Origin of the sequence: Citrobacter sp. Cm046 (assembly GCF_030333065.1) — a bacterium.
GTDB classification, from domain to species: Bacteria; Pseudomonadota; Gammaproteobacteria; order Enterobacterales; family Enterobacteriaceae; genus Citrobacter; species Citrobacter murliniae.
On record NZ_JAOWGP010000040.1, the window covers coordinates 230,685 to 283,624 of the forward strand.

The 52,940-nt window shown below is 51.8% G+C and carries 60 protein-coding genes, 1 tRNA gene, 3 pseudogenes and 1 riboswitch (1 of these 65 only partly in view); of the genes and pseudogenes, 31 read left to right on the forward strand and 33 right to left on the reverse strand.

Annotated features, from left to right (window positions below):
* Together OGX98_RS13135 and OGX98_RS13140 are read right to left on the reverse strand one after the other, a co-directional pair.
* Window positions 1–480 carry the start of an ABC transporter substrate-binding protein gene (locus OGX98_RS13135; protein ID WP_225761453.1) on the reverse strand. The gene continues 1,128 nt to the left of window position 1, outside the view, so only the first 480 of its 1,608 coding nucleotides appear in the window; it begins with the start codon at window positions 478–480; the stop codon falls past the left edge of the window.
* A gap of 115 nt (window positions 481–595) precedes the next feature.
* Window positions 596–988, reverse strand: a complete 393-nt coding sequence (locus tag OGX98_RS13140; protein WP_045447592.1) for a YgiW/YdeI family stress tolerance OB fold protein — start codon at window positions 986–988, stop codon at window positions 596–598.
* Between the two features lie 151 nt (window positions 989–1,139).
* On the opposite strand from OGX98_RS13140, the gene qseB reads away from it, so the two are divergent.
* The 4 genes from qseB to OGX98_RS13160 all read left to right on the forward strand — a co-directional run bounded on the left by qseB (window position 1,140) and on the right by OGX98_RS13160 (window position 4,296).
* Window positions 1,140–1,799: a quorum sensing response regulator transcription factor QseB gene (gene qseB / locus OGX98_RS13145; RefSeq protein ID WP_045447595.1), complete on the forward strand. Its 660-nt coding sequence runs from the start codon at window positions 1,140–1,142 to the stop codon at window positions 1,797–1,799.
* Entirely contained in the window at window positions 1,796–3,145 is a 1,350-nt protein-coding gene (gene qseC, locus OGX98_RS13150; RefSeq protein ID WP_286595373.1) for a quorum sensing histidine kinase QseC, read from the forward strand. Before qseB ends, qseC begins: the two co-directional genes overlap by 4 nt.
* A 109-nt stretch (window positions 3,146–3,254) precedes the next feature.
* Window positions 3,255–3,836, forward strand: coding sequence for an NAD(P)H-dependent oxidoreductase (locus OGX98_RS13155; protein WP_045447601.1), 582 nt, complete (start codon window positions 3,255–3,257; stop codon window positions 3,834–3,836).
* A 145-nt stretch (window positions 3,837–3,981) separates the two neighbouring features.
* The gene (locus OGX98_RS13160; protein ID WP_286595374.1) at window positions 3,982–4,296 is read left to right on the forward strand and encodes a putative quinol monooxygenase; all 315 of its coding nucleotides are present in this window, start codon (window positions 3,982–3,984) and stop codon (window positions 4,294–4,296) included.
* Between the two features lie 104 nt (window positions 4,297–4,400).
* Here the strand turns inward: OGX98_RS13160 and parE are convergent, their stop codons facing one another.
* The 5 genes from parE to nudF are packed head-to-tail and all read right to left on the reverse strand — an operon-like array spanning window position 4,401 to window position 8,806.
* On the reverse strand, window positions 4,401–6,293 hold the full coding sequence (gene parE, locus OGX98_RS13165; protein ID WP_045447608.1) for a DNA topoisomerase IV subunit B: 1,893 nt from the start codon (window positions 6,291–6,293) through the stop codon (window positions 4,401–4,403).
* Window positions 6,294–6,321: 28 nt separating this feature from the next.
* Window positions 6,322–6,903, reverse strand: coding sequence for an esterase YqiA (yqiA, locus tag OGX98_RS13170; RefSeq protein WP_045447611.1), 582 nt, complete (start codon window positions 6,901–6,903; stop codon window positions 6,322–6,324).
* Complete coding sequence (gene cpdA / locus OGX98_RS13175; RefSeq protein ID WP_045447614.1) at window positions 6,903–7,730, reverse strand: 3',5'-cyclic-AMP phosphodiesterase; 828 nt, start codon at window positions 7,728–7,730, stop codon at window positions 6,903–6,905. Before cpdA ends, yqiA begins: the two co-directional genes overlap by 1 nt.
* Window positions 7,731–7,754: 24 nt before the next feature.
* On the reverse strand, window positions 7,755–8,177 hold the full coding sequence (locus OGX98_RS13180) for a DUF1249 family protein (protein ID WP_005123087.1): 423 nt from the start codon (window positions 8,175–8,177) through the stop codon (window positions 7,755–7,757).
* Window positions 8,174–8,806 carry an ADP-ribose diphosphatase gene (gene nudF / locus OGX98_RS13185; protein ID WP_045447621.1) on the reverse strand — a complete coding sequence of 211 codons (633 nt, stop codon included), beginning with the start codon at window positions 8,804–8,806 and terminating at the stop codon, window positions 8,174–8,176. The genes OGX98_RS13180 and nudF overlap by 4 nt, the downstream gene beginning before the upstream one ends.
* 205 nt (window positions 8,807–9,011) lie before the next feature.
* Here nudF and tolC point away from each other — a divergent pair, with 205 nt between their 5' ends.
* The 3 genes from tolC (at window position 9,012) to OGX98_RS13200 (ending at window position 12,488) form a co-directional block, all read left to right on the forward strand.
* Window positions 9,012–10,496, forward strand: a complete 1,485-nt coding sequence (gene tolC / locus OGX98_RS13190) for an outer membrane channel protein TolC (RefSeq protein ID WP_045447624.1) — start codon at window positions 9,012–9,014, stop codon at window positions 10,494–10,496.
* Window positions 10,497–10,644: 148 nt separating this feature from the next.
* On the forward strand, window positions 10,645–11,322 hold the full coding sequence (locus OGX98_RS13195) for a DUF1190 family protein (RefSeq protein ID WP_045447627.1): 678 nt from the start codon (window positions 10,645–10,647) through the stop codon (window positions 11,320–11,322).
* Between the two features lie 5 nt (window positions 11,323–11,327).
* Window positions 11,328–12,488, forward strand: coding sequence for a glutathionylspermidine synthase family protein (locus OGX98_RS13200; RefSeq protein WP_200010008.1), 1,161 nt, complete (start codon window positions 11,328–11,330; stop codon window positions 12,486–12,488).
* Window positions 12,489–12,551: 63 nt separating this feature from the next.
* On the opposite strand, the gene ygiD is transcribed toward OGX98_RS13200, so the two are convergent.
* Window positions 12,552–13,340, reverse strand: coding sequence for a 4,5-DOPA-extradiol-dioxygenase (gene ygiD, locus OGX98_RS13205; protein ID WP_200041810.1), 789 nt, complete (start codon window positions 13,338–13,340; stop codon window positions 12,552–12,554).
* Between the two features lie 146 nt (window positions 13,341–13,486).
* Between ygiD and zupT the strand changes: the two genes are divergently transcribed.
* Window positions 13,487–14,260 (forward strand): zinc transporter ZupT, encoded by a 774-nt coding sequence (gene zupT, locus OGX98_RS13210; RefSeq protein WP_045447636.1) that lies wholly within the window; start codon window positions 13,487–13,489, stop codon window positions 14,258–14,260.
* A gap of 57 nt (window positions 14,261–14,317) precedes the next feature.
* Here zupT and OGX98_RS13215 read toward each other — a convergent pair whose 3' ends face one another.
* The gene (locus tag OGX98_RS13215) at window positions 14,318–14,494 is read right to left on the reverse strand and encodes a hypothetical protein (protein WP_071829036.1); all 177 of its coding nucleotides are present in this window, start codon (window positions 14,492–14,494) and stop codon (window positions 14,318–14,320) included.
* Between the two features lie 393 nt (window positions 14,495–14,887).
* Here OGX98_RS13215 and assT point away from each other — a divergent pair, with 393 nt between their 5' ends.
* Genes assT through dsbI form a run of 3 tightly spaced genes read left to right on the forward strand, consistent with a single transcriptional unit; the run spans window position 14,888 to window position 18,068 of the window.
* Window positions 14,888–16,684, forward strand: a complete 1,797-nt coding sequence (assT, locus tag OGX98_RS13220; RefSeq protein WP_286595375.1) for an arylsulfate sulfotransferase AssT — start codon at window positions 14,888–14,890, stop codon at window positions 16,682–16,684.
* Between the two features lie 23 nt (window positions 16,685–16,707).
* Entirely contained in the window at window positions 16,708–17,376 is a 669-nt protein-coding gene (locus tag OGX98_RS13225) for a thiol:disulfide interchange protein DsbA/DsbL (RefSeq protein WP_200010011.1), read from the forward strand.
* 14 nt (window positions 17,377–17,390) lie between these two features.
* Window positions 17,391–18,068: a protein-disulfide oxidoreductase DsbI gene (gene dsbI / locus OGX98_RS13230; protein ID WP_045447644.1), complete on the forward strand. Its 678-nt coding sequence runs from the start codon at window positions 17,391–17,393 to the stop codon at window positions 18,066–18,068.
* An 83-nt stretch (window positions 18,069–18,151) separates the two neighbouring features.
* On the opposite strand, the gene ribB is transcribed toward dsbI, so the two are convergent.
* Window positions 18,152–18,805, reverse strand: coding sequence for a 3,4-dihydroxy-2-butanone-4-phosphate synthase (gene ribB, locus OGX98_RS13235; protein ID WP_003828424.1), 654 nt, complete (start codon window positions 18,803–18,805; stop codon window positions 18,152–18,154).
* 106 nt (window positions 18,806–18,911) lie between these two features.
* Window positions 18,912–19,061, reverse strand: a riboswitch (FMN riboswitch).
* 132 nt (window positions 19,062–19,193) lie between these two features.
* On the opposite strand from ribB, the gene ubiK reads away from it, so the two are divergent.
* The gene (gene ubiK, locus OGX98_RS13240) at window positions 19,194–19,490 is read left to right on the forward strand and encodes a ubiquinone biosynthesis accessory factor UbiK (protein WP_045447655.1); all 297 of its coding nucleotides are present in this window, start codon (window positions 19,194–19,196) and stop codon (window positions 19,488–19,490) included.
* Between the two features lie 33 nt (window positions 19,491–19,523).
* Here ubiK and glgS read toward each other — a convergent pair whose 3' ends face one another.
* Window positions 19,524–19,730 carry a cell surface composition regulator GlgS gene (glgS, locus tag OGX98_RS13245; protein WP_136345237.1) on the reverse strand — a complete coding sequence of 69 codons (207 nt, stop codon included), beginning with the start codon at window positions 19,728–19,730 and terminating at the stop codon, window positions 19,524–19,526.
* Window positions 19,731–20,081: 351 nt separating this feature from the next.
* Here glgS and OGX98_RS13250 point away from each other — a divergent pair, with 351 nt between their 5' ends.
* Window positions 20,082–20,294: a hypothetical protein gene (locus tag OGX98_RS13250; RefSeq protein ID WP_136345236.1), complete on the forward strand. Its 213-nt coding sequence runs from the start codon at window positions 20,082–20,084 to the stop codon at window positions 20,292–20,294.
* On the opposite strand, the gene hldE is transcribed toward OGX98_RS13250, so the two are convergent.
* The 3 genes from hldE to OGX98_RS13265 all read right to left on the reverse strand — a co-directional run bounded on the left by hldE (window position 20,263) and on the right by OGX98_RS13265 (window position 26,024).
* A complete protein-coding gene (gene hldE / locus OGX98_RS13255; RefSeq protein WP_045447661.1) occupies window positions 20,263–21,696 on the reverse strand; it encodes a bifunctional D-glycero-beta-D-manno-heptose-7-phosphate kinase/D-glycero-beta-D-manno-heptose 1-phosphate adenylyltransferase HldE in 1,434 nt (477 codons plus the stop codon). The two genes, OGX98_RS13250 and hldE, sit on opposite strands and share 32 nt — an antisense overlap.
* Before the next feature lie 59 nt (window positions 21,697–21,755).
* Window positions 21,756–24,596 carry a bifunctional [glutamate--ammonia ligase]-adenylyl-L-tyrosine phosphorylase/[glutamate--ammonia-ligase] adenylyltransferase gene (glnE, locus tag OGX98_RS13260; RefSeq protein ID WP_286595377.1) on the reverse strand — a complete coding sequence of 947 codons (2,841 nt, stop codon included), beginning with the start codon at window positions 24,594–24,596 and terminating at the stop codon, window positions 21,756–21,758.
* Between the two features lie 126 nt (window positions 24,597–24,722).
* Window positions 24,723–26,024 carry a CYTH domain-containing protein gene (locus OGX98_RS13265; RefSeq protein WP_286595378.1) on the reverse strand — a complete coding sequence of 434 codons (1,302 nt, stop codon included), beginning with the start codon at window positions 26,022–26,024 and terminating at the stop codon, window positions 24,723–24,725.
* Between the two features lie 241 nt (window positions 26,025–26,265).
* On the opposite strand from OGX98_RS13265, the gene OGX98_RS13270 reads away from it, so the two are divergent.
* Window positions 26,266–26,886, forward strand: a complete 621-nt coding sequence (locus OGX98_RS13270; protein ID WP_286595379.1) for a TIGR04211 family SH3 domain-containing protein — start codon at window positions 26,266–26,268, stop codon at window positions 26,884–26,886.
* A gap of 62 nt (window positions 26,887–26,948) precedes the next feature.
* On the forward strand, window positions 26,949–28,184 hold the full coding sequence (locus OGX98_RS13275) for a multifunctional CCA addition/repair protein (protein WP_045447671.1): 1,236 nt from the start codon (window positions 26,949–26,951) through the stop codon (window positions 28,182–28,184).
* A gap of 83 nt (window positions 28,185–28,267) precedes the next feature.
* Here the strand turns inward: OGX98_RS13275 and bacA are convergent, their stop codons facing one another.
* Window positions 28,268–29,086 carry an undecaprenyl-diphosphate phosphatase gene (gene bacA / locus OGX98_RS13280; RefSeq protein ID WP_045447674.1) on the reverse strand — a complete coding sequence of 273 codons (819 nt, stop codon included), beginning with the start codon at window positions 29,084–29,086 and terminating at the stop codon, window positions 28,268–28,270.
* A gap of 89 nt (window positions 29,087–29,175) precedes the next feature.
* On the reverse strand, window positions 29,176–29,544 hold the full coding sequence (folB, locus tag OGX98_RS13285; RefSeq protein ID WP_045447677.1) for a bifunctional dihydroneopterin aldolase/7,8-dihydroneopterin epimerase: 369 nt from the start codon (window positions 29,542–29,544) through the stop codon (window positions 29,176–29,178).
* 106 nt (window positions 29,545–29,650) lie between these two features.
* Here folB and plsY point away from each other — a divergent pair, with 106 nt between their 5' ends.
* Entirely contained in the window at window positions 29,651–30,268 is a 618-nt protein-coding gene (gene plsY / locus OGX98_RS13290) for a glycerol-3-phosphate 1-O-acyltransferase PlsY (RefSeq protein ID WP_045449781.1), read from the forward strand.
* A 38-nt stretch (window positions 30,269–30,306) separates the two neighbouring features.
* Here the strand turns inward: plsY and ttdR are convergent, their stop codons facing one another.
* Window positions 30,307–31,239, reverse strand: coding sequence for an L-tartrate utilization transcriptional activator TtdR (gene ttdR, locus OGX98_RS13295; protein ID WP_286595380.1), 933 nt, complete (start codon window positions 31,237–31,239; stop codon window positions 30,307–30,309).
* A 211-nt stretch (window positions 31,240–31,450) separates the two neighbouring features.
* On the opposite strand from ttdR, the gene ttdA reads away from it, so the two are divergent.
* From ttdA to ureG, 10 genes are all read left to right on the forward strand, one after another.
* Complete coding sequence (gene ttdA / locus OGX98_RS13300; protein WP_370637214.1) at window positions 31,451–32,362, forward strand: L(+)-tartrate dehydratase subunit alpha; 912 nt, start codon at window positions 31,451–31,453, stop codon at window positions 32,360–32,362.
* Window positions 32,359–32,964 (forward strand): L(+)-tartrate dehydratase subunit beta, encoded by a 606-nt coding sequence (gene ttdB / locus OGX98_RS13305; RefSeq protein WP_045447683.1) that lies wholly within the window; start codon window positions 32,359–32,361, stop codon window positions 32,962–32,964. The genes ttdA and ttdB overlap by 4 nt, the downstream gene beginning before the upstream one ends.
* Before the next feature lie 49 nt (window positions 32,965–33,013).
* Window positions 33,014–34,477, forward strand: a complete 1,464-nt coding sequence (locus OGX98_RS13310) for an anion permease (RefSeq protein WP_286595381.1) — start codon at window positions 33,014–33,016, stop codon at window positions 34,475–34,477.
* 83 nt (window positions 34,478–34,560) lie between these two features.
* Window positions 34,561–35,424 carry an urease accessory protein UreD gene (locus tag OGX98_RS13315; RefSeq protein WP_286595382.1) on the forward strand — a complete coding sequence of 288 codons (864 nt, stop codon included), beginning with the start codon at window positions 34,561–34,563 and terminating at the stop codon, window positions 35,422–35,424.
* A 10-nt stretch (window positions 35,425–35,434) separates the two neighbouring features.
* Entirely contained in the window at window positions 35,435–35,737 is a 303-nt protein-coding gene (locus OGX98_RS13320) for an urease subunit gamma (protein ID WP_045447688.1), read from the forward strand.
* 9 nt (window positions 35,738–35,746) lie between these two features.
* Entirely contained in the window at window positions 35,747–36,067 is a 321-nt protein-coding gene (locus OGX98_RS13325; RefSeq protein ID WP_286595383.1) for an urease subunit beta, read from the forward strand.
* Entirely contained in the window at window positions 36,060–37,763 is a 1,704-nt protein-coding gene (gene ureC, locus OGX98_RS13330; protein ID WP_286595384.1) for an urease subunit alpha, read from the forward strand. The genes OGX98_RS13325 and ureC overlap by 8 nt, the downstream gene beginning before the upstream one ends.
* 9 nt (window positions 37,764–37,772) lie before the next feature.
* Entirely contained in the window at window positions 37,773–38,231 is a 459-nt protein-coding gene (gene ureE / locus OGX98_RS13335) for an urease accessory protein UreE (RefSeq protein ID WP_225761446.1), read from the forward strand.
* On the forward strand, window positions 38,231–38,902 hold the full coding sequence (locus tag OGX98_RS13340) for an urease accessory protein UreF (RefSeq protein WP_286595385.1): 672 nt from the start codon (window positions 38,231–38,233) through the stop codon (window positions 38,900–38,902). The genes ureE and OGX98_RS13340 overlap by 1 nt, the downstream gene beginning before the upstream one ends.
* Window positions 38,903–38,911: 9 nt before the next feature.
* Complete coding sequence (gene ureG, locus OGX98_RS13345) at window positions 38,912–39,529, forward strand: urease accessory protein UreG (RefSeq protein ID WP_045447714.1); 618 nt, start codon at window positions 38,912–38,914, stop codon at window positions 39,527–39,529.
* A gap of 78 nt (window positions 39,530–39,607) precedes the next feature.
* Here ureG and tsaD read toward each other — a convergent pair whose 3' ends face one another.
* A complete protein-coding gene (tsaD, locus tag OGX98_RS13350) occupies window positions 39,608–40,621 on the reverse strand; it encodes a tRNA (adenosine(37)-N6)-threonylcarbamoyltransferase complex transferase subunit TsaD (protein WP_045447717.1) in 1,014 nt (337 codons plus the stop codon).
* Window positions 40,622–40,857: 236 nt separating this feature from the next.
* Between tsaD and rpsU the strand changes: the two genes are divergently transcribed.
* From rpsU to rpoD, 3 genes are all read left to right on the forward strand, one after another.
* On the forward strand, window positions 40,858–41,073 hold the full coding sequence (gene rpsU / locus OGX98_RS13355; protein ID WP_001144069.1) for a 30S ribosomal protein S21: 216 nt from the start codon (window positions 40,858–40,860) through the stop codon (window positions 41,071–41,073).
* 113 nt (window positions 41,074–41,186) lie between these two features.
* Window positions 41,187–42,932, forward strand: coding sequence for a DNA primase (gene dnaG, locus OGX98_RS13360; RefSeq protein ID WP_286595386.1), 1,746 nt, complete (start codon window positions 41,187–41,189; stop codon window positions 42,930–42,932).
* A gap of 272 nt (window positions 42,933–43,204) precedes the next feature.
* Window positions 43,205–45,049 (forward strand): RNA polymerase sigma factor RpoD, encoded by a 1,845-nt coding sequence (gene rpoD / locus OGX98_RS13365; RefSeq protein ID WP_045447727.1) that lies wholly within the window; start codon window positions 43,205–43,207, stop codon window positions 45,047–45,049.
* A gap of 45 nt (window positions 45,050–45,094) precedes the next feature.
* On the opposite strand, the gene mug is transcribed toward rpoD, so the two are convergent.
* A complete protein-coding gene (mug, locus tag OGX98_RS13370) occupies window positions 45,095–45,601 on the reverse strand; it encodes a G/U mismatch-specific DNA glycosylase (RefSeq protein ID WP_045447729.1) in 507 nt (168 codons plus the stop codon).
* A gap of 124 nt (window positions 45,602–45,725) precedes the next feature.
* On the opposite strand from mug, the gene OGX98_RS13375 reads away from it, so the two are divergent.
* Window positions 45,726–45,801 (forward strand) — tRNA-Ile (locus tag OGX98_RS13375).
* 102 nt (window positions 45,802–45,903) lie between these two features.
* Here OGX98_RS13375 and OGX98_RS13380 read toward each other — a convergent pair.
* Window positions 45,904–46,137, reverse strand: a pseudogene (locus OGX98_RS13380) (DUF4942 domain-containing protein); the annotation flags it as partial.
* A gap of 127 nt (window positions 46,138–46,264) precedes the next feature.
* Here OGX98_RS13380 and OGX98_RS13385 point away from each other — a divergent pair.
* Window positions 46,265–46,533, forward strand: a pseudogene (locus OGX98_RS13385) (helix-turn-helix domain-containing protein); the annotation flags it as partial.
* A 237-nt stretch (window positions 46,534–46,770) separates the two neighbouring features.
* Here OGX98_RS13385 and OGX98_RS13390 read toward each other — a convergent pair.
* The 13 genes and pseudogenes from OGX98_RS13390 to OGX98_RS13450 form a co-directional block, all read right to left on the reverse strand.
* Complete coding sequence (locus tag OGX98_RS13390; RefSeq protein ID WP_286595387.1) at window positions 46,771–47,343, reverse strand: hypothetical protein; 573 nt, start codon at window positions 47,341–47,343, stop codon at window positions 46,771–46,773.
* A gap of 174 nt (window positions 47,344–47,517) precedes the next feature.
* Window positions 47,518–47,682 (reverse strand): annotated as a pseudogene (locus OGX98_RS13395) (DUF4942 domain-containing protein); the annotation flags it as partial.
* A gap of 116 nt (window positions 47,683–47,798) precedes the next feature.
* The gene (locus OGX98_RS13400) at window positions 47,799–48,140 is read right to left on the reverse strand and encodes a TA system toxin CbtA family protein (protein WP_286595388.1); all 342 of its coding nucleotides are present in this window, start codon (window positions 48,138–48,140) and stop codon (window positions 47,799–47,801) included.
* Window positions 48,141–48,160: 20 nt separating this feature from the next.
* Window positions 48,161–48,478 carry a type IV toxin-antitoxin system YeeU family antitoxin gene (locus OGX98_RS13405; RefSeq protein WP_286595389.1) on the reverse strand — a complete coding sequence of 106 codons (318 nt, stop codon included), beginning with the start codon at window positions 48,476–48,478 and terminating at the stop codon, window positions 48,161–48,163.
* A 66-nt stretch (window positions 48,479–48,544) separates the two neighbouring features.
* A complete protein-coding gene (locus OGX98_RS13410) occupies window positions 48,545–48,691 on the reverse strand; it encodes a DUF987 family protein (RefSeq protein WP_286595390.1) in 147 nt (48 codons plus the stop codon).
* Window positions 48,692–48,725: 34 nt separating this feature from the next.
* A complete protein-coding gene (locus OGX98_RS13415) occupies window positions 48,726–49,202 on the reverse strand; it encodes a JAB domain-containing protein (RefSeq protein WP_286595391.1) in 477 nt (158 codons plus the stop codon).
* Between the two features lie 15 nt (window positions 49,203–49,217).
* Window positions 49,218–49,676, reverse strand: coding sequence for an antirestriction protein (locus OGX98_RS13420; protein ID WP_286595392.1), 459 nt, complete (start codon window positions 49,674–49,676; stop codon window positions 49,218–49,220).
* Window positions 49,677–49,778: 102 nt separating this feature from the next.
* Entirely contained in the window at window positions 49,779–50,018 is a 240-nt protein-coding gene (locus tag OGX98_RS13425; RefSeq protein WP_286595393.1) for a DUF905 domain-containing protein, read from the reverse strand.
* Window positions 50,019–50,095: 77 nt separating this feature from the next.
* The gene (locus OGX98_RS13430; protein ID WP_286595395.1) at window positions 50,096–50,506 is read right to left on the reverse strand and encodes a hypothetical protein; all 411 of its coding nucleotides are present in this window, start codon (window positions 50,504–50,506) and stop codon (window positions 50,096–50,098) included.
* A 66-nt stretch (window positions 50,507–50,572) separates the two neighbouring features.
* A complete protein-coding gene (locus OGX98_RS13435) occupies window positions 50,573–51,010 on the reverse strand; it encodes a hypothetical protein (protein WP_024198335.1) in 438 nt (145 codons plus the stop codon).
* Between the two features lie 41 nt (window positions 51,011–51,051).
* Window positions 51,052–51,588 carry a DUF4339 domain-containing protein gene (locus OGX98_RS13440; RefSeq protein WP_000219797.1) on the reverse strand — a complete coding sequence of 179 codons (537 nt, stop codon included), beginning with the start codon at window positions 51,586–51,588 and terminating at the stop codon, window positions 51,052–51,054.
* Window positions 51,589–51,613: 25 nt separating this feature from the next.
* Entirely contained in the window at window positions 51,614–52,324 is a 711-nt protein-coding gene (locus tag OGX98_RS13445; protein WP_024198336.1) for a hypothetical protein, read from the reverse strand.
* Between the two features lie 208 nt (window positions 52,325–52,532).
* Window positions 52,533–52,940, reverse strand: a 408-nt coding sequence (locus OGX98_RS13450) for a DUF932 domain-containing protein (protein WP_286595396.1), incomplete at its 5' end; no start/stop codon positions are given.

Below are 52,940 nucleotides of genomic sequence, written 5' to 3' on the forward strand. Positions count from 1 at the left end.
CACAGCCTTCACCCCCAACGAACTAACGGGGGATTTACCGTCAACAATCGCCTGCGCATTTTTAATATGCGCCGCCGCCAGATATCCGGCAAACGGGCTGAGGGTATGCGGGTCAACCGCTCGCTGCCATCCCGCCACGAAATCCTGTGCAGTCAGCGCCACACCATCTGACCATTGCAGCCCTTTACGCAGGTGAAAAATATAGCGTTTACCGCCATCCAGAACGTCCCAGCGCTGAGCCTGAGCAGGCTGCACTTTCCCTTCACCATCCATCCAGACCAGCCCTTCAAAGAGATCGAGTACAATTTGCGCGGCGGTATTTTCTTCCACTTTTTGCGGATCCAGGGTGCCCGGATCGCTGTGGTTGTTGTAACGAAAAATTTGTTGTGGGGCGAGAGGTGTTCCGTCTGGGATCGTTGCGGCAAAAAGCGAGGGACTGCACATCAGGCTGACCAGCCATAATAATGGATGCGTTTTCATGATTTCTCTGTCGATAAAAATGATACCGCTACTTTACATGTTGTGGCCCTCTACAGGCTGATTTGTATCACATTTAGGACAAAGAAAAGGGCCGCGAATGCGGCCCTGATGCTGATTACTTGGCGACTTTAGTAATCTGTTTCACATCGATTTCGACGGAGTTCCAGTCTTTATCAACTTCCCCCTGGATTTCCACAACATCCTGCGGTGTTACGGTTACGCCATTCCAGCGTTTATGGTCAATATCTACATTCACCGTACCGGTGGCGTCTTTAAACAGGTACAAATCGTCGGAAATACGCTCGACGATATTACCGCGCAGGGTTACCCAGGTATCATCACGCAGGGATTTGGCACTTTCTACCGTCGTGCTGCTGCCGTTCGGACCAACGAACCCACCGCTTTGGCTTTGCGTCGCGGTCGGGCCAGAGAAGCCGCCCTGCTGCGCTGCCAAAACAGGTGCGGAACACAATGCCATCACGGCAACCATTGCAGCTAATTTTTTCATGTTCATGTCTCCCTTTCATGTTGTTTCACGACTATTTAATAAGTTAATCCTTAACAACTTCTTAAGCCAAAAAAAGATTCTTTTTTGCTGTACAGCATCCGCTGCCACAAGGTTTACTGACAGGCAACAGAGTTATCACAGGGAAGAACATATGCGTATTTTACTGATAGAAGATGACACGTTGATTGGCGATGGTCTTAAGACAGGTCTGAGTAAAATGGGTTTCAGTATCGACTGGTTTACTGAAGGTCGTCAGGGTAAAGAAGCGCTCTACAGCGCCCCTTATGATGCTGTGATCCTCGATCTGACGCTGCCGGGTATAGACGGGCGCGATATCCTGCGTGAATGGCGCGCAAAAGGGAAACAGGAGCCGGTACTTATTTTGACGGCCCGCGATGCGCTGGCAGAACGCGTCGAAGGCTTACGCCTGGGCGCGGATGATTATCTGTGCAAACCCTTTGCGCTAATCGAAGTTGCTGCCCGTCTGGAAGCTCTGGTGCGTCGCGCCAGCGGCCAGGCCAGTAGCGAACTGAGTCACGGACAGGTAACGCTTAATCCCGGCGCACTGACCGTCACGCTGACGGGGGAGCCGTTGTCGCTAAAACCAAAAGAGTTCGCGTTGCTGGAACTGCTCATGCGCAACAAAGGTCGGGTACTGCCGCGCAAACTTATTGAAGAGAAACTGTACAACTGGGACGAAAACGTCTCCAGTAATGCGGTTGAAGTACACGTCCATCATTTACGCCGTAAACTCGGCAGCGATTTTATCCGAACGGTGCATGGCATTGGCTACACCCTGGGTGACGCATGAAACTCACACAACGTCTCAGTCTGCGCGTCAGGCTCACACTTATTTTCCTTATCCTGGCCTCGATAACCTGGGCAATCTCCAGCTTTGTCGCCTGGAAACAGACAACGGATAACGTAGACGAACTGTTTGATACACAGCTGATGCTGTTCGCCAAACGGCTAAGTACGCTGGATATCAGCGACGTCACCGCCTCGCGTGATATGGCCCGCACGCCGAAGAAGCTGAAGCACGGTCATATTGATGACGACGCGTTGGCGTTTGCTATCTACTCCACCGACGGAAAAATGGTGCTGCACGATGGCGACAATGGCCAGGATATTCCCTACAGCTACCGCCGGGAAGGGTTTAGTGATGGCCAGCTCAATGGGGACAACGACCGATGGCGCTTTCTGTGGCTGAACTCTGCGGATGGTAAATATCGCATCGTGGTCGGTCAGGAGTGGGAATACCGGGAGGATATGGCACTGGCGATTGTTACCGCACAATTAACCCCGTGGCTTATTGCGCTCCCGCTGATGTTGCTTATTCTGGTGGTCATGCTCAGCCGTGAACTCAGGCCGTTAAAAAAACTGGCGCAGGCCCTGCGCTGGCGTTCCCCTGAATCGCAAGAACCGCTCGATCCTAAAGGCGTGCCAAGCGAAGTGCGACCACTGGTCGAGTCCCTCAACCAGCTATTTACCCGCACACACTCTATGATGGTCCGCGAACGGCGTTTCACCTCCGACGCAGCCCATGAGCTACGCAGCCCATTAACCGCGTTGAAGGTGCAAACTGAAGTGGTGCAACTGTCAGATGATGACCCGCAAACGCGAGAAAAAGCGCTCCTGCAGCTTCACGCAGGCATTGAGCGCGCCACGCGTCTGGTTGATCAGCTGCTGACGCTTTCACGACTCGACTCCCTCGACAATCTGCAGGATGTAGCAGACATCCCACTGGAGGAGTTGTTGCAGTCCGCCGTTATGGACATTTACCACCCGGCTCGGCTGGCTCATATCGACGTGCGTTTGCAGATTAACGCACACAACGTTAAGCGTACCGGTCAGCCACTCTTACTCAGCCTGATGGTACGCAATCTGCTGGATAATGCGATTCGTTATAGTCCCCAGGGTAGCATTGTGGAAGTGACGCTCAATGCCCGATTTTTTAGCGTCAAAGATAACGGTCCAGGCGTGGCAGCGGAAGTCCTGACGCACATTGGTGAGCGTTTCTATCGCCCGCCAGGACAAAGCGTTACTGGTAGCGGTCTGGGTCTGTCGATCGTCCGTCGTATTGCGACTTTACACGGGATGTCAGCCTCGTTTGGCAACGCTCCGGAAGGCGGGTTTGAAGCAAAAATCAGCTGGTAGCAACAATATTATTGCTAATAATGCAAAAGACTTTGCACATTTTGCTAATTTCACCGCGCCACTGGTGGAGGTAAAATCGCCTTCAAACGTATATTCTTGAGGACGAAAAATGAGCAACATTCTGATTATCAACGGTGCGAAAAAATTCGGCCATTCCAATGGTCAACTGAATGACACCCTGACCGAGGTCGCGGACGGCATCCTGCGCGACCTCGGGCATGATGTTAAAGTTGTACGCGCTGACAGCGATTATGACGTACAAACAGAAGTGCAGAACTTCGTCTGGGCAGATGCGGTTATCTGGCAAATGCCGGGCTGGTGGATGGGTGCTCCATGGACGGTGAAAAAATACATCGATGATGTTTTCACTGCAGGACACGGTACGCTGTATGCAAGCGATGGTCGCACACGTTCAGATGCTTCTAAAAAGTACGGTTCTGGTGGATTGATTCAGGGAAAAAAATACATGCTGTCCCTGACCTGGAACGCGCCAATGGAAGCTTTCACTGAAAAAGACCAGTTCTTCCATGGCGTTGGCGTTGATGGCGTGTATTTGCCGTTCCATAAAGCAAACCAGTTCCTGGGAATGGAATCGCTGCCGACGTTTATCACCAATGATGTGATTAAAATGCCGGATGTCCCGCGTTATATCGCAGAATATCGCAAGCATCTGACCGAGATTTTTGGTTAACTAGTTATTCAAAATTAGACCCAAATAATTCGAGTTGCAGCAAGGCGGTAAACGAGCGAGTCCCGATAAGCTTACTCAAGTATGTGATTTGGACGAGTAAACGCAGCTACAGCCTGAAGAATGCCGGTTATAGAAGGAGTTAACCATGCTTACAGTCATTGCAGAAATCCGCACACGTCCAGGTCAACATCACCGTCAGGCGGTACTGGACCAGTTTGCCAAAATCGTTCCGACCGTACTGAAGGAAGAGGGTTGCCACGGCTATGCACCGATGGTGGATCATGCCGCAGGTGTGAGTTTTCAGACTATGGCACCTGATTCCGTCGTGATGATTGAACAGTGGGAAAGCATCGCGCATCTTGAAGCACATTTGCAAACCCCACATATGAAAGCCTACAGCGAAGCCGTAAAAGGCGATGTGCTGGACATGAATATTCGTATTCTGGAATCTGGTATTTAATTTTTCGTCATGGCCGCAAGGCCGGATGAGCACAGCGCCATCAGGCATTAGCATATTGCCGGATGGCGGCTTAAACCGCCTAATCCGGCCTACACAATGCCGCTCTACCCTTCGAGATCCGCCAGGTCGCCTTTTTCCTGCAACCAGTTGCGGCGGTCTTCAGAACGCTTCTTAGCCAGCAACATATCCATCATCGCGTTAGTACGCTGATCGTCCTCGTCATCAATGATAAGTTGCACCAGGCGACGGGTATTCGGATCAAGCGTAGTTTCACGAAGCTGCATCGGGTTCATTTCACCCAGACCTTTAAAGCGCTGAACGTTCGGCTTGCCTTTCTTACGCTTCAACTGCTCCAGTACGCCTGCTTTCTCTTCTTCCGTCAGAGCGTAATAGACCTCTTTACCGAGATCGATACGGTATAATGGTGGCAACGCCACATAGACGTGTCCATGTTTGACCAGCGTGCGGAAATGCTTCACAAACAACGCGCAAAGCAGCGTCGCAATGTGCAGGCCATCGGAGTCCGCATCCGCCAGGATACAGATCTTGCCGTAGCGCAGCTGGCTCAGATCGTCGCTGTCCGGATCGATACCGATCGCCACCGAAATGTCATGTACTTCCTGGGATGCCAGCACTTCATCAGAAGAGACTTCCCAGGTGTTGAGGATCTTACCTTTCAGCGGCATGATCGCCTGGTATTCACGATCGCGCGCCTGCTTGGCCGATCCGCCTGCCGAGTCCCCTTCCACCAGAAACAGCTCTGTACGATTAAGATCCTGCGCGGTGCAGTCCGCCAGCTTACCCGGCAACGCCGGACCGCTGGTGAGCTTTTTACGCACCACTTTTTTCGCTGCGCGCAGGCGACGCTGGGCGCTGGAAATGGCCATTTCGGCCAGGAGTTCTGCTGACTGCACGTTCTGATTCAGCCACAGGCTGAAGGCATCTTTCACCACGCCAGAGACAAATGCCGCGCACTGACGCGAAGAAAGGCGTTCTTTAGTTTGGCCGGCGAACTGCGGGTCCTGCATTTTTACCGACAGCACGTAAGCACAACGGTCCCAGATATCTTCCGCCGACAGTTTCACGCCGCGCGGCAAAATATTGCGGTATTCACAGAATTCACGCATTGCATCCAGTAACCCCTGACGCAGGCCATTGACGTGCGTACCACCCTGCATGGTAGGGATCAGGTTGACGTAGCTTTCAGTCAGCAGCTCACCGCCTTCCGGTAGCCAGAGCAGCGCCCAGTCAACGGTCTCTGTTTCACCGCTAAAATTACCGATAAACGGTTTTTCTGGCAGCGTTGGTAAACCATTAACGGCTTCGCACAGGTAATCATTCAGACCGTCCTGGTAGCACCAGCGCTGCTCGCTGTTGTTGACCTCATCCTTAAACGTGATTTCAACGCCAGGGCACAGAACCGCTTTAGCTTTCAGCACATGCGTTAAGCGAGAAACAGAAAAACGAGGGCTGTCAAAGAAGCTTTCATCCGGCCAAAAGTGCACGCTGGTACCGGTATTGCGTTTACCGCAGGTACCGACCACCTGTAAATCCTGTACTTTGTCGCCGTTTTCAAACGCGATGTTGTAGACCTGCCCATCGCGGCGCACATTCACTTCCACACGCTTTGAAAGCGCGTTGACTACGGAAATACCGACCCCATGCAAACCGCCGGAAAACTGGTAGTTCTTATTGGAGAACTTACCGCCCGCATGCAGGCGGCACAGGATCAGTTCGACCGCCGGAACGCCTTCTTCAGGGTGAATATCCACCGGCATGCCGCGTCCGTCATCAATGACTTCCAGTGATTGATCGGCATGTAAAATCACGTCCACGCGTTTTGCGTGGCCCGCCAGTGCTTCATCCACACTGTTATCAATAACTTCCTGCCCAAGATGGTTAGGACGGGTCGTATCGGTGTACATCCCTGGGCGACGGCGTACCGGCTCAAGCCCAGTGAGTACCTCAATGGCATCAGCGTTATAAGTTTGCGTCATGGTTTAAATTAGCAATTCGAATTGATCGTCAGAAACTGTGCAGTCCAAGGAAATCGACAATCTGGTTGAAATAATCTTCGAAGCCCGTGAATGCGTGATTCCCGCCCTCAATAACTGTCTGACGGCAGGAGGCGTAATACGCCACCGCCTGGCGGTAGTCCAACACTTCATCGCCCGTTTGTTGTAGCAACCAGAGCAAATCCGGCGCTTCCAGCGGGTCAATCTGCATGACTTTAAGATCGTAAATATGGCGAGACTCTAGCACATATTGCTGCCCGGTGTAGGGGTTCTCGTTTTGGCCGAGGTAGTCAACCAGCAGTTCATAAGGCCGCACAGCGGGGTTCACCACCACTGCAGGCAGCATAAAACATTGCGACAGCCAGGTGGCGTAATAGCCCCCCAAAGAAGAACCGACAATCCCCAGCGACTCTCCGCCATGCTCAAGGATAATAGATTCCAGCATTTCTGCCGCCTGGGCAGGATACGGCGGCAGTTGCGGTACGATCATCTCAACGTGCGGATGATGCTCCGCCAGCCAGCTTTTCAGCAGGCATGCTTTCGCAGAGCGAGGCGAGCTATTAAATCCGTGTAGATAGAGGAGCGTAGACATCAATAACCTTCTGAAGCTGTATCAGGGTGGAACCGATTACCCTGCAGACGACAGACCTGGGTTTGCAGTGTACCGTCAGCAAAAAGTTCCAGCGTACGCCAGCCTGGGCTTATCGTATCTAACGTGAAATTGGAACAATGAGGCTTAAACTGCACGCAAGTCGACGGCGTAGCCAGCAGGCGGCGTCCGTTCCAGTCAAGGTCCAGTTCCTGATGAATATGCCCACAGAGCAGGTACTTTGCGCGCGGATAGTTCACCAGCACGTTGTCCAGTTCGGCAGCGTTACGCAGGCTGTGCTGATCGAGCCAACTGCATCCCGCAGGAAGTGGATGATGATGTAAAAGCAGCAAGGTATTACGCTCAGGCACATCAGCGAGTTTGCGCTCCAGCCATTCGAGCTGAAATTCGCTTAACTCACCATGTGGGACGCCGAAAACCTGGCTATCCAGCAACAAAATTTGCCACTGTTCGCCAATGAAGACGCGCTTGGCAGGGGAAATTCCTGCCTCCTGAAGGGCGCTGTACATTGCCGGCTGAAAATCATGATTGCCTGGCAACCAAACGCAGGGCGCACGAAAACTTGCGATGCCCTCAGCAAAGTGCTGATAAGCCGCAGCGGATTGATCCTGCGCCAAATCTCCAGTCGCCACGATCAGATCGTATTCAGGCGACTCAGCATGTATTGCATCCAGTACGGACTGATAGCTATCCCAGGTATTCACACCCAGCAGCGTTTCATGCTTTTCGGCAAACAGGTGAGTATCTGTAATTTGTAAGATCCTGACTCTGGCCTCACCAGCCAAAGGAAGGGTTAACAGGCTTTCCAAATGGTGTCCTTAGGTTTCACGACGCTAATAAACCGGAATCGCCATCGCTCCATGTGCTAAACAGTACCGTAACCAGTCGGCCAGAAACTGATTAATTTGATGCTTTTCGTCGCGTTGATGCAACTTTTTATTTGGATAATCATACCGCGCTTTGAAGCGAAAGATCTGCTGGCTTGAACACACTTCAGCCACCCTCGCATCATGATACAGGCGTACGGTCAGCGATGGCAGGCTCCAGTAAGTAACGGCTGGCGCCGTCTGTTCGATCGCAACAAGCGTAGTGTATCGGGTCGATTCAACAATCGTTAACCGATATTGTGCGTTTGCCACCTGATAGCTCACTGTTTCGCCGGCTGCGTCATTGCGCGGCAACAGGCGGCGCAATTGCGAAAAGTTGGTCTCGCACAGACGCATCATTTCAGGGAAGTCAGGTGTGTAACGCTTCATTTTTTCCACTCAGTTTTTAACTCTTGATAGTGCAGCTGTAACCATTGCAAAGCGATGACAGAGGCCGCGTTGTCGATTATCCCCTCTTCTACCCACTGGTAAGCCTGTTCCCGGCTAACCACATGAACACGAATATCTTCGTTTTCATCCGCCAGACCGTGGATCCCGCTTGCGGTCGTGGCGTCCACTTCACCTACCAAAATAGACAGGCGCTCACTGGTGCCACCAGGGCTTGCCAGATAGCTCAGAACGGGCTTCGTCCGCTTCACATCCAGTCCAGCTTCTTCCATTGCTTCACGGCGGGCAACATCCTCAACGGTCTCACCTTCTTCGATCATCCCGGCCACCATTTCCAGTAGCCACGGGCTTTCGCTGGTGTCATATGCCGCGATACGAATCTGCTCAACCAGTACAACTTCGTCCCGCTTAGGGTCAAAGGGTAGCAAGACTGCCGCATGTCCGCGCTCAAAAATTTCGCGCTTTACCTCTTCACTCATTCCGCCGTTAAACAGTCGATGGCGGAACCGATAAAGATCCAGTGAAAAAAAACCGCGGTATAGCGTTTCTCGTGCAATAATTTCTACATCATTTTTAGTGAAAGTCATTGGCAAGTTGTCTGGTTTACGCATCGTGCTGTCCTGATACCAATAGTGATTAAAATGTGAATTTCAAGGTCGTTTGACTGCTGTTTGAGCGCCCTTGTGTTAAATTGATGCAAATTAACGCCGTATGGCACGTAACGCCAACTTTTTGAAGTGGCGGATTCTGCTAGAATCAGCAATTATTTTTACAATTTGATCAGCGCTAAATACTGCTTCACAACAAGGAATGCAAATGAAGAAATTGCTCCCCATCCTTATCGGCCTGAGCCTGTCGGGGTTCAGTGCTTTGAGCCAGGCAGAAAACCTGATGCAGGTTTATCAGCAAGCACGCCTGAGCAACCCGGAATTACGTAAATCCGCCGCCGATCGCGATGCTGCATTCGAAAAAATTAACGAAGCGCGTAGTCCTTTACTGCCGCAACTGGGTTTAGGTGCCGATTACACCTACAGCAATGGCTACCGTGACGCAAACGGCGTTAACTCCAACGCCACCAGCGCGTCCTTGCAGTTGACTCAGTCTCTTTTCGATATGTCGAAATGGCGCGCCCTGACGCTGCAAGAAAAATCAGCAGGCATCCAGGACGTAACTTATCAGACCGATCAGCAAACGCTGATCCTGAACACTGCCACAGCCTATTTTAACGTATTGAACGCAATCGACGTGCTTTCTTACACCCAGGCACAGAAAGATGCCGTCTACCGTCAGTTAGATCAGACCACTCAGCGTTTTAATGTTGGTCTGGTCGCCATCACTGATGTGCAGAACGCCCGTTCACAATACGATACCGTACTGGCAAATGAAGTTACCGCACGTAACAATCTGGATAACGCGGTAGAACAACTGCGCCAGGTAACCGGTAACTACTATCCGGAACTGGCTTCGCTGAACGTTGATGGCTTTAAAACCAACAAACCGCAGGCGGTTAATGCCCTGCTGAAAGAAGCGGAAAACCGCAACCTGACCTTATTGCAGGCGCGTTTAAGCCAAGACCTGGCACGTGAACAAATTCGTCTTGCGCAGGACGGTCATTTACCGACCCTGGATTTAACCGCCTCTACCGGTGTTTCCGACACCTCTTACAGCGGTTCTAAAACCCGTGGTGCTACTGGTTCCCAGTACGACGATAGCAATATGGGCCAGAACAAAATCGGTCTGAGCTTCTCACTGCCGCTGTACCAGGGCGGGATGGTTAACTCTCAGGTGAAACAAGCGCAGTACAACTTTGTTGGCGCGAGTGAGCAGTTGGAGAGCGCACACCGTAGCGTGGTGCAGACCGTCCGTTCATCCTTCAACAACATCAATGCTTCTATCAGTAGCATTAATGCGTACAAACAAGCGGTTGTCTCTGCGCAAAGCTCTTTAGATGCGATGGAAGCAGGCTATTCCGTGGGTACACGTACTATCGTGGATGTGTTGGACGCAACCACCACGCTGTACAACGCGAAGCAACAGTTAGCTAATGCCCGTTATACCTATCTGATCAACCAGTTAAACATCAAGTCTGCGCTCGGTACGTTAAACGAGCAGGATCTGGTAGCGTTGAACAATACGTTGGGCAAACCGATTTCTACCGCGCCCGAAGCGGTTGCACCGGAAAACTCACAGCAAGACGCAGCTGCTGATGGCTATACCGCGAATAACGCGGCGCCAGCGGCCCAGCCGACTGCAGCACGTACAACCAGCAGCAGTAACGGCAACAACCCGTTCCGTAACTGATGCTGATGACGGGGCTTCGGCCCCGTCTGAACGTAAGGCAACGTAAAGATCCGCCCCTTCTTCCGCATTCTCGCCTCTTCCCGCTTCAATTTCGACCAGTCATCCACTATTCTGAGCAGTATTTACTACTGGGTCCTGGAAGACATAAATGAAACGGACAAAATCTATACATCACGCGTCATTCCGCAAAAGCTGGAGCGCACGCCATTTAACTCCTGTCGCTCTGGCAGTGACCGCTGTTTTTATGCTGGCGGGCTGTGAGAAGAGTGACGAAACAGTTTCGCTTTATCAAAACGCAGATGACTGCTCTGCAGCGAATCCGGGTAAAAGCGCCGAATGTACTACCGCATTCAACAACGCGCTGAAAGAAGCAGAACGTACCGCGCCTAAATACGCCACTCGCGAAGACTGTATCGCTGAATTTGGCGAAGGCCAGTGCCAGCAAGCACCTGCACAGGCAGGTATGGCACCGACCGGTGAAGGCCAGGCACAGGCGCAGAACCAAAGCAGTGGCAGCTTCTGGATGCCGCTGATGGCGGGTTATATGATGGGTCGTATGATGGGCGGCGGAATGGGCGCTCAGCAGCCTCTCTTCAGCTCGAAAAACCCAGCCAGCCCGGCATACGGCAAATATACGGATGCAGGTGGTAAGAACTACGGCGCTGCACAGCCAGGCCGCACGATGACCGTACCGAAAACGGCAATGGCGCCAAAACCGGCAACCACATCAACCGTAACTCGCGGTGGTTTTGGTGAGTCTGTGGCAAAACAGAGCACCATGCAGCGTAGCGCAAGCGGTACCACCACACGTTCAATGGGTGGCTGATCTACATGGAAAGAATCAGTATTGTCGAGCGCCCGGACTGGCGCGATAAGGCCACCGAATACGGTTTCAACTTCCACACCATGTACGGCGAGCCATACTGGTGTGAAGACGCCTACTACAAGCTCACGCTTGCTCAGGTTGAAAAGCTGGAAGATGTCACTGCTGAGCTGCACCAAATGTGTCTCAAAGTCGTTGAAAGAGTCATCGCCAGCGATGAACTGATGACGAAGTTTCGCATTCCCAAGCATGTCTGGGGCTTTGTCCGCCAGTCCTGGCAGACCCAGCAACCATCGCTCTATTCGCGCCTTGATCTGGCGTGGGATGGCACTGGTGAACCCAAGCTGCTGGAAAACAACGCTGATACGCCAACGTCTCTGTACGAAGCCGCATTTTTCCAGTGGATCTGGCTGGAAGATCAGCTCAATGCAGGGAACCTGCCGGAAGGTAGCGATCAGTTCAACAGCCTGCAGGAAAAGCTGATTGAGCGCTTTACCGAGTTGCGCGAACAGTATGGTTTTCAGTTGCTGCACCTGACCTGCTGTCGCGATACCGTCGAAGATCGCGGGACTATTCAGTATCTGCAGGATTGCGCGGCCGAGGCGGAAATCGCGACCGAATTCCTCTATGTCGAAGATATTGGCCTTGGCGAAAAAGGTCAGTTCACAGACTTAGAGGATCAGGTTATTGCCAACCTGTTTAAGCTCTATCCGTGGGAGTTTATGCTGCGCGAGATGTTCTCCACCAAGCTGGAAGACGCTGGTGTTCGCTGGCTGGAACCGGCCTGGAAAAGCATTATCTCTAATAAAGCGCTATTGCCTCTGCTGTGGGAAATGTTCCCCAACCATCCGAACCTGTTGCCTGCGTATTTCGCCGAAGACGACTATCCGCAGATGGAAAAATTCGTCGTGAAGCCCATCTTCTCCCGTGAAGGTGCCAACGTATCCATCATTGAGAACGGTAAAACGATCGAAGCGGTAGAAGGTCCGTACGGTGAAGAAGGAATGATCGTACAACAGTTCCATCAGCTACCGAAGTTTGGCGACAGCTACATGTTGATCGGTAGTTGGCTGATTAACGATCAACCTGCCGGGATCGGCATTCGCGAAGATCGGGCATTGATCACTCAGGATCTCTCTCGCTTCTATCCGCATATCTTTGTCGAGTAATGTGCGTGTGCCGGGTGGCGATTTCGCCTGACCCGGCCTTCACTCAATTACTGCGGGTAAAAATCAGCCTACCTGCACCGACAGCATACTCAGGCTACCCATCTCAATACCGTCCACCGGGATCGTGACAGGTTCTTTGCCATCCCATGCACCTAAAACGTACAGCAGCGGCAGATAGTGATCCGGCGTCGGGTTCGACAGCGAACCGCCTTCATGGTCGAGATAGTTGATCAGTGGATGCTGCTCAACAGGTCCCTGCCAGGTCAGGTTTGCCTTCACATAATCATTAAATGAGGTCGCCCATGGGTATGGCGTATTCTCGCCGTGCCAACGTGCTGTCCGCAGGTTATGCACCACGTTACCGCTGGCAATCAGCATGATGCCCTCATCACGCAGCGCCGCCAGTTTGCGTCCTGTTTCAAAATGCCAGGCAGCAGGCTTAGTGCTGTCGATGCTTAGCTGTACCATCGGAATATCTGCATTCGGGTACATCTTGATCAACACACCCCATGAGCCGTGGTCGAAACCCCAGGCTTCTTTGTCTAACGTAACCGGTACGGGTGAAAGCAAATCCACCAGATGTTGCGCCAGTTCGGGTGAACCGGGAGCCGGATAATGGGTGTCATACAATGCCTGTGGAAACCCACCAAAATCGTGAATCGTTTTTGGTGCTTCCATGGCGGTCACGCCAGTCCCACGAGTGAACCAGTGCGCCGATACCACAACGATGGCTTTTGGACGTGGCAACGTTTCCCCCAGTTGCTGCCAGGCACGGGTATAAACGTTATCTTCCAGAACATTCATCGGGCTGCCATGACCCAAAAACAATGCTGGCATACGAGTTGAAGACATGATGATATCCTTACTGAGGGAGTCATTTTGATATCACCACAATACGCTTTTTCGGTTGATGAAGAACTCAGATAACCATGATGGAGATCATCAGTTATTTTGACGATCTGGCCGGATAGCAGATTGATAAGGAGTTGGATTTGTCGATGTCAGTACCTTTACTTCTGACTTTGCTGGCGGGGGCTGCCACCTTTATTGGCGCGTTTCTTGGCGTTCTGGGACAAAAACCCTCTAATCGCGTACTCGCCTTTTCTCTGGGTTTTGCCGCAGGTATTATGCTGCTTATCTCCCTGATGGAAATGCTGCCCGCCGCGCTGGCCGCTGAAGGGATGTCGCCAGTACTCGGCTACGGGATGTTTATTGTTGGTTTGCTGGGCTATTTTGGTCTGGATCGCCTTCTGCCACACGCACATCCTCAGGATCTGGTGCAAAAAACAAAACTGCCTTTACCCAGCTCCATAAAACGTACCGCAATTTTATTAACTCTTGGCATTAGTCTGCACAACTTCCCGGAAGGGATTGCTACTTTTGTTACCGCCAGCAGCAATCTCGAACTGGGTTTTGGCATCGCCCTGGCTGTTGCATTACATAATATTCCTGAAGGTCTAGCCGTTGCCGGACCAGTCTATGCCGCAACCGGCTCCAAACGCACAGCGATATTCTGGGCAGGGATCTCAGGTATGGCGGAAATACTGGGTGGGGTACTGGCGTGGTTAATTCTGGGTAGTCTGATTTCACCGGTTGTGATGGCAGCAATTATGGCCGCTGTAGCCGGTATTATGGTCGCGTTATCAGTAGATGAATTGATGCCGCTGGCTAAAGAAATCGACCCCAATAATAATCCGAGCTATGGCGTGCTCTGTGGAATGTCAGTAATGGGGCTGAGCCTGGTGATCCTGCAATCAATGGGCATCGGGTAATACAGATGGCGGATGTTACGCTGTAGTTCAGCCCATCCGCCTCAACTACAGCAGAAATTATTCCTGATCCCTGACCGTGCTGCCATCTTCGCCCGTGCGACGAAAGAGCTTGTTACGTGCCTCCAGTAATGCATCTCTGTCTTGTCGAAACGCTTTGCAATAACGCTTCATATGGCAATAATAACCAACAGCAACGAGTGCAATTAATACAATCCAATACCAGGCAATAAACATTCTTTTACCCTTAAAATTTAACATCATTAAACATTTAACGTTAAAATTTCACATAACCTTATTTTGACCTACCCCTATAGTGGCATAATGTAGAAACAAATATATGATTTCGATCATATAAACCAGTAGACAAGGTCAATCACAGAACATGTATTAAAAAGAAAACAATGTCGAAACGATCACACTCCATAATAATATTTATTGTTCTGAAAATATCACTCACTTACTATCAAAAGTATTAAAGACACCGAATATTGATAATTTATATATTTCAAAAAACAAATAAATTATAAAGCTATGCTCTCCCCTATATTTTATATCAAGTCATACATCACTACAAACATAATATATTCATCGTCATTATATTTACAGGTAATATAAGGAGATATATCCATGTTTAAGCAATACCGTAAAAAGCTACTGGTCGGTACTATTGCCCTGGCATACGGATTAACCGCAGCAAATTCTTTTGCTGCAGGTTTTAAACCGGCACAACCAGCAGGAAATCTGGGCGCGGTAATTGTTGACCCTTATGGAAATGCACCGCTGACCGCATTGGTTGAATTAGACAGCCATGTCATTTCAGATGTCAAAGTAACCGTACACGGTAAAGGTGAAAAAGGAGTTCCCATTACCTATAACGTAGGCAAAGAATCGTTAATCACTTATGATGGCGTACCTATTTTTGGCCTTTATCAAAAGTTCGCCAATAATGTTACCGTTGAATATAAAGAAAATGGTAAACCGATGAAAGATGATTATGTAGTGCAAACTTCTGCCATCGTTAATCATTATATGGATAACCGTTCTATATCCGATCTGCAACAAACCAAGGTTATTAAAGTCGCACCAGGTTTTGAAGATCGCCTTTATCTTGTAAATACCCACACCTTTACTTCCCAGGGATCAGATATTCACTGGCATGGCGAAAAAGATAAAAATGCCGGCATTCTTGATGCAGGACCTGCCGGAGGCGCACTTCCCTTCGACATCGCTCCGTTTACCTTCGTCGTTGACACAGAAGGTGAGTACCGCTGGTGGTTGGATCAAGAGACGTTCTATGACGGGCATGATGTTAATATCAATAAACGTGGTTACCTGATGGGGATTCGTGAAACGCCTCGCGGGACGTTCACAGCTGTACAGGGGCAACACTGGTACGAATTCGATATGATGGGGCAAATTCTGGAAGATCATAAACTGCCACGCGGCTTCCTTGACGCTACGCATGAGTCTATCGAAACGGTTAAGGGCACGGTATTACTGCGCGTAGGAAAACGCAATTACCGTAAAGAAGATGGAGTACATGTACATACCATCCGTGACCAAATCCTCGAAGTCGACAGATCCGGCCGCGTTGTTGACGTATGGGACCTGACAAAAATTCTCGACCCGCTACGCGATGCGTTACTGGGGGCACTGGACGCAGGTGCGGTATGCGTGAATGTCGACCTCGCTCATGCCGGTCAACAAGCAAAACTGGAGCCAGATACCCCTTACGGCGATGCTCTGGGTGTGGGGGCTGGCCGTAACTGGGCGCACGTCAACTCTATCGCCTACGACGCCAAGGATGACTCGATTATTCTTTCCTCTCGCCACCAGGGCGTCGTCAAAATTGGTCGTGATAAGCAGGTTAAGTGGATCCTCGCACCCTCTAAAGGCTGGAATACAAAGCTGGCGAGCAAGCTGTTAAAACCGGTAGATGCGAAAGGTAATGCACTGAAGTGTGACGAAAATGGCAAGTGCGAAAACACCGATTTCGATTTTACCTATACCCAACATACCGCCTGGCTATCCAGTAAAGGAACATTAACCATCTTTGATAATGGTGATGGCCGAGGGCTTGAGCAACCAGCATTACCAACCATGAAGTACTCCCGTTTCGTCGAATATAAAATTGACGAGAAAAAAGGAACCGTCCAACAAATCTGGGAATACGGTAAAGAGCGTGGTTATGATTTCTATAGTCCCATAACTTCCGTTATCGAATATCAAAAAGACCGTGACACAATGTTTGGATTCGGCGGTTCTATTAATTTATTTGATGTTGGCAAACCGACAATCGGCAAGATCAATGAAATTGACTACAAAACAAAAGAAGTCAAAGTTGAAATTGATGTCCTTTCAGATAAACCCAACCAGACCCACTACCGGGCATTACCGATTCGTCCACAACACATATTTAAATAAAATCGTTGTATTAAGGATAAACTATGTCAGCTAAATGGATTACTTCATTATTTAAAAGCATGGTGTTAACTGCAGCGCTTGTCGCGCCTTTTACGGCATCCGCTTTTACCGAAGGCACCGATTATATGGTTCTGGAAAAACCTATTCCTAATGCCGATAAAACATTAATCAAAGTATTTAGTTACGCCTGTCCGTTCTGCTACAAATACGATAAAGCCGTCACCGGCCCTGTATCAGATAAGGTTGCAGATCTCGTCACCTTTACGCCGTTCCATCTGGAAACTAAAGGTGAATATGGCAAACAAGCCAGCGAAGTGTTTGCCGTGATGATATCCAAAGATAAAGCAGCAGGTATTTCATTATTTGATGCGAAGTCACAGTTCAAAAAAGCGAAATTTGCTTACTACGCAGCTTATCATGACAAAAAAGAACGCTGGTCAGATGGCAAAGATCCAGCATCATTCATCAAAACAGGTCTGGATGCTGCAGGTATGAGCCAGGCAGACTTTGAAAGCACATTAAAAGAACCTGCCGTTCAGGAAACACTAGAGAAATGGAAAGCGGCCTATGATGTTGCCAAAATTCAGGGCGTTCCGGCTTACGTCGTCAATGGTAAATACCTGATCTACACCAAGAGCATCAAATCCATTGATTCTATGGCTGAACTTGTCAGGGAACTGGCAGCGAAATAAACAGGGATAAGGCTATGGCTTTCATAAAGGGATTGTGGCGGAATTTACGTACTACGCCGGTTGATACTCTGGTGAGGTGGCAGGAACAACGCTTTCTGTGGTTGTTTATGGCACTCGCAATGGGTGGGTTAATTATACTGGCGCACTCTTTCTTCCAGATCTATCTCTACATGGCACCCTGCGAGCAGTGTGTTTACATTCGCTTTGCCATGTTCGTGATGGTTTTTGGTGGGTTGATTGCGGCAGTAAACCCGAGAAATATCATTCTGAAGCTCATTGGCTGTATCGCGGCGTTTTACGGCAGCATCATGGGTGTTAAGTTCTCGATCAAGCTTAATAGCATTCATCATGCAGTACATAACCCAGACCCGGATTCACTGTTTGGTGTGCAGGGATGTTCCACCGATCCGACATTCCCTTTCAATTTGCCACTGGCAAACTGGGCACCAGAATGGTTTAAACCCACTGGAGATTGCGGGTATGACGCGCCTGTCGTTCCTGATGGCGTAACGCTTAGCAGCACACAGCAATGGTTTATCGATCTCTACCAGCAGTCCGAAGGCTGGTATTTGATCCCGCCATGGCAATTTATGAATATGGCGCAATCCTGTTTGCTGGCCTTTGGTTTATGTTTAGCGTTTTTACTGGTGATGAGTTGTGCGTGGATACTCAAGCTGATCAGCGCAAAATAGCCTGGCCGCAGTAACAAAAAACCGAAGTCAGAAAACTGACTTCGGTTTTTTTATGCATCGCCACGACGGGCATGGCCAAAAACTCAGCTGGCTTTACGCTCGTGCGCCTGACGGTAAGCCACTAAATCTTCGATAGTGACAACTGCCATATTGTGCTTGCCTGCAAATTCGATGCACTCTGGCGCACGCGCCATGGTGCCATCATCATTGGTCAATTCACACAACACACCAGCCGGTTTAAAACCTGCCAGCGTCATCAGATCAATGGTGGCTTCAGTATGACCACCACGCGTTAACACACCGCCTGCCTGAGCGCGCAGCGGGAAAACGTGTCCCGGACGGTTCAGATCAGAAGGTTTCGCACCATCCTTAATCGCAGCGCGAACCGTGGTGACACGGTCAGCAGCGGAAACACCGGTAGTTACGCCTTCTGCAGCTTCGATAGTCACAGTAAAACCAGTACCGTAAGCACTGGTGTTATTTTCCACCATCATAGGCAGATCGAGCTGTTTACGGCGGTCTTCAGTGATGCACAGGCAGACAATACCACTGCCGTGACGGATGGTCAGCGCCATCTGTTCAACGGTCATGGTTTCTGCCGGGAAAATCATATCGCCTTCGTTTTCACGGTCTTCATCGTCAAGCACCATTACACCGCGTCCTTCACGCAGCGCAGACAGCGCATGTTCAACACGTTCGAAAGGCGTACCAAAAGAGGAAAGTAGCGTCTGATTCATGGTAAAAAAACCTCACTAAAATTATGGTTACCAGAATCAGGGCAGTCTTAGGAGTACCGTTTAAGCGGCAAAAAAATAACGTGAGCGGGTCCATGCCCGGCTGGATCGTTACTCTCTCCCATCCGGACTCTAACCGTCGGCCCCGGAATTACACCGGATCTGCTGACCTTTGAGTTTGCACTCAAAGCGCTCGCGGGCTTTCAACATCAGTTGATTTACCGCCGGTGGGGAATTTCGCCCCGCCCTGAGAATAAGCGGGTTAACTATAACGCTATTGATTACTGTCATCAACGCCTTTACTCGACTTAGCTTCACACAATTCTGGTTTATGCCTGTGCCATATCGCACTACAATAGGCAGCAACACGTACCAGTTCAGGGAAACCACCATGATTGACCCGAAAAAAATTGAGCAGATTGCTCGTCAGGTTCACGAGTCGATGCCGAAAGGGATCCGCGAGTTTGGGGAAGACGTCGAGAAGAAAATCCGCCAAACACTGCAGTCACAGCTGACGCGTCTGGATCTGGTTAGCCGCGAAGAATTTGACGTACAAACCCAGGTTTTACTGCGCACCCGTGAAAAGCTGGCGCTGCTTGAGCAACGTCTTACTGAGCTGGAAGCACGTGAAAAACCGGCCGAAGTTAAGCCTGCTCCGGCGATCCCGCCAGTCGATCCACAAGAGTAAAAATGGCAACGGGCCGCAAGGCCCGTTGATCTGTTAGTGTTCCAGCTCTAATTTCTTCGCCTCTCTGGCCTGCTGGCAATAAAGTGCGTAGCGTTTGCAAAACCAGCTGCGATGTTCCTCATCCATGTTTCCAGTCACAGCCTGGATATCAACAGCGTGGCCCTCAGCCTGCATCCTGGCAAAACTCCGGGCCAGGAAATCAAAATTGTTCAGTGAATACATATTGCTGTTCATGAGCATACCCTCCAGTTATTGAATATCTGTTAAGGCTATATGCTTTTTCTGATCTCAGTATTTACCTATATGCGAAGCTGTTCTGTGCATTAAGTGCGCACATTAAAGGCCTTGCTTCACACTTTTCTACAAAATCTGTGAGGGGATAATCGTTGAGCCAATGAAGTCCAACGACGGTATTAAGATCACGAACAGTTCTCCAGGAAAATCTCTGTTTTGCGTAACCGATCCAGCAATAGAAAAGTGAGACGAGGAAGCCCTTGCGCCGCATAGACGCACACCAACAATCGCCTTGTCAGCAAGGGGTTGCAACGAGAAACCCCCTCTCGAAGAAGGGGCTTTAATAGGGAAAGGGTTATGATGAAACGAGTCATCATACTGGGTGCTGTTACTGATAAGTTTCCAGGCTCATTAACAGTCAATCAGAGGGGGAAAAATCCCCTCTCACCCTTATTCCTGCACTCTGGGTTGAAAAAACAGCAGCGTCAACAGGAGGAAGCGCACCGCAACGAAAAGTTCGGTGCATTTCCGGCATTCATCACTTATCGCTGTCTTTCTGGATCTTTTTGATAATATTTGTTGTTGAGCAACCGTCTTCGAAGTTCAGCACCAGAACTTCACCACCGTTAGCCCACACCTCTTCACTGCCCGCAATCTCGTCTGGCTTATAATCACCGCCTTTCACCAGCAGATCCGGCAGAATGCCAGCAATCAGGCGTTGCGGAGTATCTTCTTCAAAAGAGACCACCCAGTCGACGGATTCCAGCGCACCCAGCACGATCATTCGCTGTTCGAGCGGGTTGACCGGACGGGTTTCGCCTTTCAGACGTTTGGTGGAAGCATCACTGTTCACCGCAACGATCAGACGATCGCCAAGCTTACGCGCATTCGCCAGATAAGAGACATGGCCTGCGTGCAGGATGTCAAACACACCGTTGGTCATCACCACTTTCTCACCACGCTTACGGGCGCTGGCTACGGCTTGTTTCAATTCTGTTTCACTCATCACGCCAAAACCGGTCTCCGCCCGACCACGCACGGCGTTTTCCAGCTCAATCGGTGAAACGGTTGATGTCCCAAGCTTACCAACGACAACACCCGCTGCGGCATTAGCAAAATAGCATGCTTCCTCCAGCGTGTTACCTGCTGCAAGCGTTGCCGCCAGCACGCCGATAACCGTATCCCCCGCACCGGTAACGTCATACACTTCCTGTGCCTGGGTTGGCATATGCAGCGGTGCTTTACCCGGCTGCAACAAGGTCATGCCCTGCTCAGAGCGCGTTATCAGCAGTGCGGAAAGGTCGAAATCAGCAATCACCTTCATACCACGTTCAACGAGGTCGTCTTCGCTTTTGCACTTACCGGCAACAGCTTCAAACTCAGACAGGTTCGGCGTCAGCAGCGTCGCACCACGATAGCGCTCAAAATCAGTGCCTTTCGGATCAATCAGCACCGGAACGCCAGCATTACGCGCCAGTGCAATCATCTGCTGTACGCTGGCCAGAGCGCCTTTGGCGTAATCAGAAAGTACCAGAGCACCAATTGAACCCAGAGCCTGGTTAATACGTTCATGCAGCGGCTGCGGATCCACACCTTCAAAGCCTTCCTCAAAGTCCAGGCGAATCAGCTGTTGGTTGCGGGAAAGTACGCGTAGTTTAGTGATTGTCGGATGCGTCGGCACGGAAACAAAGTCACATTTCACGTTCACATCAGCCAGCGTTTTACTCAGCGCACGAGCCGCATCATCAATACCGGTCAGCCCAACCAGACGAGAATTCGCTCCCAGAGAGGCAATGTTCATCGCCACGTTTGCCGCACCGCCTGGACGTTCTTCAATGGTATCCACTTTGACCACCGGCACCGGCGCTTCTGGCGAAATACGGCTGGTAGGCCCGTACCAGTAGCGATCCAGCATCACATCACCGACAACCATGACTCCTGCACGTTCAAACTCTGGCAGCGTTACTTTCATTCCTGTCTCCTGAGAGATTCTCTGAGGGTCTTAAAATTTGCGCGCGATAATAGCACACTTCACTCAGCAACCAGCCACTTCTGCCAGCTACTCCGCACCAGTGAGCGCTCTGCACTAAAGCACTCCGGCGCGACATGTCCCGGAAGCTCCTGCAGAGCAAGGTGGTGAAGCTCATCACGCAACGTCGTGTAGGCGCGGGTAAGCGCCAGTGCTTCCTGCTCATCCATAATGTCGTTCTGCGCCAGTAATTCCAGAATGCGCACATTATCCGACCAGCGCGTCAACTTCGGTTTTTCATGGGCATAGCGCAACACCAGATATTGCGTAATAAACTCAATATCGGTGATCCCACCTTCATCGGCTTTGATATCAAAACGATCGCGATGTTTATTGCCCAAATGTGCACGCATTTTCTCACGCATTTCGCGCACGTCAGTCTGTAAAGTTTTCCCGTCGCGAGCGAGTGTCATGATATCGCGGCGCACCGCGTCAAACTGAGAGGTCAATTGCGGGTCGCCATAAACCACACGAGCGCGTACCAGTGCCTGATGCTCCCACGTCCAGGCTTCGTTGCGCTGATAATCGGCGAAGGCTTCGGTGGATGTTACCAGCATTCCTGCAGCACCGGATGGGCGCAGCCGAGCATCCACTTCATACAAAATGCCGGAAGAAGTACGGGTGCTGAAAAGATGCATAATGCGCTGCGACAAACGCAGATAAAACTGCCGACCGTCAATCTCACGTTCACCGTCAGTCATCACATCCATCGGGCAATCATGCAGGAAGATCAAATCCAGATCGGAGCTGTAACCCAGCTCCCAGCCACCCAGCTTGCCATAACCGACAACGGCAAAACCACGACCATCGCGATCGCCAAGATGGGTTGGTTGCCCATAACGGGCGACCATTTGCATCCAGGCCTGCTGCACCACGGCATCAATAATGGCTTCCGCCAGCCAAGTCAGATGGTCACTCACTTTCATCACCGGTAGCGTACCAGCGATATCAGCCGCTGCGATACGCAGCAGTTGCGTTTGCTTAAACTGACGCAGCGCTTCCAGTTGCTGTTCTTCATCATCTTCCGGCACACGCAGTAAATACTGGCGTAACTCGTCACGATAAGCGTCGGTTGCGGTTGGTTGGTACAAGGTATTAGGGTCAAGCAGCTCGTCAAGCAGCAACGGATACCGCGCCAGCTGGCTGGCCACCATCGGCGAGGCGGCACATAACGAAATCAAATGCTTCAGCGCGCCAGGGAATTCACTCAGCAGCTCCAGATAGGTGGTGCGGGTGACAATGCCCACCAGTAGCGGGGTAATACGCGACAACGGTACGGAAGCATCATCGCGGGAACAGACATCGCTCAGCAGGTGCGGCATCAAATGATCCAACACCTGTCGCCCCCGTGGGCCAATCGTACGTTTATCCAGCTCTTTGCGGAAATCAGCAATAAGAGCCAGCACGCGGCGACGATCGTCATCCGCCAGATGCGTCAGCACTGGTGTGGTGTCATCTTCCTGCAACGCGTCCTGCCAAAGTTCACGCCACTGTTCCGACAGCGACTCTTCCTGTGTATCAGTTTCATCATCGCCAATTAATTCGTTAAATACCCGACGCACGTTGCCCATATGTATTGCCAACGTATCGGTTAACTGCTGCCAGTCATCCGCCCCCATACCCCATGCCAGGCGGGCCCTATTTAGCTCATCACCCGGCAGCGTCTGGGTCTGTTCGTCATTGATGCTCTGCAGCAGATTTTCCAGACGACGTAAAAAGAGATAGGCGGTTCGCAGGTGTTCCGCATCATTATCAGACAGCAGATGCAGTGCATTGATCGCACTAAGCGTAGGGAGTAACGAGCGGGATTGCAGCGAGGGTTCGCGCCCGCCGCGAATGAGCTGGAATACCTGAACGATAAATTCGATTTCACGAATGCCGCCCGCCCCCAGCTTTATGTTGTCCTTCAGGCCGCGCCGGCGGACTTCACGGGCAATCATCCCTTTCATGTTACGCAGAGATTGAATCACGCTGAAATCGATGTAGCGACGGAAAACAAAAGGCCGCAGCATAGCGCGAAGCTCGCTGACGTAGGTGCCGTCAGCATCCCCCATAATACGCGCTTTAACCATCGCGTAACGTTCCCAGTCACGTCCCTGCTCCTGGTAGTAATCTTCCAACGCAGAGAAACTCAGTACCAGCGGACCACTGTCGCCAAACGGACGTAAACGCATGTCCACCCGATAGACAAAACCATCCATCGTTGGTTGATCCAACACTTTGATGAGGCGCTGTCCCATGCGGGTGAAAAACTGCGCGTTATCCAGTTCACGCCGCCCGCCCTGCGTAGATCCATGTTCCGGCCAGGCAAAAATCAGGTCGATATCAGAGGAAAAGTTCAGCTCGCCCCCGCCCAGTTTCCCCATGCCTAAAATCAGCAGCGGTTGCGCAACGCCGTCCGAATTACAGGGTGTTCCCCATTCTCGACAGCAGGCGTCATACAGCCAGTCACGCGCTGCGATAATCAACGTCTCCGCCAGATGACTTAACTGTTGCAAAATACTCTCTTCAGCCACCAGCGACAGCGTCTGTGCCCAGGCAATACGCACCATGATGCGACGACGGAACAGTCGAAGCTCGCGCATTAACGCCGTTTCATCGTGTACGTCTGACAGCGCGCGCTGTAACCAGGCGGCATAGCGCTGCCATTCATCAGCCTGGACGGGCGCGCTTTCCAGCTCCTTTAGCCACTCAGGATGAGCAATAATGCTATCGCGGACAAAATCGCTGAATGTAAGTACTGACTTCGCCTGAATACTCAGCGATGCCTCAGGAAGTGCTGTTGGCAAACGCTCAACAACGGTCGGCCAGTACTGCTGTAATGGTGAAGAGAGCTGCTTCATTTAAGGCTTATCCTTTCAATGATGCCGGATGGCTATGTTTCGCCTTATCCGGACTACATGATACATGCACCTATCGCGTAGGCCGAATAAGTAGAGCGCCATCAGGCATCCCTGCTTCGGCTCTGATTAACGTTTTCCGCTATGCAGCCAGAACGGTTCCTGAGAGATCGCTTCATTGCGGAAGTGTTCAATTTCAATATGTTGACGAGTTTTGATGGCATGAAGTAAACCCTGCCAGTTGGCAATCCACTCCGACGCGACATGTTCGTCGTAGTATCCCGCCAGCATCAGAACGCTATCAATGTTGCGGCTCAGACGCGGGATCTGATCGGTATATTGATCGCCCAACGGCTGACCAAAAACAGTTTTCAATTCAGCCGCATGACGTGAAAGATGGGTATCGGAAAAACGCTTGAAGGAATCGGCAATTTTGCCCTGCGCCTTAGCATCCAGAAACGGTTGCCACGCTTTGGTCACTAACCATTCGGTAAGCGCCAGTTTTGCCATCGCCGTTTGCGTACTATACACCGCTGAAACAGCAGAAACTTCCGAGGCAATGGTCGCTTCCGACTGGGTCAGTAAATCACGTAAGTGAGCGCTCGCTTTACGCGGAACATTACCGCCAAACAGCATCAGGATGTGACGAACCAACCCCATAGCCGCCAGCACCTCGGCTTTCGCCCCTTTGACACCGCGAACCCACAACTCTTCATGGTACTGCCATTGTGACAGCGCCAGCTCCAGCGCAGCTTCCAACCCTTGTTCAATGCTCGCCTTCGCAGGCACTTTCAGAATGCTCGTGGGTTTGAGTTCGCGTGGCGCATTTCCTTGAGCCAAATGATAACCGCGTGCCGCCTTACTCAGGCTGCCCTGGCGTAAACCCGTTTGCGAAACCAGTTGGTTCGCCAGCTTCAGCACTGCACGGGTATCGCCGCTTAAGAGCTCAAGTTCCAGCTCACAGATAGGCTCAGCGAACTCTCCCGCCTTCACGTCCCCAAGGTCAAGGGCGATTTCAATCTGGCTACCGTCAACATCAAGGCGCCATTTCTCACGGTAAAAATCGGTGCTAAACATCGGTTGTACCTGGGAAGCGAGATCGGCTGGCAGCTCGCCATTGGGCCAGATTTCCACAGGAAACTGTGCGAGATCCAGCACTGGTTCACTCAGCGCAATGTTATATTCCGGTCGCTGATGCAGGCCGCCCGTCACTCTTCCGGCAATTTTCATGGTCATTTCATAACAACCATTCTCACCGCGAATACGCAGCCCCATATCGTGAGCACGCAGCCACGCATCCGGCGTTTCGTAATAAATATTCAGTAACTGGCTGGGCGCATGGTGCTCTCCCCCCAGCGTATTCAGATGTTCACGTAGCGCATCTACGGCATCACTATTGACGATAAACTTTAATTCGATTTCCTGGGCCATGATCTTGTACTTATGGGTTATGTCACAGTTGAGAAGACAGACTGCGAACTAAGTGCTTTCTTAATTGTCAGTAGATAGTATTTTGCGCCAAATTGCCATGCAACGGACAATTTGACGGGCGTAAAAGTTTCGAGTGGTGGCAAAAAGGACACAGATGATTCCGATTGATGTCTAATGCTTTGCGTAGAGACACTGTTGCCACTACTATCGTTCCACTTTCTATGACAACAACGACAGCCTGATGCCAAAATTACGCCTGATTGGATTAACTTTACTCGCACTTAGCGCCACTGCCGTCTCCCATGCCGAAGAAAAGCGCTATGTTTCTGACGAACTGAACACCTGGGTCCGCAGTGGTCCAGGAGATAACTATCGCCTCGTGGGTACGGTTAACGCCGGCGAGGAAGTTACGCTATTACAGACCGACGCCAGCACCAACTACGCGCAGGTCAAAGACAGTACCGGGCGTACCGCCTGGATCCCACAGAAAGAGCTGAACAGTACGCCAAGCCTGCGCACCCGCGTCCCGGACTTAGAAAATCAGGTTAAAGTTCTGACCGATAAGCTCACTAATATCGATACCACCTGGAATCAGCGCACCGCCGATATGCAGCAAAAAGTGGCGCAAAGCGACAGCGTGATCGATGGATTGAAAGCAGAAAACCAGAAGCTGAAGAACGAGCTTATTGTGGCACAAAAGAAAGTCAGCGCAGCCAACCTTCAGCTTGATGACAAGCAGCGTACCATCATCATGCAGTGGTTTATGTATGGCGGCGGCGTGCTAGGACTCGGTCTGCTGCTCGGTCTGGTGCTGCCACATATGATCCCAACACGTAAACGCAAAGATCGCTGGATGAACTGAATCGCCTTCTCTGCCACACTGACATATTATTAAGGGATTAACTTTTTCAAAAGGAAAGTGGCGTGAAGATTTATCTGGTCGGTGGTGCTGTTCGGGATGCGTTATTAGGGCTACCGATTAAAGATAAAGACTGGGTTGTTGTCGGTACCACGCCACAAGAGATGCTTGACGCGGGCTACCAGCAGGTAGGCCGCGATTTTCCTGTTTTTCTCCATCCGAAAACTCGTGAAGAGTATGCGCTGGCGCGTACCGAAAGAAAATCAGGCTCAGGCTATACCGGGTTTACCTGTTATGCCGCTTCAGACGTGACGCTGGAAGCTGATCTCCAACGACGAGACCTGACGATAAACGCCCTGGCTCGCGACGATGACGGGGAAATTATCGACCCGTATAACGGACGTAGCGATCTCGAAAACCGCCTGTTGCGCCATGTTTCTCCAGCCTTTAGCGAAGATCCGCTGCGTGTGCTGCGTGTGGCGCGCTTTGCTGCCCGCTATGCACATCTTAGTTTTCGTATCGCCGACGAAACGATGGCGCTGATGCGGGAGATGACCCACGCAGGGGAACTGGAGCACCTTACGCCAGAGCGTGTGTGGAAAGAAACTGAGAGTGCCTTAACCACCCGCAATCCGCAGGTCTTTTTCCAGGTGCTTCGCGATTGCGGTGCCTTACGCGTACTGTTTCCTGAAATAGACGCTCTGTTTGGCGTACCGGCACCGGCAAAATGGCATCCAGAAATCGACACCGGAATACACACCCTAATGACACTGTCGATGGCCGCCATGCTGAGCCAGGAAGTTGACGTGCGTTTCGCCACACTTTGTCATGATCTTGGTAAATCACTCACACCGCCCTCACTCTGGCCTCGCCATCACGGCCATGGCCCGGCAGGTGTTAAGCTGGTAGAGCAATTGTGCCAGCGTTTGCGCGTACCAAATGACATTCGTGATTTAGCCAAACTGGTGGCCGAGTTTCACGATCTCATTCATACCTTCCCGATACTGCAGCCGAAAACCATCGTTAAGCTATTCGATTCCATCGATGCCTGGCGTAAACCACATCGTGTGGAACAAATCGCTCTGACCAGTGAGGCCGATGTGCGTGGTCGAACCGGTTTCGAAGCGGTAGATTACCCGCAAGGCCGCTGGCTGCGCGAAGCCTGGCTGACAGCGCAGGCAGTTCCTACAAAAGATGTCGTCGAAGCAGGATTTAAAGGACCGGCAATTCGCGAGGAGTTAACCCGACGTCGCATTGCGGCAGTAGCGGCCTGGAAAGAGCAACGTTGCCCGAAAACGTAATAACTGACACAGCGTTCAGCGCTTACCCAGCAGGCGTGGCCGGATAAGACGAGTAAGCGTCACCATCCGGCACCATGGCAAACTCAGAAGAACACAACGTAAACAGCGGCAGCCACAATAAAGCGGTAAATCGCAAACGGAATGAACGAAATACGTTTAATCAATTGCAGGAAGGTTTTGATCGCCACCAGCGCCACGACAAAAGCCGTCACGAAACCCACAGCAAACATAGGAATATCAGCTGTCGTCAGGAACGACCAGCTTTTGTAGAGATCCAGCGCCGTTGCGCCCATCATCATCGGTACTGCCAGCAGGAACGAAAATTCAGATGCGGCATAACGACTCACCCCCATCAGCATCCCACCAGAGATGGTCGCACCAGAACGCGAAAAGCCAGGCCACAGAGCCAGACACTGGAAACAACCGATCATAAATGCCTGACGATAAGTCATATCATCCAACCCCGGTGCTCGCGGTTCCTTGGGTTTCAGGCATTCTGCAGCAATCAACAACAAACCGCCGACCACCAGTGCGTACATAACGTTAATTGGGTTAAACAGCGACTTAATCATGTCGTGGAACACTAATCCCAACACGACTGCCGGAATCATCCCCAGCAAAATATGTCCCAACGTCAGACGTCCTTTGCCAGTGCCTTCATGCGGGGTTTTGCCGAAATGGATGCCAATCAGGCCAAACAAACGCCGCCAGAACATCACCACAACTGCCAGAATAGATCCCAGTTGGATCACCACCTCAAATGTTTTTGCGGTATCACCTTCAAACCCCAGCAGATGGCCAACAATAATCATATGGCCTGTACTGGAGACAGGTAAAAACTCCGTCAGCCCCTCAACCACACCCAAAATGGCCGCCACCAGCAGCGAGTGCATATCGCTCATCAATAAACCCCTAAATAAAAAAAACGGACAATAAAAAAAGAGCCTGCTTTAAGACCCTTTTATACACGTTTGGTTTATATATTATTAAGTTAATTATTTTCTTTCAGAGTATTGCCACGCTCAATGATCACCCCAACGTTTGCCGCGCGTGCCACCGCCCCAGGTTTACTGAGTTTGATACGCACCCATGGAGAATTAAAACGACTCAATAGCAACTCCGCCACTTCTTCTGCCACACGTTCGACCAGCGCAAATCGCCCGCCTTCCACGTGGCTGACAACGGTTTGAGCTATATCAGCATAGCTTAGACAATCAGCAACATCGTCGCTTTTGGCCGATTTGCGGTTATCCCACGCCATTTCGATATCGAACACCAGTTTTTGTTCGATGGTTTGTTCCCAGTCGTAAACACCGATAGTGGTGATTACCGAAAGTTGCTCTATAAATACAATATCCATCACGACCTGCCTGCTTTTTGGCTAACCCGGATACCACTTCCGGCGAAATATGCGTATTATCCACAGAAGTAGCGTTTTACACGACATTTTCAAAACGGAACAGCTTATGAGTGCAATCGCGCCTGGAATGATCATCTTCGCGTACCTCTGCGGCTCAATTTCCAGTGCCATTCTGGTCTGCCGCCTCGCGGGTTTACCCGACCCACGCGACAGCGGCTCCGGTAACCCCGGCGCAACAAACGTGTTGCGTATAGGTGGCAAGGGAGCAGCCGTAGCCGTGCTGATTTTCGACGTCCTGAAGGGTATGTTACCCGTGTGGGGCGCATATGCGCTAGGCGTCAGTCCCTTCTGGTTGGGATTGATCGCTATCGCCGCCTGTCTGGGCCACATTTGGCCGGTATTCTTTGGCTTTAAAGGCGGTAAAGGCGTAGCCACTGCGTTTGGTGCGATAGCGCCAATAGGCTGGGATCTTACTGGCGTAATGGCGGGAACGTGGCTGCTAACCGTATTATTGAGCGGCTATTCTTCGTTAGGGGCTATCGTCAGCGCCCTGATTGCCCCGTTTTATGTCTGGTGGTTCAAACCCCAGTTCACTTTCCCGGTCTCTATGTTGTCGTGCTTAATTCTGCTGCGCCATCATGACAATATCCAGCGTCTGTGGCGTCGTCAGGAACCGAAAATCTGGACCAAGCTGAAGAAAAAACGCGAAAAAGATCCCGAATAATTGCTGCCGGATGGCGAGGCTAACGCGTCTTATCCGGCCTACGGAACCTGATATCCTTCGCCAGGTTTACCCAATCGGTGCTGACACCATGTCGCCAGAAACTCCACACACACTCTTAGCTTGGTGCTACGGTATAACGGCTCCCGATATACCGCCCAAATATTGGCGCTTTGCGCATAATCCGGTAGCACACGTACCAGCTCGCCGCTTTTCAGGAATGGCAGAACATCCCACTCGGAGCGCAACATAATTCCCTTTCCTTGCAGCGCCCACTGCAACACAATCTCGCCGCTGTTAGAAGACAGATGCCCTGCGACCTTAACCGATTTTTTCTCCTGCCCATTATTAAGTTCCCATATCCCATGCGTCATATCGCGTTCTTTCGTCACCAGGCAATCATGGTGGCTTAATTCCTGTAGCGTCATCGGTTGACCGTATTTATGTAAATACATCGGTGCTGCACACAATATCCTTTTATTTTTCGTTAACAAATGCGCAATATAATAGTCTGGGATTTCATCATTAATACGAATATCCAGATCGATATTATCCTGAGCTAAATCAATTTGCCGATCGTAAAGCTCAAAATGTACCTGTAATTCGGGATAACTGTGCATTAATTCGGTAATAGCCGGGGCGATATAACTACGCCCAAACCCAAAACTACAGCCGATACGGATCATCCCTTCCGGGCGTGTTTTGATTCGTGTGACGTCATCCACCAGGTGCTGATAACGGGCGAGGATCTCCAGCGCATGTTCATAACATCGCTGCCCACTTTCCGTTAGTGTCACACCCCGAGCAGAGCGGCTCAGCAGTGTAGTCCCCAACGTTTGCTCAAGGATCTGAATGCGTTTCGTCACAAACGCAGGTGTTTGCCTCAGCGTCGCGGCGGCAGCGCTAAAGCTTCCGGTATGAACAATGTCCACCAGTACCTGCAGGTCTTTGGCTAAGGGATAAGTGTTCAGCATGTTCTGAATATCCGTGGATAGTGTTAGTCGCAGTGTAATTCCCCGTAACAAATTAAACCCTGCCCTTGCGCAATTTTCAGCGCCTTATTTTGACATCATTCACGAACTGTTAATTAGATATTCACAGCAGCAAAAAATATAAAACCACATTTTTAGTGGTAGTTTGTGGCGGAGAATTTATTTCCAGATAAATAAAAGAACTGGAGTTGACATGATGAGCAATCAAAATAACCAGAATGCGATAAAGACGTTGACTAACATTGTCGCTGATTTTACCGCCATGATTTCTACCCGGATGCCCGATGACGTTGTGGATAAATTAAAACAGCTACGGGAAGGCGAAACCTCGCCCATGGGCAAAATTATCTATCACACCATGTTCGATAACATGCAAAAAGCTATCGACCTGAATCGCCCGGCGTGTCAGGACACCGGTGAGATCATGTTCTTTGTGAAGGTCGGTTCACGTTTTCCTCTCCTGGGTGAACTGCAAAGCATTCTTAAGCAGGCCGTTGAAGATGCCACGGTAAAAGCACCGCTGCGCCATAACGCAGTAGAGATTTTTGACGAAGTAAATACCGGGAAAAATACCGGTACCGGCGTGCCGTGGGTGACCTGGGACATCATCCCTGACGGTGATGATGCTGAAATCGAAGTCTATATGGCAGGTGGAGGCTGTACGTTACCAGGACGTTCCAAAGTGTTAATGCCCTCCGAAGGTTATGAAGGCGTGGTGAAATTTGTCTTCGAAAACATTTCAACACTGGCGGTAAACGCCTGCCCGCCAGTGCTGGTAGGCGTTGGTATCGCCACTTCCGTGGAAACCGCTGCCGTGCTCTCACGTAAGGCCGTTCTGCGTCCTATTGGAACACGCCACCCAAATCCAAAAGCCGCTGAGCTGGAACTGCGTCTGGAAGAGGGACTTAACCGTCTGGGGATTGGTCCACAGGGGCTAACCGGCAATAGTTCCGTCATGGGTGTACATATTGAATCCGCTGCACGTCATCCATCGACGATTGGTGTCGCCGTTTCTACCGGCTGCTGGGCGCATCGTCGCGGCACGCTGCTGGTTCATGCCGATCTCTCCTTCGAAAATCTGTCTCACACCCGGAGCGCGTTATGAAAAAGATCCTGACAACCCCGATCAAAGCCGAAGACCTGGAAGATATTCGCGTTGGCGATGTGATTTACCTTACCGGTACGCTGGTCACCTGCCGTGACGTATGTCATCGCCGCCTGATCGAGCTTAAACGTCCTATTCCTTTCGACCTCAACGGTAAAGCGATCTTCCACGCCGGGCCTATCGTGCGTAAGAACGGGGAAAAATGGGAGATGGTCTCCGTCGGTCCAACCACCAGCATGCGTATGGAGGCCTTTGAGAAAGAGTTCATTGAGCAAACTGGCGTGAAACTGGTCGTCGGTAAAGGTGGCATGGGGCCGTTGACTGAAGAAGGATGTAAGCAGTTTAAAGCGCTGCATGTGATCTTCCCCGCAGGGTGTGCGGTAGTTGCCGCAACGCAGGTTGAAGAGATCGAAGAAGTGCACTGGACAGAGCTTGGGATGCCGGAATCGCTATGGGTTTGTCGGGTAAAAGAGTTCGGTCCGCTGATTGTCTCCATCGATACCCACGGTAACAACCTGATCGCTGAAAACAAAAAGCTGTTCGCTGAACGTCGCGACCCTATCGTGGACGAGATCTGCGAGCACGTGCACTACATCAAATAACCCTCCCGGAGAGGCGTGATGCCTCTCCTCTTTTCGCAGGGATACAACAATGGCACCTTTAGCTGGTTGGTGGCGATACCTGGCTCCGCTGGTGGTCATCGCCATTATTGCTGTTCTGCCCGTTCCCACTGGTCTTGAGAGTCATACCTGGCTCTATTTTGCCGTCTTTACCGGTGTGATTGTGGGACTCATTCTGGAACCTGTACCAGGCGCTGTGGTGGCAATGATCGGGATCTCGATCATCGCTGTACTTTCGCCATGGCTGTTATTTAGCCCTGAACAACTTGCCCAGGACGGTTTTAAATTTACCGCCAAATCATTGTCGTGGGCAGTTTCTGGTTTTTCAAACTCGGTTATCTGGCTGATTTTCGCAGCATTTATGTTCGGTACCGGTTATGAGAAAACCGGTCTGGGTCGGCGTATTGCGCTATGGCTGGTGAAAAGGATGGGACACCGTACACTGTTTCTCGGCTATGCGGTGATGTTTTCTGAGCTGATCCTCGCCCCCGTCACCCCTTCCAACTCTGCGCGTGGTGCAGGAATTATCTATCCGATTATTCGTAACCTGCCGCCGCTGTATAATTCACAGCCGAATGATTCCAGTTCTCGCTCTATTGGCTCCTATATTATGTGGATGGGAATCGTCGCTGACTGCGTCACCAGCGCCATTTTCTTAACGGCAATGGCGCCAAACCTGCTGCTGATTGGCCTGATGAAAGGCGCTTCTCATACCGCACTAAGCTGGGGCGACTGGTTCTTAGGTATGCTGCCGCTGAGCATTTTACTGATGTTGTTAGTGCCATGGCTGGCGTATGTGCTGTACCCACCGGTGCTGAAATCAGGCAATCAGGTTCCTCTCTGGGCAGAGTCGGAACTTAACGCGATGGGCCCCCTCTGCTCGCGAGAAAAGAAAATGCTGGTACTGATGGTCGGGGCACTGGTGCTGTGGATCTTTGGCGGCGATTATATCGATGCCGCAATGGTCGGTTACAGCGTCGTCGCACTGATGCTGGTGCTACGTATCATATCCTGGGATGACATTGTCAGTAATAAAGCAGCATGGAACGTCTTTTTCTGGCTGGCCTCACTGATTACCCTGGCGACCGGGCTAAATAACACCGGCTTTATTACCTGGTTTGGTAAATTACTGGCGAACGGACTAAGCGGTTACTCGCCCATCATGGTAATGGTGGCACTGATCGTGGTGTTTTACCTGCTGCGCTACTTCTTTGCCAGTGCCACAGCTTATACCTCCGCACTGGCTCCAATGATGATTGCTGCCGCACTGGCAATGCCGGCAATCCCGCTGCCAGTATTCTGCCTGATGGTAGGGGCTGCAATTGGTCTGGGCAGTATTCTTACCCCATACGCAACAGGTCCAAGCCCGATCTATTACGGCAGCGGCTATTTACCAACGGTTGATTACTGGCGGCTGGGCGCAATTTTCGGCCTGATCTTCCTGGTGCTGTTGGTGATAACCGGTCTGGTCTGGATGCCTCTCGTTTTGCTGTAAACCTCGTTGGGGCGACATGATGCCGCCCCTTTTTTCCATAAGCTTCTTGTATGACCGTTTACCTGTGCGCTGAGGCATACTTTTTGGTATGCACACATCCTCACGTTGATAAGGGAAACGCTCTGGACACCGCGGCGCACGAGACACTCACACGGGGCTGGCAGGCTGAACTGGACCTGCGGTTCACCCGTTCCGCGCACAAAACAGTGCTCGCTTCAGCTCGCCATGTTGGTCCACTAACGGTACAACGCCCGTTCTACCCGGAAGAAGACGTGTGCCACCTCTATTTACTTCATCCGCCCGGCGGGATTGTCGGAGGCGATGAGTTACATATCTCCGTCGCTCTGGATAACAAAAGCCACGCGTTAATCACCATGCCCGGTGCAGGGAAGTTTTATCGCAGTTCAGGTCCACTGGCAGTACTGCGCCAGGATTTTACACTCGCTCCGCAAAGCACGCTGGAATGGCTCCCGCAGGATACGATCCTCTTTCCCGGCGCACACGCGAACCTTCAGTCCGCGTTTCATCTTGCCAGTAACAGCCGTCTGCTGGCCTGGGATCTCTACTGCCTGGGGCGACCGGTGATGCAGGAAGCCTTCAACCACGGCTCGCTACACAGCCGTCTGGAGGTGTGGCGAGAGGGTTTGCCGTTGCTGATAGAACGGCTACATATTCAAAACGGTGAACTGAATGCCCTTGCCTGTCAGCCCTGGCTTGGCACGCTGCTGTGCTATCCGGCCACAGAAAACATGTTGGATGGCATTCGCGAACGGCTTGCGCCTCTCGGCGATTATACCGGGGCAACGGTGGTCGACTCATTGTTGACGGTACGCGTTCTCGCCAATGACAACCTGGTCGTTCAGCGCGTAATGCGCAACCTCTGGCAGTTTCTGCGCCCGCTGCTGACTCAAAAACCCCCTGTACTACCCCGAATCTGGCAAACATAAGAGAACCACTATGGAACTGACTCCCAGAGAAAAAGACAAGTTGTTGCTCTTTACTGCCGCGCTGGTGGCGGAGCGCCGTCTGGCCCGCGGACTGAAGCTCAATTACCCGGAATCGGTAGCGTTGATTAGCGCCTTCATCATGGAAGGTGCGCGTGACGGCAAAACCGTTGCATCACTGATGGAAGACGGTCGCCACGTTCTGACCCGCGATCAGGTGATGGAGGGGGTGCCGGAAATGATCCCAGACATTCAGGTTGAAGCCACCTTCCCGGACGGTTCGAAGCTGGTCACCGTTCACAACCCGATCATATAAGGAGCGGTCATGATCCCTGGTGAATATAAAATTCTGGCGGGAAATATCGCTATCAACGCAGGAAGAGAAACCTGCACGATCGTGGTGGAGAACCATGGCGATCGCCCCGTTCAGGTCGGATCGCATTATCACTTTTATGAGGTCAATCCGGCGCTGCGTTTTGATCGTCCAAAAGCATTAGGTTTTCGTCTGAATATTCCTGCAGGTACAGCAGTACGTTTCGAGCCTGGTCAAAAGCGGGAAGTCGAACTGGTTCGCGTGGCGGGTGCACAGCGGATCTTTGGTTTTCGCGGCGACGTGATGGGCGCGCTGGAGGCAGACAATGAGTGATCTATCCCGGCAGGCCTACGCCGACATGTTTGGCCCCACCACTGGTGACAAAGTCCGTCTGGCAGATACCGAACTGTGGATCGAAGTAGAAAACGATCTCACCACTTACGGTGAGGAGGTCAAATTCGGCGGTGGAAAGGTGATCCGCGATGGTATGGGCCAGGGGCAAATGAACGCTCAGGCGTGCGTGGACCTGGTGATCACTAACGCGTTGATCATCGATCACTGGGGGATCGTCAAAGCAGATATCGGCATAAAAGAGGGCAGGATCGTCGCTATAGGCAAAGCGGGCAACCCGGATATACAGCCCGATGTCACGATCCCGATCGGTGTAGGGACGGAAGCGATAGCCGGTGAAGGAAAGATCGTCACCGCAGGTGGCGTGGATACCCATATTCACTGGATCTGCCCACAACAGGCAGAAGAGGCGCTGGTCTCCGGCGTGACAACAATGATCGGTGGCGGCACAGGTCCTGCTGCCGGGACCCATGCGACAACCTGCACGCCAGGTCCGTGGTATATCGCCCGGATGTTACAGGCGGCAGACACGCTACCGGTCAATATTGGTCTTCTGGGCAAAGGCAACGGCTCGAGTCCTGATGCTCTACGCGAACAGGTAATGGCAGGTGCGATCGGTCTGAAGATCCATGAGGACTGGGGCGCAACACCTGCGGCGATCGACTGTGCGTTGAGCGTGGCCGAAGAAATGGACATTCAGGTCGCGCTACACAGCGATACGTTGAATGAGTCCGGCTTCGTCGAAGATACACTGGCGGCGATCGGCGATCGCACTATTCATACCTTCCACACTGAAGGTGCTGGCGGCGGGCATGCACCGAATATCATCACTGCTTGCGCATATGCCAATATTTTACCCTCTTCCACCAACCCGACGCTGCCTTATACCGTCAATACCATCGATGAACATCTGGACATGTTGATGGTCTGCCATCACCTCGACCCGGATATTGCCGAAGACGTGGCGTTTGCCGAGTCACGCATTCGCCGGGAAACGATCGCTGCCGAAGACGTCCTGCATGACATTGGCGCGTTTTCTCTGACGTCATCAGATTCCCAGGCGATGGGACGTGTCGGGGAAGTGATCCTGCGAACCTGGCAGGTAGCCCACCGGATGAAGATCCAGCGCGGCGCGCTGGCGGAAGAGACCGGCGACAACGATAACCAGCGTGTTAAACGTTATATCGCCAAATACACCATCAACCCGGCGCTGACACACGGCATCGCCCATGAGGTTGGCTCGATAGAGGTCGGAAAACTGGCGGATCTGGTGCTCTGGTCACCCGCTTTTTTTGGCGTGAAGCCCGCCACGATCATTAAGGGGGGCATGATTGCCTGCGCGCCGATGGGCGATATCAACGCCTCGATTCCCACTCCACAGCCGGTGCATTACCGCATGATGTTCGGGGCACTCGGCGCAGCACGCCATCACAGCCGCCTGACGTTTATTTCGCAAGCTGCTGCTACACATAACATCCCACAGCAGCTCAATTTGCAAAGCGCTATCGCGGTGGCAAAAGGCTGCCGGACGGTAAAAAAAGCCGACATGATCCACAACTGTCTGCAACCCAATATTACCGTCGATGCCCAGACCTATGAGGTACGCATCGACGGTGAATTAATTACCAGCGAACCGGCAGACGTGCTGCCGATGGCGCAACGTTACTTTTTATTTTAAGGAGTCGAGATGCTGTTTCTGACGCAACGTATTGAAACCTCTGCCGCTGTAACCGCCACGCTGACGCTGCCCATCGATGTTCGCGTCAAAAGCCGCGCGAAAGTGCGGCTGAACGACGGGCGTGAGGCGGGTTTACTGCTGCCACGTGGTCTGTTGTTACGCGGGGGGGATCGTCTGAGCACGGCAGAAGGTACAGAAGTGGTAGAAATTATCGCAGCAAACGAAGCAGTCTCCGTCGTGCACTGCGCCGATCCGTTCCTGCTCGCTAAAGCCTGTTATCACCTGGGAAACCGTCACGTACCGCTGCAAATTCTGCCCGATGAACTGCGCTATCACCACGATCATGTGCTGGATGACATGCTGCGCCAGTTCGATCTACAGGTCACGTTTGCCCACCTGCCCTTTGAGCCGGAAGCGGGCGCGTATGCCAGCGAGTCCCACGGGCACCATCACAGTCATGCACACTGATGCGTGAAACCCAACAGCTGCGCCTGATGCAGCTCGCCAGCAGTAGCTTACCGGTGGGATCGTTTACCTGGTCCCAGGGTCTGGAGTGGGCGGTGGAAATCGGCTGGATAACAGATACCGAAACCTTCGCGCAGTGGCAAATCCAACAGATGGAACAGAACTTTTTTTCCGTCGATTTACCACTGCTGGCCCGCCTTTACCATGCCTGCGAGCTGGATGATATCAGTACCGCTCGCCGCTGGACGGCATATCTGCTGGCCTGTCGGGAAACCCGAGAACTGCGTGAGGAAGAACGCAGCAGAGGTGCAGCCTTCGCACGCCTGGTAGTCGACTGGGAACCGGATTGCGTCCAGGAATGGCGCGCGATCTTCGCCGACAGCCAGCTTTGCGGTTTGGCCTGGCTGGGCGTGCGCTGGAAAATCCCTCTGATCAGTCTCGCTCTGAGTTTCGGCTACAGCTGGATCGAGAGCGCCGTCATGGCCGGGGTCAAACTGGTTCCCTTTGGGCAACAGGCGGCGCAGCGATTGATTCTTTTGCTTTGCGATCGATATGCGCAGGGCCTGGATCAGGCACTGACATGTCCTGATGACGGACTGGGATCCGCAACACCGCTGGCCGCTATCGCCTCTGCCCGACATGAAACCCAATATTGCCGATTATTCCGCTCCTGAGGAGAAAAAATGAGTGAATACAAACATCCCCTGCGCGTTGGCGTGGGTGGTCCGGTCGGTTCCGGTAAAACGGCGTTGCTGGAGGCATTATGCAAAGCCATGCGCAACACATACCAACTGGCTGTGGTGACCAACGATATTTACACCAAAGAAGATCAGCGCATTCTCACCGAAGCGGGGGCGCTGGAGCCGGAAAGAATCGTGGGAGTGGAAACCGGCGGCTGTCCACATACGGCGATCCGCGAAGATGCTTCGATGAATCTGGCTGCGGTGGAAGCGCTGAGCAAAAAGTTTGGCAATCTGGAGCTGATCTTTGTGGAAAGCGGCGGCGACAACCTGAGCGCAACCTTCAGCCCGGAATTAGCGGATCTGACGATCTACGTGATCGACGTCGCCGAAGGCGAAAAGATCCCACGTAAAGGCGGGCCAGGGATCACTAAATCTGATTTTCTGGTGATCAACAAAACCGATCTCGCCCCTTACGTCGGAGCCTCACTGGCAGTTATGGAGCGCGACACTATGCGCATGCGCGGCGAGCGTCCGTGGACGTTTACTAATTTAAAAACGGGCGCGGGTCTGGAAAAAATAATCACATTTCTGGAAGAAAAAGGGATGCTGCGGGAGTAGTTTTCTTGCCCGGTAACCTGTGCTTACCGGGCCTACGGAATCTGTAGGCCGGATACTGCTATCCGGCACTATATCAACTTATGCTGCCGGTAATTCCGCCAGCGGCCAGCGTGGGCGCACCGTTACGCCAAGGTCTGCCGTAGCACCGGCTTTAAAACGCACCATGCCGGCATAGGCGATCATCGCCCCATTATCAGTACAAAATTCCGGGCGCGCATAGAACACTTCACCACGGCGTTTTTGCATCATCTCCGCCAGTTTCGCACGCAGAGTACGGTTCGCACTCACTCCACCCGCCATCACCAGACGTTTAAAACCGGTTTGATCCAACGCGCGTTTGCACTTGATCATCAGCGTATCGACTACTGCATCTTCAAAGGCACGAGCGATATCCGCGCGAGTCTGATCGTCATTTTCGTTATTACGGATGGTGTTCGCGGCAAAGGTCTTCAGACCGGAGAAGCTGAAATCCAGTCCCGGACGATCGGTCATCGGGCGCGGGAAGACAAAGCGCTTTTCCACGCCTTGCGATGCCAGCTTAGAGAGCATCGGGCCGCCAGGATAATCCAGCCCCAACAGCTTGGCCGTTTTATCGAACGCTTCGCCTGCGGCATCATCAATCGATTCGCCCAGCAGTTCATACTGGCCAATACCAGTGACGCTAATCAGTTGTGTGTGTCCACCGGAAACCAGCAGTGCTACAAAAGGGAATTCCGGCGGATTATCTTCCAACATCGGTGCCAGCAGATGGCCTTCCATATGGTGAACAGGAATTGCAGGCACGTTCCATGCGAACGCCAGCGAGCGCCCAACCGTTGCCCCAACCAGCAGCGCGCCAACCAGACCTGGGCCTGCAGTATAAGCCACCGCATCAATATCTTTTGCCGTCAGGTTCGCTTCTTTTAACGCAGCCTGAATCAGCGGCACAGTTTTACGCACGTGATCGCGCGAGGCCAGTTCAGGCACAACACCACCGTAGTCAGCGTGCAATTTCACCTGACTATACAATTGGTTGGCTAAAAGACCTTTTTCATCGTCGTAAATGGCGATGCCGGTTTCATCACAGGATGTTTCAATTCCCAGTACACGCATGTCTTGTTTTACCTCGCTCTAATACCGCGCAGTGTAGGTCGAATGCGGGTTGATGTAAAACTTTGTTCGCCCCAGGAAGAAGCGTCGTGTATACTCCTCACCCTTATAAAAGTCCCTTTCAATATCGTGTCGGTGCTTTACAAAGCAGCAGCAATTGCAGTAAAATTCCGCACCATTTTGAAATAAGCTGGCGTTGATGCCAGCGGCAAACCGAATTTATTAAAGGTGAGAGTTACATGCCGGTAATTAAAGTACGTGAAAACGAGCCGTTCGACGTAGCACTGCGTCGCTTCAAGCGTTCCTGCGAGAAAGCAGGTGTTCTGGCGGAAGTTCGTCGTCGTGAGTTTTATGAAAAACCGACTACCGAACGTAAGCGCGCTAAAGCTTCTGCTGTGAAACGTCACGCGAAGAAACTGGCTCGCGAAAACGCACGCCGCACTCGTCTGTACTAAGTCTTCTGAGAGCTAAGTCTCTCAATTCAGACCGAGTTGTAGTTGTAAGGCCGTGCTTCCGAAAGGAATGCGCGGCTTATTTTCGTTTATAGTCATCAGAAATAACGGGGCTTATGGCTGGACGAATTCCACGTGTTTTTATTAATGATCTGCTAGCAAGAACCGACATTGTCGATCTGATCGATGCGCGGGTGAAGCTGAAAAAGCAGGGCAAAAATTATCATGCGTGCTGTCCGTTCCATAACGAAAAAACCCCCTCTTTCACCGTAAACGGTGAAAAACAGTTTTATCACTGCTTTGGATGTGGCGCGCATGGCAACGCCGTCGATTTTCTCATGAACTACGACAAGCTCGAGTTTGTGGAAACCGTCGAAGAACTTGCCGCAATGCACAACCTCGAAGTGCCTTATGAAGCAGGCAGTGGCCCCAGTCAGATAGAGCGCCATCAACGGCAAAGTCTTTATCAATTGATGGATGGCCTGAACACGTTTTATCAACAGTCTCTGATGCAACCCGCCGCTACACCTGCGCGCCAGTATCTGGAAAAGCGAGGACTCAGTAGCGACGTGATCACCCGTTTTGCTATTGGTTTTGCGCCCCCCGGCTGGGACAACGTCCTGAAACGGTTTGGCGGTAATCCTGAAAATCGCAAATCGCTGATCGACGCGGGTATGTTGGTCACCAACGATCAGGGACGCAGTTACGATCGTTTCCGTGAACGGGTTATGTTCCCCATCCGCGACAAACGTGGTCGGGTGATTGGTTTTGGTGGACGCGTGCTGGGCGATGCCCTGCCGAAGTACCTGAACTCCCCGGAAACCGATATTTTCCATAAAGGTCGTCAGTTGTATGGCCTTTATGAAGCCCAACAGGATAACGCCGATCCACAGCGCCTGTTAGTGGTTGAAGGCTATATGGATGTGGTCGCGCTGGCACAATTCGGCATTAACTACGCCGTGGCATCCCTTGGGACGTCAACCACCGCCGATCACATTCAACTGCTGTTCCGTGCGACGAACAACGTCATTTGCTGTTACGACGGAGACCATGCCGGACGCGATGCTGCCTGGCGCGCGCTGGAAACCGCACTGCCTTACATGACAGACGGACGTCAGCTGCGCTTTATGTTTTTACCTGATGGCGAAGATCCCGATACGCTGGTGCGTAAAGAAGGGAAAGAGGCATTTGAAACCCGGATGGAGCAGGCCTTACCGCTCTCCGCGTTTTTATTTAACAGCCTGCTGCCCCAGGTGGATTTGAGTACTCCGGATGGACGTGCACAGCTAAGCACTTTAGCACTGCCGCTGATCACTCAGGTTCCAGGCGAAACGCTGCGTATTTATCTGCGGCAGGAGTTAGGGAACAAGCTCGGCATTCTGGATGACAGCCAGCTTGAACGTTTAATGCCAAAACTGGCAGAAAATGGGGCTTCCCGCCCTGTTCCACAGCTAAAACGCACTACCATGCGTATACTGATAGGGTTACTGGTGCAAAACCCGGACTTAGCACCGCTGGTTCCGCCGTTAGGCGCCCTGGACCAAAATAAGCTACCCGGACTTGGCTTATTTAGAGAACTGGTCAACACTTGTCTGTCTCAGCCAGGTCTGACCACCGGACAACTTTTAGAGCACTATCGCGGCACAAATGATGCTGCAACCCTTGAAAAACTGTCGATGTGGGACGATATAGCAGATAAAGATATCGCAGAAAAAACCTTCACCGACTCACTCAACCATATGTTTGATTCGATGCTTGAACTGCGCCAGGAAGAGTTGATAGCTCGTGAGCGCACACACGGTTTAAGCAGCGAAGAACGCCGGGAACTCTGGACACTGAACCAGGAGCTGGCTAAAAAATAAGCGAAAGACAAAATCATTCGCGTTGTATCAAGGCAGTAAGTGAACGAACTCCAGGGAGTGTACATCAGTACATGACCAGGATGAGTGAACGCAGCTAACGCAGAGACAACGTGAAGGATGAAGTATTTAACGGCTTAACTGCCGAATATCGTTCGGGAAGACCCCGACAGCCGCACGGAGAGGCAGCGGCAAATATAAGTATGCCCTCGTTTTGCCGTTGGCGGTTTTACCGCCCAACACCAATCAAACGAATTAAGTGTGGATACCGTCTTATGGAGCAAAACCCGCAGTCACAGCTGAAGCTTCTTGTCCAACGTGGTAAGGAGCAAGGCTATCTGACCTATGCCGAGGTCAATGACCATCTGCCGGAAGATATCGTCGATTCAGATCAAATCGAAGACATCATCCAAATGATCAATGACATGGGTATTCAGGTGATGGAAGAAGCACCGGATGCCGATGATCTGCTGCTTGCCGAAACCTCCAACAGCACCGATGAAGACGCGGAAGAAGCGGCTGCCCAGGTTCTGTCCAGCGTTGAGTCCGAAATCGGCCGTACAACTGACCCGGTACGCATGTATATGCGTGAAATGGGTACCGTTGAGCTGTTAACCCGTGAAGGCGAAATCGACATCGCTAAACGTATTGAAGACGGGATTAACCAGGTTCAATGCTCCGTTGCCGAATACCCGGAAGCCATCACCTACCTGCTTGAACAATACGATCGCGTTGAAGCTGAAGAAGCGCGTCTTTCCGATCTGATCACCGGCTTTGTTGATCCGAACGCGGAAGAAGACCTGGCACCAACAGCGACGCACGTTGGCTCTGAACTCTCTCAGGAAGAGATGGATGACGACGAAGACGAAGATGAAGAAGAAGACGACGACAGCAGCGATGACGACAACAGCATCGATCCTGAATTAGCGCGTGAGAAATTCGGTGAGCTGCGTACTCAGTACGAAATCACCCGTGACACTATCAAAGCGAAAGGCCGCAGCCATGCAGCCGCGCAGGAAGAAATTCAGAAGCTGTCTGAAGTGTTCAAACAGTTCCGCCTGGTGCCGAAGCAGTTCGACTACCTGGTAAACAGCATGCGCGTCATGATGGACCGTGTGCGTACTCAGGAACGTCTGATCATGAAGCTCTGCGTTGAGCAGTGCAAAATGCCGAAGAAAAACTTCATTACTCTGTTCACCGGCAACGAAACCAGCGAAACCTGGTTCAACGCAGCAATCGCAATGAACAAGCCGTGGTCTGAAAAACTGCACGACGTTGCAGATGATGTTCACCGCGGCCTGCAGAAACTGCAGCAGATCGAAGAAGAAACCGGACTGACCATTGAGCAGGTCAAAGATATCAACCGTCGTATGTCAATCGGTGAAGCGAAAGCCCGCCGTGCGAAAAAAGAGATGGTTGAAGCAAACTTGCGTCTGGTTATCTCTATCGCCAAAAAATACACCAACCGTGGTCTGCAGTTCCTGGATCTGATTCAGGAAGGCAACATCGGTCTGATGAAAGCGGTAGATAAGTTTGAATACCGTCGTGGTTACAAGTTCTCCACCTATGCAACCTGGTGGATCCGTCAGGCGATCACCCGTTCGATCGCGGATCAGGCACGTACCATCCGTATCCCGGTACATATGATTGAGACTATCAACAAGCTCAACCGTATCTCCCGCCAGATGCTGCAAGAGATGGGTCGCGAGCCGACGCCGGAAGAACTGGCAGAACGTATGTTGATGCCGGAAGATAAGATCCGCAAAGTGCTGAAGATTGCCAAAGAGCCTATCTCCATGGAAACGCCAATTGGCGACGACGAAGATTCGCATCTGGGTGATTTCATCGAGGATACCACCCTCGAGCTGCCGCTGGACTCTGCCACTACTGAGAGCCTGCGTGCCGCTACGCACGACGTTCTGGCTGGCCTGACCGCTCGTGAAGCGAAAGTTCTGCGTATGCGCTTCGGTATTGATATGAACACCGACCACACGCTGGAAGAAGTGGGTAAACAGTTCGACGTTACCCGCGAACGTATCCGTCAGATCGAAGCGAAGGCGCTGCGTAAACTGCGCCACCCGAGCCGTTCTGAAGTGCTGCGTAGCTTCCTCGACGATTAATCTCGCCGTATAAGCACAAACGCCACCGCAAGGTGGCGTTTTTCTTTACAGCCCGCGAACAACCAGGGCGTCATCTAATTCCCGATACGCTTGCACCAGCTTTTCCAGCGAAATCCGGCTCAACCCGCTGGGGTTTGGCAACACCCAGATCTGCGTACCACCAATCGTGAACGTCTGTTTTCCCCACTGCGCCCCACGCTGGCTGAAACCTTGTTCAAACGCCTGTTTACCCAGAATAGCTAACGCCGAAGGCTGATAGTCTTCAATTTTCTCAATGAGTTTACGGCCACCGCTACGCATTTCCTGTAGCTTCACTTCATTGGCCTGTACCGTCGGTCTGTCGACAAATTTGGTAACACCACAGCGGAAATCCAGCAAATGTTCCGCCTCTTCCGGCTTTAGCTGGCGATCGGTAAATCCCGCCTGATGGATGACTTTCCAGAAGCGGTTTGCAGGATGTGCAAATGGAAACCCTGTCCCCGCCGAAGATAGCCCCGGATTGATGCCGCAAAAAATCACTCGCAGCCCCGGCGCCAGTATGTCCTTAACCATAATCACTCCCAGCAATACATCAATGGACAAGTATAACGGACTGAAAATACATTGTTTATAAAAACAGCATCCGTACGCTTATGGCTGGATTGCAGCACAGAGTTACTTTATAATCCACCGCCACGGCCCCTTAGCTCAGTGGTTAGAGCAGGCGACTCATAATCGCTTGGTCGTTGGTTCAAACCCAACAGGGGCCACCAAATAAAACAAGGAGTTAGATGAGAAATCGTCTGACTCCTTTTTCGTTTTATACGAATCGGGTCAGGTAATGGGTCAGGTAAGGAATTGCCTCCCTACCCTCTTCATCCCGCTGCCAGCATCCCCGGATAGTGCTTCGCCACGATATCATTCAACTTTTCTGTCAGATCACACCGTTTAAAAGTGATGTGCGCTGTTCCCTTCCGGAAGTAACGGATACTGAAGAAATCATCTTCGTAAATATCCTTCGTAGGGTTGGCCCGAATATGATCCATCAATCGAGTAGTAACATCGCCACGGTTGTCGGGTATCGGTTTACCATCTAAATAGCGCAGAATAGTAGATCACTTTGAGGGAACTCAGCCCGGATTGTGCGATCTGATCAATCGCCAAATCAAAACAAATCACCAAAAGGACTGAGCGGTACCGATCATAGCACCTATTCCTCGAGGTGAAAGACGCCTGATGCAGAAAGCTATCCATAAAATTCGTGATAAAAATCATGCCTGCAGACTCACTGCTATGTTGATGCTGCACCGGGGCGAGCGCGTCAGCGACGTTGCCAGGACACTCTGCTGCGCCCGTTCATCTGTCGGGCGCTGGATTAACTGATTCACACTGTCAGGTGTGGAAGGTCTGAAGCCCTGCCAGCAGGACGCTTCCGACGCTGGCCTTTTGAACATAACTGCGCCCTGTTACGTGAACTGTTAAAACATTCTCCCAGCAATTTTGGCTGTAGGGAGTAATTTGGCGTGATTTCTCAGCTTCGCTACAGTTTGCCGGATATTGCGCAGTTTGACTCGCAAGTAGGTATCAAGGTAGTCATCGACGCGCGGCGCAGACATAAATCATAGAATGTGCCAAACGTGCAGGAAGCTCTGTGGCGCGTTTTTTATCAAGGCTAGAGGAAATCATGGTGCGGAATTTGCGATGTTTTGATAGTGCGACTGGCTAAGCCGCACGCTAATTACTTAGCTAAAATGGAAATACGCGAGCACAGCCATAACAACGAACGAGCCAAAACCTAATAACCCTTCGCGATGCTTAGTTGACCATTTCCGCTCGTAACGCAGCGGCTCGTAGAAAGGCGTTACCCATTTAAGGAACTCTGCATTGAGATTGTCCAAGGACTCTTTAGATCGTTTAAGCCGGATGCCGACAGTATATTGGCGTCGTAATAAATCGACCCGGCAGTTACTAATGAGTTCTCTTTCAGTTGTCAGCTCGGATTCATCAATGAATTCAAAAGAGCCAAGGACAACTTGGTGTTTTGCTTGGAAGTCTTTATGGGTCACAAAAGCATCACAGGTGATCAGGTCACCTTGAGAGATGAATCTCTGGAGATCAATGCCGTGAGTTGCCTGTAAATTGTCGATTAATTGCTGCCTAATTACTCTATTGAATGGTCGGATGTAACCCCATTTGAGATCAATATCGTCATCATATGATTCATAGCTGAAAAACTCACCCTCCATAGGCTTTCCGCTTTGTTCGAAGCGCACATAACCATCCGGTTTGGCTTGGTAATAATTGGATGCGGGCATAAACTTCCTTGCGAAAGATAGTGAGAAAAATCCCAAGTGGTTTATTGAACTATGCGGGAGAGTTTTTTTCAACAACGTTCAGAGTGCAACTATAAGGATGATTTTGTCGCCGCTGAAGTTTTTGGACGCAATGTCTGTGAGAGTCGCTTCCAAACCTAAATAGCTTCCGCAAACTTGCGCTGTACCACCGCCAATTTCTGAGGTTAGCCGTGAAATGGCATCAAGTTTCTGGATGAGTTGCTCAATCTGATTTAGTGTTGTATCGCGGCCTGTCACTATGCGTTCAATACTGGTCGAGCAACTCAGCTCGCTATGATCGGTTAATACTTCAGTTTGCATGATATTTTGTCCGTAAAAAGCAAACGCGCCCAACCAGCGAATGGCAGGCGCATTATGCAACATGTAAACAAGGGAGAAAGATCAGAAATTTAAATCGGGAAGGTTGTACGCAATATTCACCGTACTGTGTTATTACGGCTTTGCTGCAACAAGCCAGTTGCCTGTCGCGCTCGCAGTATATCTACAGCCCGAAGATAAGGTGATTGTTCCTGCCAGCTAAATCCTTTGCGATCAATTCGAACCAGCTCGTATTTTTCCACCAGAAAGTTAACGGCATCAGCCAGCGTGATACCGGCGTCTATATGTTCCTGAATAACCGTTTCATCGCTGAACGGGGTGTCGTTTAGCGTCAGGCCATAGTGTTTTTCGAGCAGTCGGGTCAGCAGCATTTGCCAGACTGCCACGGGCGACAGGCAAGGCTTCGCCGCCCGCGAAGTTGTTGCAGGTAGAGGTTTCATGTTTGCTCTCGTGAAAGTTATTAGCGCTGAGTGGGATAAATTGTGATGTATATGTAGCCGCAACTACCACGGGTGTCGGCTTCGCAGGTGAAACCGTTGTGATACAGGGTGATGCAGTGGGCGTGTTGCGGATTCAGTTCGCCCGTGCTCAGCATGGATTCCATCTGGCTGATAAAGAGCGGGAATGTTTCATTCAGCTTCCGGCAATCTGCGTCACTGAGCTTGCCGGTGATGCTGGCCCGGTCAGCCAGATAATGAAGCCGGTTGCCCTCCTGCACCAGACGGGCTACCGGACGCGGCGTGATATCCCGCTGCAGGCCCCATGTGATGTTACTCATTGATAACCTCCTTTCTTGTCAGTTCAGGGTAATACTCATCAGGCAGGCATAGGGCCCGTTGCGGTCCTAGCGGCGTTCGGCGTATACCGCCAGAACACCTGAGATATCCGGCACGTCCCTGCCGGTGTAATGGCAGACGCTGCCATGCCACTGGTATTTGCCGGTGCAGTAGCGAAAGATTCGGGACTCAGGATGCTGGCGGTATATCGTCATTGCCCTGCGTTCATATAAATTTTCATGTCATACCTCACAGCAGACCGTGTTCTGCGAACGAATAGATTTGCCTGCCACCAACAATCAGATGGTCAGGTACGCGGATATCCACCAGTTGAAGTACCTGAACCAGTCGCTGCGTGAGGGCTTTGTCAGCCTGGCTGGGCGTCGTCTCGCCGGAAGGATGGTTATGCGCCAGTATCACCGCCGCCGCATTGAAATACAGAGCACGTTTGACCACTTCCCGGGGATGGACCTCGGTGCGGTTAATCGTGCCGCTAAAGAGCGTCTCATGGGCAATAAGCTGATTCTGGTTGTCCAGATACAACACCCGGAACTCTTCCCGCTCAAGCGCGGTCATATGCAGTCGCAGCCATTCACGTACGGCGTGGGTGGAGGTGAAGGCTACCCCGGGCTCATGCAAATGCCGGTCCAGAATCCTGAGGGCACGCTGAATGAGACGCCGGTCCTGTGGCGTTATCTCGCCGGGTAAAAAGGAAAGCTGTTTCATTCGTTGTTCCTCTGGTCAGTCGATGATACGCAGAATGGCGTGGGCTTCAGGATGCTGCAGGGCGTAATCCCGCAGGCGGTAATAGTGCGTGGTCATTGCGTCACACTCTGTACGGCAGGCGTGATGGCTGTATTCAATCAGGCAGACCGCGATACCGGCGGCTTCCACGCTCATTTCCGCACTATTGCCGTTCATGCTGTTGAACAGACGCCATTTATCGTCATTGTCAATATCAGGGGCCATAAACGCACCACCATTGCTGAGCGTGTAAAAGGACCAGATACCACCGCTGTACTCATCACAGAAGCGGTCCATCCAGGCGAAAATATGCAGCTCCAGGGTTATCCATTGTGGAATGGTGCCAAAGTGCTGCGGCCAGAAGCAGATACGCTGTTCGTCAGGTACCTGCGTTACGGTCAGTTCAAATTCGGATTCGTTAGCAGATGCAAGGTTGTTTTGTGTCGCTGTTGTCATGGGTATGTCTCCATTAATAAAAAATGCCAGCGGCGATGGCTGGCGTAGGGGGTAATAAAGTGGGTTCGGGAAGGTGAAATGTTGCTGGTAAATGATTCGGGGTCAGCGGGTGAAAGTGTCAGTGCGGATGCCTGACCTGCGGATATAACGGTTAAGACCTTCACCGGCATCCGGCTCAAAGTTCCATGCCCGCCAGACCATCCGGCCTTCGGCGTCGCGGACCACCAGGCGGAAGTGACTGCCCTGGTCGTCTTCAATACAGACGTTGTGATAGTGACGGGTAGTTGCTTCTGCCTGTTGCCGGGTGAACGGTCCTGGTGGCAGCATGTGAGATTCAGGCATTCGGTGTACCTTAAAAGCAAAAGCCCCTGACGCAGAAGCGTCAGGGGCTGTGGGTGTATGCAGGTGTGGGATGATTATCAGTAACCGGTTTGTACCTTATACAGCTGCAGGGTTTTACTGCCCCGGACAATTTTCACATACAGGGCATTATCTTTTGTGCCGCGCACAAACCCGGCCTGTACATCGCCCTTACAGTCACCACCGTCGTAAGGAATGTTGACACCGGTCTGGCGCACCAGGTCGATAACCCCGAAGCTTAAGTCTTCACAGGCCGGGCCCGGCAGGTCCTGAATCAGGGCAAATTTATGGTCGTCGCTGATACCGGTGAGTGAGCACATGGAGGTGTTGATGTCGTTTCCCTGGCACCAGTACTCCTGGCCGGGATTGTCCTTATCCATCAGGCTTGCCGGAAGCTGAGCGGCACCGGCACTGAAGGCGGCAAGTGACAGAATGAGGGCGGGTACAGCAGAGGTCATTATTTTCAGCATGGTCTTCTTCCTGAATTAATCCAGCCCGCTGTCGGGCAAAATAAGAGAGGTTGATATCGGGTGTTATCAGAAGCGCCGGTAGCGAAACAGCTCTTTGCCCTGGTAAAGTGCCACCAGGTCGTCATATTCCGGCTTCTTCTGGTTGGGTTTAAAGGTCACTACCGTGCCCGGACGGCACAGGTCTTTTACGGTGAGTCCGTATTTCTTGTCCGGAGTAATGGTGAATCCTTTCGACACATCGTTGCGCATGATAGTTATCCAGCCCCACAGGCCGCCTTCGCAGTCTTTAAAGGGTGCGGAACGCACCGTGACCATCCCGCCCAGGCGGTCAACAGACATGGCTTCGCATTTTCCGGTAACCTGACGATGCGCATCGCACCAGAAAATGTTCCCGTTGTTGTCATTAACTACAGCAGGGAGGGTCCGGTTATAAGGCTGAGCCTGAGCGCCCACACAGAGCAGAAGGCTGCCGGTAATACCCAGTACTTTAATCAGTGTTTTCATTACGTTGGTCCTAAACAGAGAAAGAATCAGGTAGCGGTCATTCAGGCCCAGACAGTCAGGGCCAGCATCAAAAGCCATACCCAGAAGTAAGCCGGTTTCTGACCGAGAGTTTTCGCCCGCCGCCACAGATAGAACGGCACCAGCCAGGCCAGTTTGCCGAACGTGGTGGTGTCCACTCCGGCCTTACGCAGGCGTCGTTCATCGAGATACCCCAGAGCAATATTGAGCAGCAGCGTGATAAACCAGTACTGCCCACCCGAGACGGCATCATATGCCTCGTCAAATGACATCCCGCTCAATCCTGCAGTCCACAACTCCAGCGCGTAGCCAATGAAGGGAGCAAATGCCAGCGTCCACACAACGCCACCCGGAATGCGGTTCCCCGGCAGCGCTGGTGGTGTGGTGCTCCGGAGCAGCGTCGAAGCCAGCGGAGTAGCGGAGACCGGCTGCCACTCTGCCATTCCCTGTCGCCACACCAGAGTGGATGCAGTCAGTTCACCGCGCATAATCAGGCTGGTGATGTCGTCTTCGGTCACATTGTCGTGGCGTATGCCATTTTTCTCGTAATGCCAGGTCATTGTTTTTCCTTCTTAACAGAGGTAATTAAATCAGTGTGTTGCCCGGCTCCTCCTCTGAGGGCCCAGGAGACAGGACTTCACGGATACAGCTGAAGTGCGGAAGGGCCCGGATAAAGCCCGCCTGTGTGGTTAACTGGCTGAGACGTTTTAGCGGGGTGAAAGTTGTATTGAGGACTGTCACCGCATGGATGGTCGCCAGTGGATGCACGGTGATATGCCCGTTAAGTTCACCGGTGAGGTACCAGCAGCCGTCGAGTGATATCAGGCGGTACGGGGCCAGTCCGTCACAGCGCTCTCCCTCAGCCAGCAGCAGTACCCGTTGGCAGGCGGTAATAGCACTGACGAGACGGTAGAACACCAGTGAGGTGGCCGGTGATATAGTCTGTGGCGGTTGCCACACCAGACAGGGCATCCCTCCTGCTGTGAGCAGCATGCCCGCCAGACGCCGGTCCAGCCCCGGAAAGATATCGGCCAGTCCGGACCGGTGAGCAAAGGTCAGCGCATCCAGCTCACCCTGTACGCCCCCACTGGTGCTGCGCAGGCGGCATTGCCCTCGTCGATACTCCAGGTCCAGATACATCAGCCGTTCGCGAAAATCCCGTCGCAGGGTACGGACTGACACACTAAACTCTGCAGCCAGCCGGGCCATGTTCAGCGTCTCACCGGCAACCAGGCGGCTGATTATCAGTGACAGCCTGACAGCCAGTCGGTCGTGACGGCGCTCTGCCTGTGTTATCTCAAATCTCCGTAATAATTAACTGACTGAATATGAAATGATTCTAAAGAGGGGGGCGGACAGGGTATGGACATGGAATGAACTATTTTTTATCTGCCACCGGAGGCAAGCCCAACGCGGCGCACCGTGAAATACGGTGATAAAACACTCAATCCAATGGAGGTAAAACGGACAGGGAGTGTCCTTTCCCAACATGCTGATAACAAGCTCAGGACTGAAACCCACTCAGCATCGCTTCCGCCATCACCCAGAGAGCCCGGTTGAGCTTCACATCGCCGTCGATACCACGCACGGCGCGGGTATGTGTTCGCCCACCTTTTGCACTCCGGCCACTGAGCCCGCCCTTAATCAGGTTCTCCTGAATACGCTGGTATGTGGTCCACAGGTCATTGCTCTCATCCTGCCAGCGGCGTGGGGAGAGTATCTGAGGTGCTGTCACCGGCTGGTGGTCCTCACCAAAACGGTACGTCAGTGCGGCCTGTGCCAGAGCCTGTTGTGCGGGCGGCGGCAGCATCAGCGACTGCATGGCATCCCGCTTCTCTTCCACACGGTCAAAAATACCCAGCACTTCATACGCCCCCTCAATCACCTGACTCACGACATCTCCTTTGTGCGG

Excerpts from the sequence above, each read along its gene's own strand:
- OGX98_RS13140 (WP_045447592.1), bottom strand. The coding sequence starts at position 988 with ATGAAAAAATTAGCTGCAATGGTTGCCGTGATGGCATTGTGTTCCGCA.
- qseB (WP_045447595.1), top strand. The coding sequence starts at position 1,140 with ATGCGTATTTTACTGATAGAAGATGACACGTTGATTGGCGATGGTCTT.
- qseC (WP_286595373.1), top strand. The coding sequence starts at position 1,796 with ATGAAACTCACACAACGTCTCAGTCTGCGCGTCAGGCTCACACTTATT.
- OGX98_RS13155 (WP_045447601.1), top strand. The coding sequence starts at position 3,255 with ATGAGCAACATTCTGATTATCAACGGTGCGAAAAAATTCGGCCATTCC.
- OGX98_RS13160 (WP_286595374.1), top strand. The coding sequence starts at position 3,982 with ATGCTTACAGTCATTGCAGAAATCCGCACACGTCCAGGTCAACATCAC.
- parE (WP_045447608.1), bottom strand. The coding sequence starts at position 6,293 with ATGACGCAAACTTATAACGCTGATGCCATTGAGGTACTCACTGGGCTT.
- yqiA (WP_045447611.1), bottom strand. The coding sequence starts at position 6,903 with ATGTCTACGCTCCTCTATCTACACGGATTTAATAGCTCGCCTCGCTCT.
- OGX98_RS13180 (WP_005123087.1), bottom strand. The coding sequence starts at position 8,177 with ATGAAGCGTTACACACCTGACTTCCCTGAAATGATGCGTCTGTGCGAG.
- nudF (WP_045447621.1), bottom strand. The coding sequence starts at position 8,806 with ATGCGTAAACCAGACAACTTGCCAATGACTTTCACTAAAAATGATGTA.
- tolC (WP_045447624.1), top strand. The coding sequence starts at position 9,012 with ATGAAGAAATTGCTCCCCATCCTTATCGGCCTGAGCCTGTCGGGGTTC.
- OGX98_RS13195 (WP_045447627.1), top strand. The coding sequence starts at position 10,645 with ATGAAACGGACAAAATCTATACATCACGCGTCATTCCGCAAAAGCTGG.
- OGX98_RS13200 (WP_200010008.1), top strand. The coding sequence starts at position 11,328 with ATGGAAAGAATCAGTATTGTCGAGCGCCCGGACTGGCGCGATAAGGCC.
- ygiD (WP_200041810.1), bottom strand. The coding sequence starts at position 13,340 with ATGTCTTCAACTCGTATGCCAGCATTGTTTTTGGGTCATGGCAGCCCG.
- zupT (WP_045447636.1), top strand. The coding sequence starts at position 13,487 with ATGTCAGTACCTTTACTTCTGACTTTGCTGGCGGGGGCTGCCACCTTT.
- OGX98_RS13215 (WP_071829036.1), bottom strand. The coding sequence starts at position 14,494 with ATGTTTATTGCCTGGTATTGGATTGTATTAATTGCACTCGTTGCTGTT.
- assT (WP_286595375.1), top strand. The coding sequence starts at position 14,888 with ATGTTTAAGCAATACCGTAAAAAGCTACTGGTCGGTACTATTGCCCTG.
- OGX98_RS13225 (WP_200010011.1), top strand. The coding sequence starts at position 16,708 with ATGTCAGCTAAATGGATTACTTCATTATTTAAAAGCATGGTGTTAACT.
- dsbI (WP_045447644.1), top strand. The coding sequence starts at position 17,391 with ATGGCTTTCATAAAGGGATTGTGGCGGAATTTACGTACTACGCCGGTT.
- ribB (WP_003828424.1), bottom strand. The coding sequence starts at position 18,805 with ATGAATCAGACGCTACTTTCCTCTTTTGGTACGCCTTTCGAACGTGTT.
- ubiK (WP_045447655.1), top strand. The coding sequence starts at position 19,194 with ATGATTGACCCGAAAAAAATTGAGCAGATTGCTCGTCAGGTTCACGAG.
- glgS (WP_136345237.1), bottom strand. The coding sequence starts at position 19,730 with ATGCTCATGAACAGCAATATGTATTCACTGAACAATTTTGATTTCCTG.
- OGX98_RS13250 (WP_136345236.1), top strand. The coding sequence starts at position 20,082 with ATGATGAAACGAGTCATCATACTGGGTGCTGTTACTGATAAGTTTCCA.
- hldE (WP_045447661.1), bottom strand. The coding sequence starts at position 21,696 with ATGAAAGTAACGCTGCCAGAGTTTGAACGTGCAGGAGTCATGGTTGTC.
- glnE (WP_286595377.1), bottom strand. The coding sequence starts at position 24,596 with ATGAAGCAGCTCTCTTCACCATTACAGCAGTACTGGCCGACCGTTGTT.
- OGX98_RS13265 (WP_286595378.1), bottom strand. The coding sequence starts at position 26,024 with ATGGCCCAGGAAATCGAATTAAAGTTTATCGTCAATAGTGATGCCGTA.
- OGX98_RS13270 (WP_286595379.1), top strand. The coding sequence starts at position 26,266 with ATGCCAAAATTACGCCTGATTGGATTAACTTTACTCGCACTTAGCGCC.
- bacA (WP_045447674.1), bottom strand. The coding sequence starts at position 29,086 with ATGAGCGATATGCACTCGCTGCTGGTGGCGGCCATTTTGGGTGTGGTT.
- folB (WP_045447677.1), bottom strand. The coding sequence starts at position 29,544 with ATGGATATTGTATTTATAGAGCAACTTTCGGTAATCACCACTATCGGT.
- plsY (WP_045449781.1), top strand. The coding sequence starts at position 29,651 with ATGAGTGCAATCGCGCCTGGAATGATCATCTTCGCGTACCTCTGCGGC.
- ttdR (WP_286595380.1), bottom strand. The coding sequence starts at position 31,239 with ATGCTGAACACTTATCCCTTAGCCAAAGACCTGCAGGTACTGGTGGAC.
- ttdA (WP_370637214.1), top strand. The coding sequence starts at position 31,451 with ATGATGAGCAATCAAAATAACCAGAATGCGATAAAGACGTTGACTAAC.
- ttdB (WP_045447683.1), top strand. The coding sequence starts at position 32,359 with ATGAAAAAGATCCTGACAACCCCGATCAAAGCCGAAGACCTGGAAGAT.
- OGX98_RS13310 (WP_286595381.1), top strand. The coding sequence starts at position 33,014 with ATGGCACCTTTAGCTGGTTGGTGGCGATACCTGGCTCCGCTGGTGGTC.
- OGX98_RS13320 (WP_045447688.1), top strand. The coding sequence starts at position 35,435 with ATGGAACTGACTCCCAGAGAAAAAGACAAGTTGTTGCTCTTTACTGCC.
- OGX98_RS13325 (WP_286595383.1), top strand. The coding sequence starts at position 35,747 with ATGATCCCTGGTGAATATAAAATTCTGGCGGGAAATATCGCTATCAAC.
- ureC (WP_286595384.1), top strand. The coding sequence starts at position 36,060 with ATGAGTGATCTATCCCGGCAGGCCTACGCCGACATGTTTGGCCCCACC.
- ureE (WP_225761446.1), top strand. The coding sequence starts at position 37,773 with ATGCTGTTTCTGACGCAACGTATTGAAACCTCTGCCGCTGTAACCGCC.
- OGX98_RS13340 (WP_286595385.1), top strand. The coding sequence starts at position 38,231 with ATGCGTGAAACCCAACAGCTGCGCCTGATGCAGCTCGCCAGCAGTAGC.
- ureG (WP_045447714.1), top strand. The coding sequence starts at position 38,912 with ATGAGTGAATACAAACATCCCCTGCGCGTTGGCGTGGGTGGTCCGGTC.
- tsaD (WP_045447717.1), bottom strand. The coding sequence starts at position 40,621 with ATGCGTGTACTGGGAATTGAAACATCCTGTGATGAAACCGGCATCGCC.
- rpsU (WP_001144069.1), top strand. The coding sequence starts at position 40,858 with ATGCCGGTAATTAAAGTACGTGAAAACGAGCCGTTCGACGTAGCACTG.
- dnaG (WP_286595386.1), top strand. The coding sequence starts at position 41,187 with ATGGCTGGACGAATTCCACGTGTTTTTATTAATGATCTGCTAGCAAGA.
- rpoD (WP_045447727.1), top strand. The coding sequence starts at position 43,205 with ATGGAGCAAAACCCGCAGTCACAGCTGAAGCTTCTTGTCCAACGTGGT.
- mug (WP_045447729.1), bottom strand. The coding sequence starts at position 45,601 with ATGGTTAAGGACATACTGGCGCCGGGGCTGCGAGTGATTTTTTGCGGC.
- OGX98_RS13390 (WP_286595387.1), bottom strand. The coding sequence starts at position 47,343 with ATGCCCGCATCCAATTATTACCAAGCCAAACCGGATGGTTATGTGCGC.
- OGX98_RS13400 (WP_286595388.1), bottom strand. The coding sequence starts at position 48,140 with ATGAAACCTCTACCTGCAACAACTTCGCGGGCGGCGAAGCCTTGCCTG.
- OGX98_RS13405 (WP_286595389.1), bottom strand. The coding sequence starts at position 48,478 with ATGAGTAACATCACATGGGGCCTGCAGCGGGATATCACGCCGCGTCCG.
- OGX98_RS13410 (WP_286595390.1), bottom strand. The coding sequence starts at position 48,691 with ATGACGATATACCGCCAGCATCCTGAGTCCCGAATCTTTCGCTACTGC.
- OGX98_RS13415 (WP_286595391.1), bottom strand. The coding sequence starts at position 49,202 with ATGAAACAGCTTTCCTTTTTACCCGGCGAGATAACGCCACAGGACCGG.
- OGX98_RS13420 (WP_286595392.1), bottom strand. The coding sequence starts at position 49,676 with ATGACAACAGCGACACAAAACAACCTTGCATCTGCTAACGAATCCGAA.
- OGX98_RS13425 (WP_286595393.1), bottom strand. The coding sequence starts at position 50,018 with ATGCCTGAATCTCACATGCTGCCACCAGGACCGTTCACCCGGCAACAG.
- OGX98_RS13430 (WP_286595395.1), bottom strand. The coding sequence starts at position 50,506 with ATGCTGAAAATAATGACCTCTGCTGTACCCGCCCTCATTCTGTCACTT.
- OGX98_RS13435 (WP_024198335.1), bottom strand. The coding sequence starts at position 51,010 with ATGAAAACACTGATTAAAGTACTGGGTATTACCGGCAGCCTTCTGCTC.
- OGX98_RS13440 (WP_000219797.1), bottom strand. The coding sequence starts at position 51,588 with ATGACCTGGCATTACGAGAAAAATGGCATACGCCACGACAATGTGACC.